This window comes from Halomicrobium zhouii, assembly GCF_900114435.1.
Classification (GTDB): domain Archaea; phylum Halobacteriota; class Halobacteria; order Halobacteriales; family Haloarculaceae; genus Halomicrobium; species Halomicrobium zhouii.
Genome location: NZ_FOZK01000003.1, coordinates 1 through 52,979 on the forward strand (window position 1 = coordinate 1; position 52,979 = coordinate 52,979).

The following is a 52,979-nucleotide window of genomic DNA, read 5'->3' on the forward strand; positions in this document are numbered from 1 at the left end:
CCCGCCTGCGTTTCGGTGAGTACTGGAGTGTGCGAACCTCTGGGAAACTCGATTCGCCGCCTGCCACTCATACTCGGCGTCCAATTCGGACGCCACTATTTCAACCCTCGAACAGCCACTGCGCTGTTCGGGGGTTTTTGTCATTTATACCACGCCACTACGGAGTGCCTTACTTCCACTCCGTACCGCACGTTTTGCACTTCGAGACCGGAGTCTCGCCGTCGTCGCCGAGCACTGCCTGCAAGTCCTGCCCGCCACACTCCGGACACCTGGGCCGGGACTCGGCCCCGCACTCGTCACAGACCAGCGCACCGCCGGTCTCGTTCCTCACCAGCCGCTGTTCGTCGTGGCCGCACTCCGGACAGGCGACCGGAATCAGTAGCTCGGTCGTGTCGCGGGGAGCACCGAGCGCGAGCACTACCGCGTCACGGTCGGCGTCGTTCTTGCCGGACTGGTGTTCGCCGGGTTCGAACCGAACTGCTTCGCCAGCGGTGACGGTGATCACTCCCTCGAGCGTTTCGACGGTGAGCGTCCCATCGAGCACCACGAATATCTCTTCCTGGTCGGCGTGCGCGTGTAGCCCCGCGAGTCTGTCACCCGGCGCAAGCCGGTAGTGGTTGATGGCAACGTCCGTCGTCCCGATAGCGTCGCCGAGCGACCGTTTTTCTGCGATGCTTCCCACGTCGGCCGGTTCGACCGGGTCGATCGCGACCGTTTTCATAGGCGATCTACGACCGCATCACGCAAAAATTTCGGTAACCAGATATCTCTCATCGGCCGCGAAACGGTGGCTTTTACGCGCATGCGAGCGACGTCTCACGTGTCATGAGCGACGAGTTCCGGACCGAACGCGACAGTCTCGGAGAGATGCAGGTGCCGGCGGACGCGTACTGGGGCGCCCAGACCCAGCGCGCCGTCGAGAACTTCCCGATCTCGAACGTCACCTTCGGGCGGCGCTTCGTGCGCGCGCTCGGTGTCGTCAAGAAGGCGGCCGCGCTGGCCAACAACGACCTCGGGACGGTCCCCGACGACAAAGCAGAGGCAATCGTCGAGGCCGCCGACGAGGTCATCGCCGGCCAGCACGACGACCAGTTCCCCGTCGACGTGTTCCAGACCGGGTCGGGCACGTCCTCGAACATGAACGCGAACGAGGTCATCGCCAACCGCGCTACCGAGATCTACGGCGGCGAAATCGGGACGCGCGAGATCCACCCCAACGACCACGTCAACTTCGGCCAGTCGAGCAACGACGTCATCCCGACCGCGATGCACGTCGCTTCCCTGGAGGCCGTCGAGAAGGACGTCCTCCCCGCGCTGGCGACGCTGCGTGACGCGCTCGAAGCGAAGGAAGAGGAGTTCGACGACGTGGTCAAGACCGGCCGCACCCACCTCCAGGACGCGACGCCGATCACGCTCGGCCAGGAGTTCTCGGGTTACCGGACCCAGATCGAGAAGGGCATCGAGCGCGTCGAGGGGACGCGTGAGCACCTCTCGGAGCTGGCCCTGGGCGGGACCGCCGTCGGGACCGGGCTGAACACCCACCCCGAGTTCCCTGCGAAGGCAGCGGAGTACATGTCGGAGGAGACCGGCGTCGAGTTCCGTGAGGCCGACAACCACTTCGAGGCCCAGGCGGCCCACGACGCGATGAACGAGGCCCACGGCGCGCTGGAGACGGTCGCGGGGAGCCTCAACAAGATCGCCAACGACCTGCGCCTGCTCGCGTCCGGCCCCCGGAACGGACTGGGCGAGATAGACCAGCCCGAGAACCAGCCCGGTTCTTCCATCATGCCCGGGAAGATCAACCCCGTCGTCGCCGAGGCGGTCAACCAGGTCCACAAGCAGGTCGTCGGCAACGACGCCGCGGTGTCTGCCGGCGCGGCCGAGGGCCAGATCGACCTCAACCTCTACAAGCCCGTCCTCGCGAGCAACTTCCTCCAGTCCGCGCGCCTGATCGCCAACGGCAGCGAGGTGTTCGCCGAGAAGTTCGTCGCCAAACTCGAGGCCGACCGCGAGCACTGCGCCGAGCGCGTCCAGCAGAGCATGGCGCTGGCCACGGCGCTCAACCCCGCCATCGGCTACGACAAGGCCAGCAAGGTCGCCAAGCAGGCCCTGGCAGAGGGCAAGACCATCCGCGAAGTCGTCCTCGAAGAGGGCTACCTCGACGAGGACGAGGTCGACGCGGTGCTGGACCCGGCGAAGATGACCGAGCGCGTCATCCTCGGCGACGACTAGGCGTCGGTCCTCGTCGACTCGTTCACGTCGTCGGTGACCCACTTCGGTTCGGTGACCGTCGCCGTCCCGACCTGTCGGTACGTGACGTTGTCGCGGACGTCGATCCGCTCGTCGTTCCGCCGGACGGTGAACGTGACGTTCAGGCTCCGGACGAACCCGTCCGAACGCACGACGGCACGCGCGCGATAGGAGTCGAGGGCACCGTACCGCGGCAACGTCGGGCGCGTGCCGACGACTTCGTAGTGCGTACCCTCACCGACGTCGATGCGTGAGACGGTCTCGTTTTCGAGACGGAGATATCGACGTATCGCGACGGTCACGAGGTCGGCTTCGGCGGGGCGCCCGCCCGCGGATGCGTTTTTGCGGACGACCCGGCCGTCGTCGGTTCGCCAGGTTCGATAAGCGACGTCGCCGTCGACGTAGTTCTCGTGGTTGTCGAGGCTCTGGATGCGGCCGTCGATCACCGTCTCGTACGGGTCGGCCGCCAGGTGGTACCTGGACGCGTTCTCGTACGTGAGCCGTCGGGCCACGGCGCTCTCTGCCGTCGTGTTTCCGAACTGGTGGACGACGGATCTCGTCCCATCCATTCGGTAGCTCGTCCCGTCAGTGATCTCGGCGTGAGACCGCGCGAGAGAACCGGCGTCGGTGACGCCCGACGCGTCCAGTCCGGGGGCGAGGGATCCGCCCGGTTCCTCGGGGCTCGGCGAGGGCGTCGGTACCGGTGCCGGCGTTACGGTCGTCGTCTCCGTGGAGCTGTCGGTCAGCGACCCGCAACCGGCGGTGACCGCGAGGACGACCAGACCGACTGTACCGAAGAACCGCCAGCCCATTACCTGTGTACTGGCGGGTCCTGGAGCAATAAATGCTGGAGTCGGGCTTTTACTCACCGTCGTCGTCGACCCGCAGGTGGGACAGCCGTCGTTCGCTCTCGGTCGCCGCCTGGGGCCACTGCTCGTCGACCCAGCCGGGTCGGTCGACCGAAACGTCGTCGCGCCGTTCGTACCGGAAGGAGTACTCGACGGTGACGACTCGATCGGGCCGGTCGACGACGTACGAGACGTTCATCGCCCTGACGAAACCCTCGGGTGAGACCAGCGCGGTGGCCGAGAAGTTCCGGCCCCTCGTGAATCCCGGGACCATCTCGCGCTCGGAGTGGACGCGGTAGTACGGCTCCCCGTCGACGCGGGCCTCGGCGACGGTGGCGTTCGGGACTGCCAGGTACCGCCGGATGGGCCCGGCCATCTCGCTCTCGTATCGGACACTCGCCGCTTCGGCCGGCTGTCGCGCGTAGGTAAACTCTTGCTGTGAGAACGGGACGAATCGTCGATAGACCGTCTCTCCGTCGGCGAACTCGCTGACGTCGTTGAGCAGTCGTTCGTCGCCGCGCTGGGCGAGATCGCGTCGATTCGTGTAGAACAGGTAGCGTCGTTCGCTCTCGACGCTGAGGTTCTGCCGGACGACGTGTTCCTGGCCGGAGACGTTCGGGAGTGGGTCCGTCCGGCGGACCGAGCGCCAGACGTAGCGCTCGCCCTCGATGGCGTTCGTGTGGGCCTCGGCCAGGCGGTTGACGTCCCGGACGCCGCCGCCGAATAGCCCCGGGGCGACACCCGTGGGTGTCGGTTCCTCCGTCGGAACGCCGGTGACTGGCACGGGCGTCACGGCCTCCGTCGATTCGCTCGCGGTCGTGAACGTCCCACAGCCGGCAGTGACTGCGAGGACGAGGACGGCGAGCAGCCCCCAGCGCATAGCCGAGCATTCGGGGCCGGGCGCAAAAAGGTGGGTCCCGACGGGAGGCCGCTACCGGGAACTGGACGGTTTTTTACCGTCGGAGGGCCGAGTGACGCGTAATGACGGAGTACGATTACGAGGATCTCGGCCTCGTGGCCGGCCTGGAGATCCACCAGCAGCTCGACACGGACACCAAACTCTTCTGTGAGTGTCCGACCGATATTCGTGACCCCGGAGAGGCGACGCGCACGTTTACCCGCTACCTCCACCCGACGAAGAGCGAACTGGGAGAGATAGACCAGGCCGCCCTCGAGGAGAGCATGGTCGACCGCGAGTTCGAGTACCTGGGCTACGACTCGACCTGCCTCGTCGAGGAGGACGACGAGCCGCCCCACCGGGTCGACCGCGAGGCGATGGACGTCGTCATGGAGATCGCCCAGCTGCTGGACATGACGCTGGTCGACGTCGTCCACGTGATGCGAAAGATCGTCGTCGACGGCTCGAACACCACCGGATTCCAGCGCTCGATGCTCGTCGCCAACGAAGGCGAGATCGAGACGAGCGAGGGCCCGGTCGGCGTCGAGGACATGATGCTCGAAGAGGAGTCCGCCCAGCGCGTCGAAGAGACCGAGGACGGCGTCCGCTACTCGCTGGACCGGCTGGGCATCCCGCTCGTCGAAATCGGGACCAAACCCGACATCCGCTCACCCGAACAGGCCCGCGAGGCAGCCGAACAGATCGGCATGCTCCTGCGCTCGACCGGCCACGTCAAGCGCGGCCTGGGGACCATCCGCCAGGACGTCAACGTCTCCATCGCCGAGGGCGCCCGCATCGAACTGAAGGGCGTCCAGAGCCTCGACGACATCGACGACATCGTCCGCAACGAGGTCCGCCGACAGGTCGAACTGCTGGATATCAAATCGGAACTCGCCGAGCGCGAAGCGAGCGTCGACGAACCCCAGAACGTCACCGACGTTTTCGAGGGCACGGACTCCGGCGTCATCGGCGGCGCGCTCTCCTCCGGCGGCGAGGTCGAGGCCGTCCGCCTCGAAGGGTTCGACGGCCTCGTCGGCCGGGAGATTCAGCCAGACCGCCGCCTCGGGACGGAGTTCTCCGACCACGCGAAGCGCCACGGCGCCGGCGGCATCTTCCACACCGACGAACTGCCGGCCTACGGCGTCACCGAGGACGAGGTCGCCGACCTGCGCGACGCCGTCGACGCCGACTCCGAGGACGCCGTCGCCATCGTCGCCGACGACCCCCAGACCGCCGAGCAGGCCATCGACGCCGTCGCCGACCGGGCGAGGACGGCGATGGAGGGCGTCCCGGAGGAGACCCGCGGCGCGAACGACGACGCCACCTCCCGCTATCTCCGACCGCTCCCTGGCGCAGCGCGGATGTACCCCGAGACGGACGTGCCACCCGTGCGCCCGGACCCGACGGAGGTCGAACCGCCGGAACTCCTGACCGAAAAGACCGAGCGCTACCAGGCCGAGTTCGACCTCGGTGAGGGCCTGGCCGAACAGGTCGCCTACGGCCAGCGCTGGCGCCTCTTCGAGGAACTCGTCGGCCAGGGGGTCGACCCGAACCTCGCCGCAGGAACCCTGGAGTCGACGCTTACCGAACTCCGGCGCGACGACGTCCCCGTCGCACACCTCACCGACGAGCACCTCCGCGAGACCATCCTGCTCGTGCACGAAGGGGAGGTCCCGCGCGAGGGCGTCAACGACTTGCTCACCGCGCTGGCCGAGGACCCGACGCTCACCGCCGAGGAAGCGGTCGAACAGGAGGGCCTCGGCGGCGTCGACGAGAGTGAGGTCCGCGAGGCCGTCGCCGAGGTCGTCGAGCGTAACGCCGACCAGGTCGCCGAGGAGGGCATGGGCGCCTTCTCCGGGCTGATGGGCGAGGCGATGGGCGCGCTTCGCGGGAAGGCCGACGGCGACACGGTCAGCGACGTGCTGCGAGAAGAGATCCAGAAGCGAGCCTGATCCCGCACGCTGCAGCCTGTTCCGTTACGCAATCGCCGCTGGCTGTTACTCCAGCTTGTTCGTCGCCCGTCGCAGAATCCCGCGGAGCGTGACGGTCTCTCGTCCGGTCGGGTGCGCGCGCCCCATCACCCGGCGAAAGAGCCGGCCGGCCTTGGCGTGTTTCTCCTCTGGGTGGCCCGCCGCGGCGACGAATTGGTCGAACTGGTCGTACAGGCCCTCGATCTCCCGCTCGCTCGCGCGTTCGTGGACGGTTTCGGGGAGCTGGGTCTCCGCGACGGTCAACTCACGGAGTTCGTACAGCACGATGGTCGCGGCCTGGCCCAGGTTGAGCACGGGGTAGGCGGCGCTGGCGGGGATCGAACAGATCTCGTCGAGGCGGGCGAGTTCGTCGTTGGTCAGGCCGACGCGCTCGCGGCCGAACACGACGACGGTGTCCCCCTGGACGCCGGCGAGACTGTCGGCGAGTTCGGCGGGCGTCCGGAACGGGTAGCGGACGTGGCTGTCCTCGTCCTCGTTGGTGACGGCGGTGCAGCCGACGGTGTGGTAGTTCTCGACGAGGTGGTCGAAGGTGACCTCGCGGGCGTTCGGGAGGATATCTTCGCGGGCCTGCCCGGCGAAGCCGTAGGCCTCCCCGTCGGGGTCGAGTTCCGGCGGGTCGACGAGGAGCAGGTCGGAGAGCCCGAAGTTCTTCATCGCTCGTGCGATGGTGCCGACGTTTCCCGGCGTCTTCGCGTCGACGACGGCGACGCTGACGTCGGTCATACGTCCAGATCGTCGAGGTTCACGTCGAGCGCTTCCAGGTCCTCGTCGTCCATCTCGCGGAGTTCCTGTTCGAGGCCGGGGAGCTCGTCGTGCAGGTCGCCGGCGTCGGGGACCTCGTCGGGCGATTCGTCGACGTGGTCGAGTGGCGGGAACGCGTCGGGGGCGCGCCCGCCGTCCATGAACCACTCGTGGAAGGCGTCGCCCAGTTCGGGGTGGCCGACCAGGTCCTCGTCGGCCTCGTTCCGGAACCAGTAGACGAAGTCTCGCTCGTGGTCGCTGCAGAGGACGACCTCGCCCCGGGGTTCGCCGTAGATGACCTCAGCCGGATTGCACTCCTCGGCGTTCTCCTCGCCGTGGATCAGCCAGCAGGCGTCACAAGGGTCGCCGACGCGTTCGGTGAGTCGGAGGATGCGGTCGCGCGCGTCGCGGTCCATCGTTCCGAGCGGGCGGAGCTGGCCCTCGTCGTCGAAGACCACGTCCTCGTCGAAGCGCCAGCCACGGAGTCCGATGTTGACCTTGCCCATGGCCGAGGGTAGGATAGAACCGGATAAAAGCGCGATGATGCGCCTCCAGCGTGTCGTCGGATTCCCCGGCGATATCCGGTGGCTTAACAGGTCCCAGGCCGAGTGGCGAGTCATGAACGCCGTCGACGCGGCCGGGCTGGGGATCGGAGACGACTATCCGACGCGGATCATGGGTGTCCTCAACGTCAGCCGGGAGTCGCCGTACGACCCGAGCGTCTTCGACGACTCCGGCGAGGCCGCCGCGTACGTGGACGAGGAACTGATCGGCGAGGGCGCCGACATCGTCGACGTCGGGCTCGAATCCGCCAACAAGCGCTTCGACGTCCTCTCGGCAGAGCAGGAACTCGACCGGCTGGACACCGCCGTCGAAGCCGTGGAGTCGGTGAGCGGGGACGCCGTCTTCTCCATCGAGACGCGCTACGCCGAGGTCGCCGAGGCGGCCATCGACCGCGGCTTCGACATGGTCAACGACATCTGCGGCTTCGCCGACCCCGAGATGCCCGACGTCTGTCGCGAGTACGACGTCGCCGTGGCGAAGATGGCCAGCCCGCCGAATCTGGAGCGCCCTGGCGCAGTCGAGGAGACGCCGTGGCCAGAGCGACGGTCGCAGGCGTGGGCCGACGAGGCCGACTACGTCGACCAGGTGTACGCCGCGCTCGAACAGAACGGCCTCACCGACAAGACCATCGTCGACCCGGCCTTCGGCGGCTGGTCCGAGGCCAAGACGCTCGAGGACGACCGGGAGACGTTCCGCCGTCTGTCGGCGTTTCGCGAACTCGGGCAGCCGATGCTCGTCTCGATCAACCGCAAGAACTTCCTCCGCGACCTGGCGGGCCGTACCACCGAGGAGGCCTTGCCGGTGTCGCTGGCCGCCACGTCGATGGCCATCGACCGCGGCGCCCACGTCGTCCGGACCCACGACGTGGCCGAGACGGTGGACGCCGCCCGCGTCGGTGACGCGTTCGCCTCCAACCGGTCGTGAACGCTCGAACCGACTACGACACCCGCTCGGGCGAGCAGCACCGGCCCGTCCAGGGAGCATCGACGATCGCCGCCTCGTCCGTCGGTCTGGCGTCCCGAGGGCAGCCGACGGACGTCAGACAGACGTTACAGATATCTGATTTATATTTCGAGATGGGCGTCCTCGAACCCGGTGCGACCCGCAGGCTTCGTTCCGCTGGCGTCTCCGATCTGATACTCGGGCGGTGTGAGTAAGAGAAAGCTTATACCGGATGCCCCGAAAAGAAGCGATGAAGGCCGAAAGGGCAACCGGGTAGGGGTACACGGTTATGCCATTTCGGCTCAAACTTCGCTTTATCGTGGCCCGAACCGTCCAGTGACTGCTATGGAGTTCGACGAGTGGGAACCCGTCTACGAGGCCGTCCTCGCTGACTTCGGCTACGACCGGACGGGCGACGAGCGGGCTCGCGACGTCCTCGCAGAGCTACTGCCGCCGGATTTCGAGGCAGCCCTCCCGACGTTCGGTAGTGACTCCGAGACGGTCGCAGTCGCTGGGGCCGGGCCGTCGCTCGAAGCCGACCTCGCACTCGTCGACGGTGCCGACGCGGTGTTCGCCGCCTCGACGGCCGCGGACCGCCTGCTCGACCGTGGAATCGCCGTCGACTGCGTCGTCACCGACCTGGACAAACATCCGGAGACTATCGAAGCGGTGACCAACGGCGGGACGCCAGCAGCTGTCCACGCCCACGGTGACAACGTCGATCTGATCCGCGAGCACGTCCCCGAGTGCGACGCCGACCGATTGATACCGACCACCCAGGCGGCGCCCGTCGGCCCCGTCCGGAACTTCGGCGGGTTCACCGACGGCGACCGCGCGGCGTTCCTGGCAGACCACATCGGCGCTGACTCGCTCGTCTTTCCCGGGTGGGACTTCGACGACCCGAGCGTCGATTCGGAGAAAGCGCGGAAACTACGCTGGGCCGAACGACTGCTCTACTGGCTCGAACACCGTCGTGGAGAGCAATTTGCCGTCCTCGACGGCCGTCGGTCTGACGTCGACGTGACCGGGCTCCCGATCGAGTGAACGGACGAGAGGGGCGCGGCCGTTCGAACACGGTGACTACCAGAGGAGTCCCTGGTCCCGGACGTGGTGTTCGAGCGAGTCGTCGTCCTCGAACTCCCGGCCGCAGACCTTGCACCGAACCGGCCCGACCGCGTTCCCGTCGTCCGCCGGATCTGTCATGCGATAGCGTACGCGTCAGAACGACAAGAAGATTCGCCGGTCAGTCACTGGGGCGCGAGTTCGGCCATCGTCGCGTCGACGTCGTCGGGCTCGGCGGCCCGCGGGAACGATACGGAGAGTGCATCGACGCCGTCGATTTCCGCAAATCGCTCGATCCGGTCACGACACGCCTCGGGCGTCCCGGCGACGGCGAGTTCGTCGAGCAGGTCGTCGTCGATGGCGGCCGTCGCGGCGTCGTGGTCGCCGTTGGCCCACCGTTCGGCGACGGTGTGGGCGGTCTCTTCGTAGCCCTGCCGGGCCAGCGAGTCCCTGTAGAACGTCCCCATCCCGCCGACGTAGAAGGCGACGTGCTGTCTGACGAGGTCGCGGGCTCGCTCGCCGTCCGGGAGCACACAGCAGGGAACCGAGAGCGTGACGCGCTGTTCGGACCGGTCGCGGTCGCCCAGTTCGGCGCCGCGGTCGAAGTCCGCCAGCCGGTCCCGCAGGCCGTCGCGGGTGAGCATGAGCGCGTGCCAGCCGTCGGCGAACCGGCCGGCGAGTTCCACCGACTTCGGCCCCAGCCCGCCGGCGTCGACGCCGGGCCTGGGCTCGGGCGGTTCGTGGCGCAGTCTGAACCCCGAGAGCTGGAAGATATCGCCGTCGTAGTTCAGCTGGTCACCGCGGAGAACGGTCTTGACTATCTCGACGGCCTCCCGGGTGCGTTTGAGCGGCTGTTCGAAGTCGACGCCGTGCCACCCCTCGACGACGATGGGGCCGGAGGGGCCGAGGCCGATGCGGAACCGGCCGTCCGACACCTCCTGGAGCGTCGCGGCGGTCTGGCCAAGCAGCGCGGGCGACCGGGAGTAGACGTTCGCGATGGAGATGCCGAGACCGATCGATTCTGTGCGTTCGGCGACACTCGTCAACGTGGTCACCGCGTCCCGGCCCCAGGTCTCGGGGAGCCAGGCCCGCTCGTAGCCCAGCCCCTCGGCGCGGCGGGTCAACTCGACCAGCGTGTCGACGCTGGGCTGTGCGGCAACGGGGAGATAGACGTCGCGTGGAACGGTCATCGTGAGTGGTCCTCGCCCCTACAAACGAGCCCGGGGTTGTTAGTTTCGTGGGTGGCGCGACCTCGGTCTCCCCGTCTCGAAGCGCACGTCGCTGGGCCGAAAGGCCCGTTCGTGTAATCGAAAATTACAGTCTCACGGCCCGTCGCGTCCGGTACCGGACAACGGGAACTGACAACTTTTTCCCCTCCCCCCGATTAGCGTCTCCTGTGTCGTCGCCAGTAGCGGATCTGGAGGCCGTGCTCGCGGAGTCAGGCCCCGATTACACGGACTTCACGTTCGAGCGGCCGACCGGTGGCCACCAGAGTGACGTCTTCATGGTGACGCTCGAGTACGCCGGCGAGGAGTACGAGGTCGTCGTGAAGTTCGAACCCCCGGAGATGGCTTCCTTCGCCGTCGAGCCGAAGATTCACGACTTCGTCGCCGAGCGCAGCGACGTCCCCGTCCCGGAGATCCTCGTCTTCGAGCAAGAGCCCGTCAACGACGTGCCGCCCTACTTCATCACCACCCGACTGGAGGGTCAGAACCTCGCGGAGGGGTTCGGCGACCTCTCGATGGACGTCCGCCAGCGGGCCGTCGCCCAGGTGGGGCGGATGCTCGGTGACCTCCACTCCGAGATCGCCTTCGAGGCCTTCGGCTGGCTCGACCTCTGGCAGGAACGGATCATCGTCCGCGACCTCACCGGGAGCTGGCGGGAGTACTTCGAACAGCTGATCGGGGGTCACGTCGACGCGCTGGCCGAGACGCCCTTCGCCGACGTGGCCGAGCGAGCGCGGGAGCGCATCGAACCGGCGCTCGCGCTGGTCCCCGAAGACGGCGTCCCGCGGCTCGTCCACGACGACTTCCGGCCAGCGAACCTGCTGTTCGATGCCAGTCTCGAGGAACCGATCACGGCCGTGCTCGACTGGCAGGACGTGCTGGCCGCCCACCCGGAGTACCACCTCGCCCAGACGGAGTTCCTCTTCATCGATTCGGCCTTCCAGGACCCGGCTATCCGCGACCGCCTCCGCGAGACGCTCCACGACGGCTATCGCGAGGAACGGGCGTTCGCCTTCGACGACGGGTACGAGGAGCGCCGACCACTGTACCAGCTTTCGACGCTACTCTGGCGGATGGGTGGGTTCGAGGACGCCTTCGCCGACGATTCCGGACTCGCCCGGGCTCGCGCCGAGGCCCAGTACCGCCAGCAGTTCGAGCGGCTCGTCGAGTCGCTCCCCCGGCCCTGACCTTCCTCGCTCTAGTCCTCCGATCCGGCCGAACCGACCCCACTTGCGGCCGACGGGTCGGTCGAGTCGGTCTGTTCTCCGTCGAGTAGCGCCTCGACCGCCTCGCGGTCGACCTGCAGACGCGCACCGGTCCGGGCCGCCGCGAGGGCGCCACAGGCGTTCCCGATCGACAGCGCACGTTCGTCGCTTCCCTCGAACCGGCCGGCGATGAACCCGGCCGCGAAGGCGTCGCCGGCGCCGGTGGTGTCCACGGGGTCGACGGGGTAGCCCGGGTGAGTCACGGTCTTTCCCCCGGTCCGGAGTTCAGCGCCGCCGGCGCCGCGCTTGACGACGACGGCAGCGACGTCGCCGAGCAGGTCCTCGCTCGCGGCAACGCGCCCCTCGCGCTCGTTCAGGAACACGACGTCGACGATGGCGAGCGTCTCCTCGTAGGTCCGGTCCCCCAGCCGACGCCCGGGGTCGAAACTGACGGGCGTCCCGACGTCGTTCGCCAGCCGAGCGAACGCGGCGGCCGTGTCCGGGTCCTGCCCTGTGAGGTGGAGGTGGTCGGCCTCGGCGAGCGAACTATCGGGCAAGTCGCCAGGGCCGAAGCTCTCGTTGGCGCCGTCGTTCCCGAACACCATCACCTCGCCGTCGTCTGCGACGACGAGGTACTTCACCGACGTGGCGGCGTCGGGCGCTTCCACGAGCGTCGTGTCGACGCCGACCGCTTCAAGTTCTTCGCGCGCCGACCGGCCGTGCTCGTCGTCGCCGACGCTCCCCAGCAGGTGTGTCGAGACACCGAGGCCGGCGAGGACGACGGCGACGTTCGACGCGCTGCCGCCACCCGACTGTCGCTGCTCGGAGATAGTCGCTTCGCCGTCGACGGGCGGCAGGTCGTCGACCCGGAGGGTGACGTCCCAGTTGACGTGGCCCGCGCAGATGACCCGCGGCATTGTCCAACGGTCGGCCGCCCTCCGGTAAATAGTTCCGGGCGGCGTCGCCTCGATTCCGCCGTGCAGCGAGCCGACGGCGGAGTGGCTCCGGAAAACGAGTCGTCGGGACTGAGCGATTCAGGCCTGCAGTCCAGTGTCGAGGTGAGGCCCCGCCCGGTCGACGGTGACGGCGTCGAACTGGTCGAGCCAGTCGGCGTCGTCGCGCTCGAAGGCGTCCAGGCAGTCGCGGACGGTGTAGGCCCGGTCGCGGTCCGAACACGGAAAGACGGCCTGTAGTCGCGCGTCCTCGTAGACGGCCAGCGAGACGACGGGGAACACGACGACGTCGTCGACCTGGTCGAGGCCCAGGTACGAACGAGTCCGTCGTTCGAACGCCGGCCCCAGCGAGTGACCGTTCCGGTTGGCCCACTCGGCGAACTCGAGATACGTCTCGATCGCTCCGTCCCTGGTGTCCTCGTTCAACGTCCGGATCCGCTGCCACTCGCCGGCCACCGCGGCCTCGTCGAGGACGCCCTCGGTCTCCAGCGCGCGGACGCGATTCAGCACGTCCTGCTGGGCGTCGAACGTCCCGTAGGTGTCTCCGCGGAGATAGAGTTCGGCCCGGCTCTGGGTAGCTTGCGCTGGCATGGTTCTCATCGGTAGCAAGACGTGACGTACTATTAATACTTTCTACCACCGCGAAAACGGCGCGAAGTCCGGCGGTTTCGACCGCCGACCGATCGGCTTCGGGTCGCTCAGTCGGCGCTGGCTTCCGGACCGGCGACGACGTCGATCTCGCCGGCGTCGAGTTCTTCCTCGACCTCGCGGGCGGCCTGCACCATGTTCGCCATCTTGCCGTAGGCGACCTCCCGGGGGAGCAGCTTCACGCCACAGTCCGGCGAGACGGTGAGTCGCTCCGGCGGGACGACCTCCAGGCCCTTCTTGATGTTCTCCTTGATCTCCTCGACCGATTCGACTTCAGCGACGTGGACGTCCGTGACGCCCATCGCGAAGTCCTTCGTGAACTCGTGGGCCTTGAACACGTCGAGCTGTTCGTAGTCGCCGTTGGCGAGTTCGAGGTCGAACTCGTGGACGGGGTACTCCAGGATCTCCGGGTAGATGCGGGAGTAATCGCCGTAACAGACGTGGAGTCCCAGGCGGACGTCGTCTGGGACCTCGTCGGCGATGCGTTCGAGACACTCACCGACGATGGCGTGGTCGTCCGGCGTGGTCGCGAGGGCCGGCTCGTCGATCTGGATGTAGCGCGCGCCGGCCTCGACGAGCGCTTCTATCTCCTCGTTGACCAGGTCGGCCAGGTCGTAGGCCAGCGCTTCCTCGTCCTCGTAGACCTCGTTGAACGCCCAGTTGGCAAGCGTGTAGGGGCCCGTGATGGGGACCTTGACGGGCCGGCTCGCGACGGAACTCGTGAACTCGTACTCGCTGACGAGCCACTCCTCGTCGTACTCGACCTCGTCGGTGACGCTGGGCTTGTCGTAGTAGTTGTGGCCCCACACCTTCACGCGGCCGTTGAACTCGTAGCCGTCGATGCGCTCGGCGAAGTACTCGACCATCTCGTTGCGGCGCATCTCGCCGTCGACGACGACGTCGAGGCCCGAGCGCTCGTGCTCTTCGGTGATGAGCCGCGAGGCGTCGTCCTTGGCTTCCTCCCACTCGTCACTCCCGAAGTCGGCGTCCTCGTCCTCGAACAGCTCGCGGGCGCGGTCGTGCCACTTGGGCTTGGGGTAGGAGCCGACGACGGTCGTCAGCAGGAAGTGGTCGTTCGGGTGGTCCTCCGGTCGGAATTGCTCTCGTGGTCCAGTCATCAGGCTTGCACCTCCTCGAGTTCCGCGGCGTCTGCGAGGGCAGACAGCTTGGCTTCGAACTTGTTCACCGGCAGGTAGAACAGCTCCGTGTTCGCCGTCGCGTAGACGGTGTCGTAGTCGCCGGCCGTCTGGTCCGCGAACCAGTCGATGCGCTCACGGATAGTCTCGGGCGTCTCGACGAGCGTGTTCTGCCCGTCGACGAGGCCGAGCGCGACCGATTCCTTGGTGCCGTACTCCTGGACGTTGTAGACGGTCTGCTCGTGGTCGGCGATCAGGTCGAAGCCGATGGCGTCGACGTCGGCGTCCATGAGGTGGGCGTACACCTTCTCCTCGATGGCGCCCCAGTAGGTGTGGGCGACGACGTCGGCGTCGACTGCGTTCGCGACCCGGTCGATGGCCTCGCTGGCCCGCTCGTCTGCGCCGTCGCCGGGCGCGTTCTCGACGAGCGAGGGTTCGAGCAGGAACAGCGTCTCGACGTCGGGGAACTGCCTGGCCTCGTCGGCCAGGAACTCCGCGACGGCGTCGAGGAACGCGGCCTCGTCGCCGTAGTGCTCGTCGGTCGCCAGGTCGGCCAGCGAGTACGGGCCCGGGAGGACGGCCTGAAGTCCCGAATCGACGTGTTCCGCGGCGGCGTCGAGTTCGGCAGCGACGTCACCGGTCGCTTCGAGGTCGCCGGTGACGACCGGCTCCCTGTAGAAGTTGTTGTTGTCGTAGTAGCGGACGATGCCGCGGGTGTCGACGGAGTCGGCGACGGCCAGCGGGTGGGCGATCATGTCGTCCCAGCGGAGCTGGCCCTCGACGACGCGGTCGAGGCCGGCGTCGGTCTGTACGTCGAGGACCTCACGGCGAGCGCGGTCGTACGCGTCCGCTACCTCGGCGGACTCGTCGCCGCTGATGAGGTCGGTCTTCTGGTGTCCTTTCAGGTCGGACAGTTCGTCCTTCGCCCAGTCGGGTAACGGGAACAGGCCGGGCGTCGTGGAGACTACCTGCGTCATTGGATAGCGATACGAAATGACGGGCTTTAATATTTGCCATTCGATCTGATGCGCGGCAGTTATTCACGTCGTTCCGAGCGGCCACCGTAACGGCCGCGATGGGCGCCACGCGACGACGACGACGGCGGTGACGACCAACTGCCCGACGACGAACGCGAGCGATCCCGGGTCCGTCTCCAGTACGGGGATCAGCCACGTCGTCCAGTTGAACGACGTGTGCACGAGCAGCATCGCGAGGAGGCTCCCGCCGGTCCGGTCGTAGAGCCAGGTCATCACGACGGTCAGCATGACGATGGACGCGACGAACCCCCAGACCGGTTTCTGGTAGTAGATCGTCATACCGGGGACGTAGAACAGCGGCAGGTGCCAGCACCCCCAGAGGAGGCCGAGGACGACGCTCCCGCCGACGGCGCCGAACCGGTCGACCAGCGGGTCGAGCGCGTACCCTCGCCACCCCAGCTCCTCCTGGAGGGGGCCACCGAGGAAGAGGATGTACGCGAAGGCGATCGGGACGGCCAGGGTTTGTCCGGCCCAGGGCGGGGTCGGGAGATCGCCACCCGAGAATCTGGCGACCAGCGCCGCGACGAGCGCGAGGGCGGGAAATAGTCCGAGGATCGCCAGCCAGAGCCACCGGGGGAAGCCGACGTCGACCGCTCGCCGACCCAGTTCGACCAGCCCGGAGCGCCCGCGTCGCCAGCCGATCACGACCACGCCGGCTATCGACGGACCGAACGCACCGAGCGCGGGCAGGGTCGGAAAACGCCGGAGGTACCCGGTCGCGACCAGCGCCTCGGGTCCCCAGAACGCCCACGACCAGCCGAAGGCGAGCAACAGGAAGACGCCGAACGTCACGCGAGTGGAGCCGCCTCCGTCGGTCATCAGTCCGTCGGGCATCACCCGGAACGTCGCAGGGAACTGTCATCAAATCGCGGGTCGAACGCGGCGCGATGGCTGCCGACCCTCATAGTGGTGATTGTAACTATCTTCAGGAGGCAGATACTACCAGCGGTGACCGGAGCTGAACCGGCCGGTTGCGAAGAGACACCGGTAAAGAATTACAACCACCACTATCACTCCCCGGCGAGCGAGAGCCGCAACACCAGCAACGTCTCGAAGGGATGGGACTCCCGGTCGACTTCTGTCGCCGTTAGCCCGTTCGCCGTCGCGCGTTCCCGGACGGCGTCCGGGTCGGTGAGTGAACTCACGAGGAGGTAGGCGGCGCCGTCGGGGGCCAGCACCCGGTCCAGGTCGTCGAGGAACGGGTCGATGGCGGCGCGGCCGTCCTCGCCACCGGAGAGCGCCCTCTCCATCCAGTCGCCCCACTCGTTGTCCGGGTCCGTCGGGAGGTACGGTGGGTTGAAGGTGACGACGTCGAACGCGCCGTCGCGGAACGGGCCGAGCAGGTCGGCCCGAACCACGGGGAGTCCCCGTTCGGCCGCCTGTTCGCAGGCGGCGGGGTTCAGGTCCGAGGCGACGACGGTGGCGCCCGCATCGGCGAGCGCGCTGGCGACGTAGCCCGACCCGGTCCCGACGTCGAGCGCGCGGTCGCCCGCGCTCACACGCTCGCGAGCGGCCGTGGCGAGCAAGTGCGAGTCCTCTGCGGGCTGGTAGACGTCGGGCGTCTCGCGGCGGTCGGCGAGTGACGGTCGGTCGCCGCCCTGTGGTCCCTCTCCGTCCGAATTCTCGTCTCCGTCGCTCATCGTGACAGCGCCATCAGTATCCGCCCGGCTCGCCGACTTCGTAGGCCAGCGACGCCAGGTCGGCGAAGGTCGCCGGCGGGAGTTCGCCGGCCCGTTTGCTCATCAGCTCCTCGTCGGCGGCCTCGACGACGGCGTCTGGATCCCCCAGCCCAGAGATGTGGGCAGTGTTCCGGACGGCGTTGCGCATCGTCTTCCGGCGCTGGGTGAAGACGGCCTTCAGGAACTCGAGGAAGAACGCGTCGTCGGGAACGTCGTAGTCGGGGTCCCGTGGCGTCGTCCGGACGACGGCGCTCTCGACCCGGGGCTTCGGGTCGAAGGCCTCCGCCGGCACTATCTCGACGACCTCCACGTCGGCGTAGTGCCCAGCGGTGACGGAGAGTCGACCGTAGTCGTCCGTCCCGGGGTCGGCGGCCATCCGCTCGGCGAACTCCTTCTGGAACATCAGGACGAGGGGCTTGCCCAGCGGTAACAGTCGGAAGGCGATTTCGCTCGACGCGCCGTAGGGGAGGTTCGAGACGGAGACGTCGAACTCGGGGAGCTCGACGTCCAGCGCGTCCCCCTCCAGGACGGTGAGGTCGCCGGCCTCGATAGCGTCGGCGAACTCCTCGCGGAGGAACTTCGCCAGCTTCCGGTCGCGCTCGACGACAGTGACCTCGTCCGCGGCCGCGAGCAGTCGGTCCGTTAACGCCCCCGTCCCGGCGCCGATCTCCAGGACGTGGCCGAGGTCCAGGGAGGCCGGATCTACGGGTTCGTCTCCGTCGTCGCTGTCCGGTACGGCGTAGCCGGGGAGCCGGTCGAGGACGCGGTCGTCGACGAGGAAGTGCTGGTCCTTGTTCGGGTCGCCCCGGACGCCGGCGCGTCGCCTCAGTCCGTCGGGGTCACGGAACTCGCGGTCGTCCGTGGTTCCGGTTCGGCCGGTCACTCGTCTTCCTCCTCGCGGCGGGCGAACGTCCGGTACTTCAGGTCGTCCTCGCGGAGTTCCTCGAGGATCCGCTCGACGAGTACCTCCGCGGGATCGTGGAGGCCGCTGACCCGCGATTCGATGTCGTCGAAGCTACCGAACGGCTTGCGCTTTCGCTCGTCGAGGATGGTGTTACGGAGCTTCTTCCCGATACCGGGCAGGAGATTCAGCTGGTGGAGCCGCAGGGTGATCGGCTGGGCGTCGTTGTAGAAGTCGACGAAGCGCTCTTCCTCCTCGTGGACGATGTCGTCGACGGCGTAGTCGAGTTCGGACTGGGCGCCGCCCGAGAGCTCCTCGTACTCGATCTCGTGGATCCGGTCGAACGCGTCGCTCTCGATGCCGAGCCGGTCGCCGATGTTGACGCCGGCGTCCTCGGCGACCACGGCCTCGTAGAGGCGAAAGTCCGCTATCCCCATGGCGTAGGCCAGCGGCTGTTTCTGGTACTGCGGACGGTCGTCGTCGGACTTCCCGTGGGGCAGGAAGTCCAGCAGGACCACCGTCTCGCCACTGTCGCCCCCCTCGGAATCGTTCATGGCGGATGGTATGTCTAGAACCCACTTAATGGCGAGGGTCCGGAGTGCGGAGGTTTCGGGGGGACGGTACCGTCCGGCGGGAGTAGCGCTCGCTTCGCCGGCAGTCAGAAATCGGCGAGCGTGTGCTGGTCGCGTTTCAGGGCTCGACTCTCGACGCCGAACGCCGCGGTGACGTGTCGCGCGAACTCGTCGGCGAAGCCGTGATGGGTGAAGACCCGTTCCGGGTCGACAGCTTCGACGAGTGCTTCCAGTTCGCCGAAGTCGCAGTGGTCCGAGAGGGGGAAGGCGACGTCGTACCCCCGCCGGTACCGGTAGGAACTGTCCACGGCCCAGCCCGAGAAGCCAGCGTCGACGGCCTCGGACTCGCCGACGAGGCCGTCGACGAACCCCCGGCGCTTCTCGTGGGGCGGCACCACGACGGCGTCGCCCGGGCGGAGGTCCACGTCCGCGTCGAGTCGGTCGACCCCGAACGAGACGTCGCGATGGGTCTCGATCACCCGGTTGACGTCGGCGACGGCGTCGGTGACGAACACTCGGTCCCGGCCGCCCTCGTTCGCCAGCACCTGGAGTTTCTGCGCTCGCCCGAGGGCGTACCCGTAGAGGAGGACGACCCTGTCCATCGTCTCCCGGAGCCAGTCTCGGATCTCGGCGAACACCTCCTCGGTGGGCGGCAGCCGGTACTCGGGAGTTCCGTACGTCGTCTCTACGATCAGGTCGTCCGCCGGGCGCGGGTCGAAGCCGTCGAGGAACAGTCGGTCGCGGGTGCAGACGTCGCCGGTGTAGCAGACCGTGCGGCCGCTCGCTGGGTCGGTGACGTAGGCGGCCCGCGACCCGGCGACGTGGCCGGCGGGCCGGAGGTCGACGTCGGGATGGCTCCCGGCTTCGAGCGGGTTCGCCAGGTTCCGGCGCTCGGTCGCGAGCGCCGCCGTGAGGGGAGAACAGACGAGCTCCCCGGGGTTCGCGCTGGTGGTGTGGTCGCCGTGGGCGTGACTCAGGACGGTGACGTCGCCCTCGTCGCTCCCGTCGAAGACGAACGTCTCGCCGTCGGCGAAATCGAGCGTGATGCCGCGCCCGAGCGACACGTCGAGGGACACGTCCGACGGCAGGCGACGGCCGGGCATAGGGGTTCCGGACGGCGGTCTCGGGATCGGTCGTGCACCGTCTCGTTCGGCGGGCCGGGAGCCAGAGCGGGCGACGAGTCGGGAGAATCGGCGACGGTAATCGGACGAACTCCGAGAACTAACGGACGAGACGCCTCAGGCGTACTGCTTGACGACGTTGAGAATCTCGTCGAGTTCGTCTCCGGACAGGGAGTACCGTTCCTGGGCGAAGACCGCCCGGAGTTCGTCGCGGTCCAGCGGTCGGAGGTTCGCGATCTTGTAGGCCGTCGCCTCGTCGACCTTCTCCAGTTCCCGGAGCTGGTCGACGAACTCGTCGGCCTCCTCGACGTCGAGTTCGGCGAAGCGGTTGACGTGCTCGATGGCGCGCGCGAGCTCGTAGCGCATCTCGCGCTCCTCGTCGACCGCGCGGTCGGCCTCGATGTCTTCGAGGATCTCCTTCGTCTCGGCGAGGGTCAGGTACTCCTCGTCGAGCTTCTTTTTGAAGATGGTCATCCCTTACTCCTGGTGTCGAAGGTGCGCAGCGGTGACGATGATCGTCTTCTCCTTGCCGCCGTCGTTGATCTGCACCTTGAAGGCGTCTCCCTGCTTGCCGACGACGGTACCGGTCTGGCCGTCGAAGCGCGGGTGGAATCGACCGTCCGACACGGAGGGGTCCGTCTTGAGGTGGACTTTCTCGTCGGTCTCGAACTCCTCGATGGCGCGCTGCGGCGGGCTGGTGCCCCGTTCGCGGGGGGTGTTCTTGAGCTTGTTCCGGGTTCCTTTCTTGGGTCCGTTCGAACTCGGCATTCGTGCGGTTCGCTTGTCCGCTCGCCCTAATAAAACGTCCGTTCCCGTTTTCTCGAACGCCGTGTCGCGTCTGTCGTCACTGCTCACGAACTGAACGAACCGAAAGAAGGGACGGCCTAGATGCGGCCGACGTTCTCGACGGAGACGGACTCGACGCCCTCGACCTCGGTGAAGGCCTCCTCGACGGCCTCGGTTCCGCCGGAGTCGTCGGGGACGATGACCGTCGGGAACAGCGCGACGAGGCCGAACGCGACGTCGTCGCGCTCGAAGCCGTTGATCTTCGCCCCCTCGGAGAGGGCGCCTTCGAGGCGCTCCTGGAGCGCGTCGAGGTCGACGTCGGGACTCTGGGGCATGACCTTGATCTTGGCTGCGACTTTCCCCATGATCAGGGCCCCCGGAACCCGCAGTCGGGACACTCGTAGAGGTTGCTCTGCTTCCGGCACTTGGCGCAGCGGTAGATCTGCTGGCCACAGTCCGGGCACTTGAACGCCGCCGCGTTCGTCCCGGCGATGTTGATGCCACAGGAGACGCACTTTTGCGCCCGCTTTTGCTGGCTCTCGCTCATACCACTCTCTATCGGACCGCCGCTTTTAACGGTTACCAAACCGCGTCGGAGTCGTGCGAGTCGTTGTCTAGGCTCGGCTCACCCGGTCAACTCCCGGGGAGGATGTCGCCGAGCGCGGCGCCGATGCTCATGGGCAAGAGCGCGATGAGACACGTGCTCAGGGCCACCGTCGGATCCGCCCAATCGACGCGTCCCCAGGCAGACAGCAGCAACACCGACGTAACGAGCGCCGTGCCGAGGACTCCGGCGAGCCGGTGAGGGATAACGCCGAGTATCCGACGCCGGACGCGCACGTCCTGGATGTCGGCGACGTAGAGGATGCCGACGACCAGGGCGACGGTGGCGCCGACCGTTCCCGCCAGGAGGACCGGACGCGTCGCGAGGAACTCGCCGGCCTCGTTGGTCCCGCCCTCGACGGCCATCGGGATGCCGAAGAGGAGCGCGCCGAGGACCGCTTCCGAGAGGTCGGCCCGGTCGAAGCCCCAGACGACGCGGCCGAACACGGCGTCGTCCTGGGCTTCGGTCGCGGTTCGCATCGCCTCGCGGACTCGCGCGCGCTCGTCGGGGTCGTCGACGAACTCTTCGAGTTCCTCAAGCTCGTCGAAGAGGTCGCCCATGTCCGGCGACTCCTCGTCCTCGGGCGCTGGCACGTCCCTGTCGGCGCTGCGTCCGGAACGTCGGGAACTCATCCGTCGTCCGAGCCCATCGGTCCCCCCGGCTCGGGCGGTGTTCCCGCGTCACTCTCCGGATCGGGACGGCCGCGCACGACGGGGTTCGGGTCGGCGGGGCCGACGCGTTCGCCGTTCTCCCACTCGTAGAACCCCTCGCCGGTCGTGACGCCGAGAGAGCCGTCGTTCACCTTCTCGCGGAGCAATCCGGGCGGGTCGAACCGCCCGCCGAGCCGGTTCGCCAGGTCCTCGAGGGCTTCGAGGACGTTCCCCAGCCCCATCTCGTCGGCCAGCGCGAGCGGACCGGCGGGATGGTCGCGGCCCAGTTCGAGCGCCCGGTCCACGTCGGGAACGCTGGCGACGCCCTCCTCGACCATGCGGACGGCTTCGACGATCAGCGCCAGATCCAGGCGCGTGCTCGCGAACCCCGGGACGTCGCGGACGACCAGCGGCGTGCCGTCGAGGCCCTCGACGAACTCGACCGCGCGCTCGCGGGCCGTCTCGGCGGTCTGGTCGGCGACGACGACCTCCACGAGCGACGACTCACCCGGGTCGACGAAGTGGAGGCCCACCGCGCGACCGGGTTTGCGGAGCCCGGCGGCCACGCCGGTCACCGACACCGCGTCGCCGCTGGTCGCGATCAGCGTCTCGTCGGCGACGGTCTCCTCGACGTCGGCGACGAGTTCCCGTCGCGTCCGCTCGTCACCCTCGGTCGCGTCCACCACCACGTCGGCGTCGCCGACCGCGGCGTCGAGGCCTGTCGTCCCGTCGATCGCCGCCAGCGCCTCGTCCCCGTGGCGTTGCTCGATAGCGTCGATGGCGTCCATGACGACGTTCGCGTCCCCGTCGTGGAGGCGGACGGCGTGGCCCGCGAGCGCGCACTGGCTCGCGATGGCTCGGCCGTCCCCAGTGGCGCCAAGTACGGCAACTTCCATGCGACGTACCCGGTCGCGTGACCGGATAAGCTTTTGCGACCCGGGCCGCCCGCCCCCGATTCGAGTGGTACCACGCACCAACCAAACATTTATATGTCTGAAATCGTTCTCCCTAAAAGAACACATGGAGCGGCCCACGCGCACGCGCGAGCAGGAGGGGACGCAGGAGCAGGAAACAGAGGAGTCCCAGCGTACCTGTCCGGAGTGTGATTCGACGGAGATCACCTCTGACGGGAGCGGGGAGCTCATTTGCGAGGACTGTGGCCTGGTCATCGAGGACGAGAACATCGACCGCGGGCCGGAGTGGCGCGCGTTCAACCACTCGGAACGGCAGAGCAAGTCCCGCGTCGGTGCACCGACGACGCAGACGATGCACGACAAAGGGCTGACGACGACGATCGACTGGAAGGACAAGGACGCCTACGGTCGGTCGATCTCCTCGAAGAAACGATCGCAGATGCACCGCCTGCGCAAGTGGCAGGAACGCATTCGAACCAAGGACGCGGGCGAGCGCAACCTCCAGTTCGCGCTCTCCGAGATCGACCGGATGGCCAGTGCGCTCGGCGTTCCGCGCTCTGTCCGCGAGGTCGCCTCGGTCATCTACCGACGGGCGCTCAACGAGGACCTCATTCGCGGACGTTCGATCGAGGGCGTCGCGACCTCGTGTCTCTACGCCGCCTGCCGCCAGGAAGGCATCCCGCGCTCGCTCGAGGAGGTCTCGGACGTCTCCCGCGTCGAGCAAAAGGAGATCGGCCGGACGTATCGATACGTCGCCCAGGAACTCAAGCTCAAGATGGAGCCGGTCGACCCCAAGCAGTACGTCCCCCGCTTCGCCAGCGAACTCGAACTCTCCGAGGAAGTCCAGTCCAAGGCCAACGAGATCATCGACGTCACCGCCGAGCAGGGGCTGCTGTCGGGCAAATCCCCGACCGGCTACGCCGCCGCGGCCATCTACGCCGCCTCGCTGCTCTGCAACGAGAAGAAGACCCAGCGCGAGGTCGCCGACGTCGCCCAGGTCACCGAAGTCACGATTCGGAACCGGTATCAGGAGCAGATCGAAGCGATGGGAATTCACTAGTCGGCCTGGTTGACTAGTTTCCTTTTTCAGCCGTTCTCACGCGACCAGCGACTGCAGTCGTTCTCGGGCGCGATACTCACCGCAACAGTCATGGCGGGGGCCAGTCGATACGCAGGAACGAATCGATGACCGAGGACGCCGCTCCCGGCCGCGACGAGCCAATCGCGTCGTTACTTGCGGTGTTCGACGACCCGGCTTCGGGCCGGCGTCGGCTCCCCGGGCTCGTCGGGAAACTCGACGCCGAGGACGAGTCGGTCCGGGTCGGCGCCGCGTGGGCCATCTGTCACGTCGCGGCTCACCTCCCGGACACGGCCGCCTACCTGACGCGTCGTCTCGCCGACCGAATCGACGACGAGGAGCCGTCTCTCGAGGCCGAACTGGCGTTCGACTACGTCGCGGCGCGGTACCCGGACGCCGTCGCCGAGGAACTTGCCGCGATGGAGACCGAAGCCGAGAGCCGACCGCGGTACTGGCCGGTCGAGGGGAGCCTGGCGAGGGCGAACTACCATCGGCCGGCCGTCGGCGAGCGAGACGTCGGGCGGACGCGGCTCGCGGGCGAGGGGAACTCGTCCGGGCCACAGCGCGTCTACACCCACGACGGGTCGTCCCACGACCGACTGCGACGGGGGACCGATGGTGCGACCGATGATGCGATGGACGAAGACGAGGCCGACGGCGGCGACAACGTGTCCAGCGATAGTCCAGACGCGAAGTCGGATAGTCCAGATGCGGGGTCGGCGTCTGCGAACGATAGCGACGGACAGACGGTCGACGACCCTGGCTGGCAGCCCGCGGACGAGATTCCGTCCATCGTCGCCGACAGCCGCTTCGACCAGCTAACGGTCCTCGCGAAACGTCGTCGGGGCCGGTACGCCGACGTCTACCGGACGCTGGGGGTCGTCGACGGCGAGCAGTTACCCGTCGGCCTGTCCCTCTATCACCGACCGTCGCAGGGAGTCGACGCGTTTGCGGCGGCCATCGACGAGCGACTCGCCCGGTGGGCCGGCGTCGACGACCACGACAACGTCGTCGCCGTCTACGACTGGGGCCGCGACCCGCGACCGTGGGCGGCCACGGAGTACATGGGTTTCAGTCTGGCCGACCGCGACCGACTGGACTGCTCCGAGGCGCTCTTCAACGCCCGCGGACTCGCGGCCGCCGTCACCCACCTCCACGAGAACGGCGTCGTCCACGGTGGCATCGACCCCGGGAACGTCGTCTACTCCGGCAACGTCATCGACGAGGACGAGGTCCAGCCGCCGCTGCTGGACGACGTCGGGCTGCTCCACGTCGTGCGAAACTACTTCGATCCGACCTCGCGGCTGGACCCGCGCTACGCCGCGCCGGAGTACTTCGACCGGGGCTTCGGGCGAATCGACCACGCCACCGACGTCTACCACCTCGGCGCACTGGTGTACCTGCTGTTCACCGGGGACCCGCCCTACGACGGTGAGTACGGACGAATCAGGGACCGCGTCCTGTCGGACCCACCGCCGCGGCCGAGCGACGTCGCCGACGTGCCCGAGGGACTCGACGACGTGGTGACGAAGGCCATGGCGCGCCAGAAACTGCAGCGCTACGAGGCGGTCACGCACATGGAACAGGAGTTACGCCGGATTGAGACGGAGGACGAGGCGTGATCGCTGCCGTCGAACTGGGGCTCGACCTGGTCGGTGGGAACCCGAACCTCACGTTCATCTTCTTCGTCGCGCTGGTCCTGCTCGGCGTGCTCGGCCTGCGATTCACGTTCTACGCGTACCGCAACGACCGCGCGGCGGAACTGGCCGGTCAGGACGCGCTGTGGCGCACGCTCGCGTTCGTCGGTGTCACGGCCGTCCTCTTCGCGCTGCTCGGCGTCGTCGACATCGTGAGTTCGCTCCAGACGCCGTATCGCCGCGGGGTCATGCTCGCCCACGTCCTGTTGCTCGCGCTCGTGCTCCAGTCGCTGTACCGCAATTCGGTGCCGACCGGGACACCGGGGTCGGGCGCAGTCGGTCCGGGCCGTCCATTCTGGCTCGCGGGCGCCCTCGTCGTCGTCACCGTCATCGTCGGGACTGCCTGGAACGCGGACCACCACGCCGTCGTCGCCCTGGAAGGCATCGCTGCACTCGCCTTCCTCGCGGTCGGTTTCGTCGTCGGACGGCGCGGGACGTCGGCCTCGCGCGTCCAGGGGACCGTCGTCGACACGCTCTTGCGACACTTGCTTCCAGTGTTGCTGTTCGCGTCGCTGATCCCCATCACCGGACTCGCCGTGGTCGCCGGCCTCGACCAGGTGATCGTCCTCCACATCCAGGTCGTGTTCGTCATCATGACCGCGACGGCGCTGATGACGGCGACTATCAAGCTCCGACAGAACCTGGCCGGTCTCTGAGCGACCGTCCTACTCCGCGCAGAACTCGCTGTGATCGGTGATGAACCCGTCGACGCCGGCGTTCCGTGCCGAGACGGCGCCGACGCTGTCCCGGATGGTCCAGGCGTTGACCGTCAGGTTGGCGTCGTGGGCCTGCGAGACGAACCGCTCGTCGCAGATGTCCCAGTGGGGGTGGATGGCGGTGCAGTTGAGATCGGCGGCTCGCGCGAGTCGTTCCTCCGGGTCGGCTTCGACGAGGAGCGCGCGCGGGTAGTCGGCGAGCACGGTCACTTCCGCCAGCACGCCGGCGTCGAACGAGGAGACCAGCACGCCGCCGTCGTGGGCACCGAGGACGTCGACGGCGTCGGTCGCGAGGCCGTTCTCCTTGAGATCGACGTTGATCCCGACAGACGGCGGGAGCACCTCCAGCACCTCGGCGAGTGTCGGAATTCCTTCACCGCTGCCGAGGACGTTCAGCTGGGCCAGTTCGGCCTGTGATAGCTCCGCGACCTCGCCGCTGGCGTCGGTCACCCGGTCGACTCTCTCGTCGTGGACGACGACGAGTTCGCCGGAGCCACAGCGGCGGACGTCGACCTCCACCCAGTCGGCGATTTCGGCGGCGCTCGCGACCGCTCCCACGGTATTCTCGGCGAACTCCCCCGCGAACCCGCGGTGGGCGAGACAGCGCATGGTCGTCCGTCGCCGGGGCGGGTAAAGTGCTTTCCCGTCCCCGGCGGCCTGACAGTCCGACGAAACTTTATCCCGGTTCCGGCCGTCGACCCCGGCATGAGTGTCGACTTCGATTTCGGCGACGACGTCGTACTGATCACGGGCGTCGGTGGGGCGCTGGGCAGTGCTGTCGCGCGGGCGTTCGACGACGCGGGCGCCACCGTCTGCGGCGCCGACGTCGTCGCTCCGGAGAGCGAGGACTTCGCACTCGACCCCGACCGGGTCGACTTCTACCAGGCCGACTTCACGGAGGAGTCGGAGGTCAAGCGCGTCGTCGACGACGTCGTCGCGGACCACGGCGGCCTGGACGCGCTGTGTAACATCGCCGGGACCTGGCGCGGCGGCGACCCGATTCACGAGACGGACGTCGACACGTTCGACTTCCTCTTCGACGTCAACCTCAAGACGACGTTCATCGCCTCGAAACACGCACTTCCCCACCTGCGGGAGAGCGACGGGGCGATCCTGTCGGTCTCGGCCCGGTCGTCGCTCGAAGGCGGCGAGGGGGACGGTATCTATCGCGCGACGAAGGCCGGCGTTCGCCTGCTCACCGAGAGCATCGCCGAGGAGAACCTGGGGACGGTGCGGGCCAACGCCGTCATGCCGAGCGTCATCGACACGCCGATGAACCGCGAGATGATGCCCGACGCCGACCACTCCGAGTGGGTCGACCCGGCCGACATCGCCGAGGTGATTATGTTCCTCTGTTCGGACGCCGCGACGGTGACGAGTGGGGCTGCGGTGCCGGTGTACGGGGAGGCATAAACCGTCCAGTGAGCGCCACGGCGCGAACAACGGTTTATGCCGAGTGAGGCGTGACAGTCCCAACGAGCGCGACGGCGCGAGTAGAGTGTCACGCCGAGTGGGGCATGACAATCCCAACGAGTGCGACGGCGCGAACAACGGTTTCCGCCGAGTGAGGCGTAGCCTGCTGGTTCCCGGTCGACCCCGAGGTCCGTCGGTTCCCGCGCCGGTACGTCCTGACGGACAGCCGCTATCTCGCGACGGTGGCCGTGGCGTCTTCTCGCCCCGTCCACACTGGCAAGGTCTCGGTGCCGGAGCCCCATCTTCTGTAGACGACGACCATCGTGACCAGGACGACCAGAAACGCGAGCGAATTGACAGTCGTCGCCCACGCCGGCCACCCACCGGTGTCGAAGAAGAGAATTCCCGGCGTTCCCGGCATGTTCCCCGCGGCGTGGAAGAGGACCGGAACGTAGAGGTTCTGGGTCACCTCGTAAAGGGTCCCGTAGATAATCCCGCTCAGGGTGAGCGAGACGAGGTAGGCCAGCGGCGTCATGCTCCCCGGTGACCCGTCCGTGAGTATTCGCGGTACGTGCGCCAGCGCGAAGAGAACTCCCGTAAGACCGATTCCGAGCGCGATTCGCTTCCGTGTCCTGTCCGTGAGGAGGCCGACGACCTTGGTCTGGAGATAGCCGCGGTAGGTGAGTTCCTCGACGAACGCGACGGCGACGAGCTGGAACAGGAACGCCACGACCGCCTCTCCCGGTGGGACTGTCCAGTGGTACCCGACCGACGCGAGGTTCTCCGTCGCGAATGCGAGTCCGATACCGAGGGCGTTGATAGCGACGTAGGATCCGGCGACGGCGACGGTCGCTGGCATCAGGAGCCGTGGTGAGAGACCGATCTCGCCGAATGCTACCCCTTCGGATCGAAGCACCCACCAGACGAATCCGACGAACAGCATGGACTGCCCGGTCGTGATGGCGTTGGACTCGACGACTGGAATTGCGGGACCGATGGACCAGACGTTCGCGATCAGGGTACCTGCTGCCACGTCTAGAGCAGCAACGACGAGGAAGAACGCGAGCCACGTCACCCCGCCCTCGAAGGTGATTCGCCGGGACGTCCCCTCACCGCTCGATAGTTGAACCATGCCGGTAATGTCAACGAGAGTGGTAAAAACCACCCGGTCGGTCTTTCTGGAACGAGGGCCGTGGTCTCAGGCCCGGTCCAGTTCTAGATCACGGACGTCGCTCTCCTCGACCCGGGTGTCGGTCTCGACCAGTCGTTCCACGCGCTCCTCGAACTCCTCCGTGGACAGTTCTCCCCGGGCGTATCGGTGCTGGAGGTCGGCGACAGGATCCGCATCGCCGTCGGCGGACGCCTGCCCGTACCCGATCTCGCGGGCCGATTCCCGCGGGTGCTCGGGTGCCGCTTCAGCCCGACCGACGACCGCATCCGCTTCCCAGTAGGCGAGCGTCGTGAAGGCGAGGCCGACGGTCAGCGCCAGGAGGAACGACGCTGACTCCGTGAACTGGAACTGGACGGCGAACAGGTGCGCGAGGACCACGAACAGTGCGGTGAAGCCGATGGACCCGAAGACGGCCGACGCGACGGCGCGGCCGCGCGGTGAGCTCGGACCGTATCGCTCGACGATACGTCGCATAGTCGACGTGTCCTCGGTAGTCCGTCAAAATTCTATCGGTGCGCGAGGTGAGTCGGCTCGCGGCCCGAGGCTACCTGACGAGGTACGACTCGCCAGTGGGCCCGAACCGGCCGAGGTCGGCCTCGCGCCGGTAGTCCGTCTCCTGGAGGGCCACCAGCGCGTCGACCAGTGCCGTCTCGTCCTCGTCGGTCCACATCATCGGTTCCTTGATCGGGTACACGAGCCACCCCGAGCCCATCACCTCCGTGGCGTGCAGGTCGTCCATGTCGACGTCGTCCGATGACCTGGCCGTCGCGACGGAAAAGACGTGACGCGTCGCCCGCTCGCCGACGGGGAGGATGACGTGGGCGGTGATGGCGCGGAACTCCGAGTCGAACAGTGGTTCGAGGTCGTCGTAGGAGGCCTGCGAGGGCGTTCCGTCGGCTCCGCACATGTGGAGGTAGGAGAGGTAGGTCTTGTCGACCTCGGGGGGCGTCCCCGCGGCGTCGAGGAGGCCGGCGTCGACGAGCGCTCGCTGGAGTCGCTCCCCGCTCTCCGATTCGGTGAACGGGATGCCGGAGTCGACGCCGCCGTGGACGCCCGGGTGGTCGCCGACGACGTGGAAGTGGGCGTTGGCGTCGCCGTATCCGGGGACGAACGGGTCACAGCCGGGGTCGAAGCCGAAGGGGTTCGAGAGGGACTCCGCGACGTTCTTCACGCACGGACTGAGGCGACTGGGCGTCAAAACTCCGACGGTCTGATGCTGGTCCACGCACCGGAGGCACTCGGCGACGACTGCGGCAGTATTGCGGGAATCACTAGGTCAATATAGGTGGTGACGGAGGGGGTGGAACCGTATTTTACATTTTTGATCGTTCGGTTTCCGACAACGCTTTTCTCGCCCCCACCCCTGGCCTGGTACATGGACGAGCGCAGGAGGGCTGGTGTGTCGTGACTCACGAAGACCGCGTCGACGACCTCCGCGAACGCAAGGCGGCAGCGGAGCGGGGTGGCGGCGAGGAACGCATCGAGGCCCAGCACGAGAAGGGCAAACTGACCGCGCGCGAACGCATCGACTACTTTCTCGACGACGACAGCTTCGTCGAGTTCGACCAGTTGCGGGAACACCGGAGCACCAACTTCGACATGGCGGAGAAGAAGGTTCCCGGGGACGGCGTCGTCACGGGTTACGGCGAAGTAGACGGTCGGAAGGTGTTCGTGTTCGCCCACGACTTCACCGTCTTCGGCGGGTCGCTGGGCGAGGTGTTCGCCCAGAAGGTGTGCAAGGTGATGGACAAGGCAATCGAGACCGGTTCGCCCATCATCGGCCTCAACGACTCGGCCGGTGCTCGCATCCAGGAGGGGATCGACTCGCTGGCGGGGTACGCCGACATCTTCCACCGGAACCAGCAGGCCAGCGGCGTCGTCCCCCAGATTTCGGCTATCATGGGGCCCTGCGCCGGCGGCGCGGTGTACTCCCCGGCCATCACCGACTTCGTCTACATGGTCGACGAGACGAGCCACATGTTCATCACCGGGCCGGACGTCATCGAGACGGTCACCGGCGAGGAAGTCGGTTTCGACGAACTCGGCGGCGCCCAGACCCACGCGAGCGAGTCGGGCGTCGCCCACTTCACCGCCGACGACGAGAAGGCGGCGATGGACGACATCCGCTATCTGCTCTCCTATCTCCCGCAGAACAACGTCCAGGACCCCCCGCGCGTCGAGCCCTGGGACGACCCCGACCGGGCCGACGAGGAACTGATCGACGTCGTCCCCGACGAACCGCAGAAACCCTACGACGTCGTCCGGGTCGTCGAGGGGGTGATGGACGAGGGTTCCTTCTTCGAGGTGGCCGACTCCTTCGCCCGGAACATCGTCACCGGCTTCGCCCGACTGGACGGTCACAGCGTCGGCGTCGTCGGCAACCAGCCCCGGGTCAACGCCGGGACGCTCGACATCGACTCGTCGATGAAGGGGGCCCGGTTCGTCCGGTTCTGCGACGCGTTCAACATCCCCATCGTCACCTTCGTCGACGTGCCCGGGTTCATGCCCGGCAAGGACCAGGAGACGGGCGGCATCATCAAACACGGGGCGAAACTGCTGTACGCCTACTCCGAGGCGACGGTGCCGCTGTTGACGGTCATCACCAGGAAGGCCTACGGCGGGGCCTACGACGTCATGGCCTCCAAACACGTCGGCGCGGACGTCAACTACGCCTGGCCGTCGGCCGAAATCGCGGTGATGGGACCTCAGGGTGCGGTCAACGTCCTCTACGACGACGAGCTCGACGCGGCGGAGAACGTCGAACAGCGCCGCGCGGAGCTCATCGAGGAGTACCGCGACGCCTTCGCCAACCCCTATACGGCGGCCGAGCGCGGGTTCGTCGACGACGTGCTCGAACCGCGGGAGACCCGCTCGCGTCTGATCGGCGACCTGGAGACGCTCCGGGGCAAACGAACGGACCGTCCGGACCGGAAACACGGAAACATCCCGCTCTAACATGGCGACAGACAGTGCAGGCGCCGTCGAACCGGCGCTCGTCGACGTAGTCACGCGGGCAGTGCCGTCGGCGAGTCCCGACGAGGCGGCCGCCATCGCCGTCGCGATCGGTGCCCACGTGCGAGACAGCGAGCGAGCGGCCGCGGCGGCCGCCACCTCGTCGGCCAACGAGGAGCCGGACTGGGAGGGTCGCGAGTGGACCTTCGCCGGCCGCATCGAGGCGACCCAGCAGCGAACGATCCGGATTCGAGACGACGCACCGGGCGACGAATGGACGGCAGCAGGGCGGACGGACCGAATGTAGATCCAATCGACTATGACCGAGGACACAACGTCAGGCGAAGGCACCGGTTCTGGACCACGGAGCGGCCGTTTCGACGACGCCGCTCCGCATAGTTTTAAGGTCGGACTACCGGTACAGAGTGGTATGTTTGACAAATCCCGGACTGGCAGTGCGGATTTGTACGGAGGGCGCCGGCGCGGCCACGCAGTCGCGCTCGCCCGTCCACGGGCGACGGGGACAGGGGTGTCGGTCTGATGTTCGACAAAGTGCTCGTGGCCAACCGGGGCGAGATCGCGGTTCGCGTGATGCGGGCCTGCGAGGAACTCGGGGTCGGCACGGTCGCCGTCTACTCCGAGGCGGACAAGCACTCGGGGCACGTGCGCTACGCCGACGAGGCGTACAACGTCGGCCCCGCCCGGGCGGCCGACTCCTACACCGACCAGGAGGCGATCGTCGAGGCGGCACAGAAGGCCGAGGCAGACGCTATCCACCCCGGATACGGCTTCCTGGCCGAGAACGCCGAGTTCGCCGCTCGCGTCGAGGAGACCGAGGGGATCACCTGGATCGGCCCCTCCAGCGAGGCCATGGAGTCCCTCGGAGAGAAGACCAAGGCCCGGACGATCATGCGGGAGGCCGACGTCCCCATCGTTCCGGGGACGACAGAACCCGTGGAGGATGTCGAGCAGATCAAGGAGTTCGGCGAGGAACACGGCTACCCCCTCTTGATCAAGGCCGAGGGCGGTGGCGGCGGCATGGGCCAGGAAGTAGTCGCCGGGCCCGAGGCGGCCGAGGAGAGCCTCGAGACCGCCCAGCGAGAGGGGGAGGCGTACTTCTCGAACGCCTCGGTGTACCTCGAACGGTTCCTCGACAATCCCCGTCACATCGAAGTGCAGATCCTCGCTGACAGGCAGGGCAACGTCAGGCACCTCGGCGAACGGGACTGCTCGCTCCAGCGCCGCCAGCAGAAGGTCATCGAGGAGGGTCCCAGCCCCGCCATCACCGACGAACTCAGGGAGAAGATCGGCGAAGCCGCCCGACGTGGTGCCGACGCCGGCGACTACTACAACGCCGGGACGTTCGAGTTCCTCGTCGAGGACGAGGACCGGAACGAGGAGGGCCTGCTCGACGCCGACTCGGACTTCTACTTCCTCGAGGTCAACACGCGCATTCAGGTCGAACACACCGTCACGGAGGAACTGACGGACATCGACATCGTGAAGTGGCAGATCAGGGTCGCCGCCGGCCAGGAGCTCACCTTCGCCCAGGACGACGTCGAACTCGAGGGCCACGCGATGGAGTTCCGCATCAACGCGGAGAACGCCGCCGACGACTTCGCGCCCGCGACGGGCGGCGAGTTCGACGTGTACGACCCGCCGGGCGGCATCGGCGTCCGCGTCGACGACGCCGCCCGACAGGGCGACGAACTGGTGACCGACTACGACTCGATGATCGCGAAGCTCATCACCTACGGGTCGGACCGCGGCGAGTGCATCGCCCGCGGGAAGCGGGCTCTCCCTGACTACGACATCCGGGGATTCCCCACCATCATCCCCTTCCACCGGCTGATGCTCACCGACGAGGAATTCCTCGCCGGCAGGCACACGACGAAGTACCTCGACGAGAACCTCGACCCCGAACGCATCGACGAGGCCCAGGAGCGCTGGGGGACCGAACCCGCCCCCTCTGACGGCGACGACGAGGAAGAGGTCGTCGAGCGCGAGTTCACCGTCGAGGTCAACGGCAAGCGCTTCCAGGTCGAACTCGAAGAGCGCGGCGCGCCCGCCATCCCCGTCGGCGATATCGACCAGTCCGGCGGCGCCCAGCGGCCCGACCGCCCCGGCGGCGGTGGCGACTCCGGCGGTGGCGGCGGGTCGAGCGCGGCCGGCGACGAAGTTGCCGCGGAGATGCAGGGCACCATCCTCGAAGTGAACGTCGCCGAGGGCGACGAGGTCGAATCCGGTGACGTCCTCTGCGTGCTGGAGGCGATGAAGATGGAGAACGACATCGTCGCCGAGCGCGGCGGCACCGTCACCGAAGTCGCCGTCGGCGAGGGCGACTCCGTCGACATGGGCGACCGCCTCGTCGTGATAGAGTAAATTTTACTTCGTCGGGTGCGCGCGGAGCGCACCGCACCTCGCAAAAATTAGTACAAGACTTCCTTCTCCCTCGGCTTCGCCTCGCGAGTAGTGAAACCGCGACGCTACGCGCCGCGGTATGCTAGTTCTTCAGCAGCACTTCTCGATCCGCCTTGGATGCGTTTTTGGTCGTCGCGCGAACACCGGTTGGTATGCAAGAAACGCGGCGACGCGTCCTCGAGGCCCTCGCCGACGGGCCCGTCACCGGGCCCGAACTGGCCGACTCTCTGGACGTCTCCCGGGCTGCGGTGTGGAAACACGTCGAGGCGCTCCGCGAGGTCGGATTCACGATCGCGAGCGACGACGACGGCTACGTCCTCGACGGCGTCCCCGAGTTCGGCGCCGAGGCCGTGGAGTTCGGCCTCGACGCGCCGTTCGAGGTCGAGTACCACGACAGCATCGACAGCACGAACCGGCGAGCCAGGGAACTGGCGCAGGACGACGCCGGTGACGTGGTCGTCCTCGCCGACGAGCAGACCGGCGGGAAGGGCCGACTGGATCGGGCGTGGTCGTCGCCGAGCGGCGGCATCTGGCTCAGCCTGGTCCTCCGGCCGGAGGTTCCGGCCGCCCACGTTCCCGCCTTCACGCTCGCCACCGCCGTCGCGGTCACGCGCGCCGCTCGCGAGGCGGGCGTCGACGCGCGGATCAAGTGGCCCAACGACGTCGTCGTGGGGGACGGGGTCGGCCCGGAGGGGCGACCGAACGGAGACGGCGAAGCCGTCGACGAGGAACTGAAACTCGCGGGAATTCTCACCGAAACGCAGGGCGAGGCCGACCGGGTCTCGTGGGTGGTCGTCGGCGTCGGAATCAACGCCAACGTCGACGTGGCAGACCTCCCGGCGGAGCGGGGCGTCACGAGCCTCAGGCAGGAGGTCGGCGACGTCGACCGCCGGGTGTTCACCCAGCGGGTGCTCGAAGCGCTCGACGAGTTGCGAGACGACCTCCCCGGTGCAGTTGAGGAGTGGACCGAGTACGCGTCGACGCTGGGCAAGCGCGTCCGCGTGGAGACGCCGGGTGGGACCGTCGAGGGCGAGGCTGTCGACGTCGAGTTCCCCGGCGCGCTGGTTATCGACACCGGCGACGAACGGGTCACCGTCACCGCCGGCGACTGCGAACATCTGCGGCCGGTGTGACCCGCACTAGGCGCTCAGTGCTCGACTTCCTGAACTGACGGCTCTCCGGCCGATTTTGGCTCCGTCTCCGCGTCGACGCGGACGGTAACGACGGGCACCGACGACCGGCGGACGACGTGCTCGGCGACGCTGCCCAGCAACAGGCGGTTCAGTCCGCCGCGGCCGTGGGTCCCCATCACGACGACGTCACAGTCGGCCTCGTCGGCGCAATCGACGATCTGTGCCGCGGGCGCGCCCTCGGTGATCGTCTGGTCAACGTCGACGCCCTCGGGCATGCGACGCTGTGCTTCCTCCACGGCCGCCTCCCCCTCTTCCTGCATCAGCCCGTGGATGCCGTCGAGCGACGCGTCCATCGGCATCGTCGTCAGGCTCGCCGTGTCGACGACGTAGAGCGCGTGGACCGACGCGTCGTGGATCCGGGCGAGTTCGCCCGCGTGGTCTATCACCCGCGTCATGCCCGCGGAGCCGTCCGTCGGGAGCAGTATGCGGTCGTACATCGTCCTATGCTAACAAGTTTCGTAGGGGAGCGGTTAAGCGTTGTCGGGGGTGACGACGCGTTCCACGTCCGAGACGCCGGCGCGACGGACGACCGCGCGGACGACTTCGCGCGCGCCGGCGAGGTTGTGGGAGTCGCCGTCGAGCACGAGCAGGCGGGCGTCCCGTCCCTCCTCGACGAGGCCGCAGTTCAGGCCCGCCATTTCTGCCCCGTTGACGGTCGCCATCCGCAGGACTTCGGCGGCAGGGACGTCGGCGACCTTCGCGGTGAACTCCATCTCGCGGAACATCGACGGGCTGTTGAGGAAGACGTTGTCCGTCCCCAGCGCCACCGTCGTCCGTTCGGCGAGTTCGGCGATGGGTGGCATCCCGACCCCGGTCACGAGGTTCGAACGCGGGCAGACGGCGACCGGGATCTCGCTGTCCGCGACGCGGTCGAGGTGGACGTCGTCGGCGTACACCATGTGGACCAGGAAGTCCGGGTCCAGGTCCAGCGCGGGGTTGATGTCCGACGGGTCGACCTCGCCAGCGTGGATGCCGAACAGTTTCCCCGCTTCAGCAGTCGCCTTGCGCTCTCGGCCGAACTCGGCGTCGTTCGCGCCGCTGGCGCCGAAGCCGTCGCTGGCCTCCATCGCATCGACGGTCTCGCGTCCGAGGACGACTGCCGCCAGGTTCGACCCGGAGAGGGCGTCCTCGATAGCCCGGACGCCGTCGACGCCGCCCTCGCGGAACTCGACGAACGCGCCCGTCCCGGATTGCTCCATGAACGCGAACGACCGTTCCATCGCCGCGACAAGTTCCTCGTGGCTCGCCTCCCGGAGCAGCCGGTGCTTGAGGCCGTCCGGCGGCGCCACGAGTTCTTCGAGTGAGAGCCCGCCGCCGGCTTCCTTCGCGATGGAGTCACCGACGTGGGTGTGTGCGTTGACGAACGCCGGCAGAATGATCTGATCACTATCGACGTCGGCAGCCTCGACGGCCGTGATCTCGCCGTCCTCGACGACGACGCGTCCCTCGATCGGTTCGAACGACCGACCGCGCAGGATCGTGCCTTCGAGTTCCAGTACTTCGCCTTCGGAGTCCATACTCGAGTGTTCCATTGCAGTCAGTTGAACTCGTCGAGAGTCGCGTGGATGCCGGGCCTGACGTCTCGCACGCGAGCGCCGTCGAGTTCCAGCCCGAGCACGCGGATCGCCGCGTCACCGACCCGGTCGGCGACGTCCGGCGGCGCGTACACCCCGAGACGCCACTGGTCGTGCTGGGCGGCCCGGAGCGCGCTCACGAGCGTCGACTGTTCCGCGAGCGGGCGGACCTGTCCGTTGACGACGACGCGGCTCGTCGACTCCGTCATCGACGGTTCGTCCGGGACGTCGAGGACGACGTGTTCGGGGTCGACGTTGGCCGCGTCCGCCACCTCACGCTCCAGCGACCGCACGCGCTCGTGGTCGCTTTCGAGCAGCGGGTCCGGGACGGCGTCCATCTCGGCCCAGACGGAGCGCTTGTAGAGGGTTCGCCGGCTCAGTCGGCCGGCGAGTTCGGCCGTCGCCTGGCAGTCCCGGAGCGCGACGAGGAGGTCGCTGTCGTCCCAGCGGCGGAGTTCCGATGCGTCGGTCCGGGTCTCGGCGAGCAACCGCTCCGTCGCCCGTCGCAGCATCGATTTCGCGATGCGCGCGACGTGGTGCTGGTAGACAGTGGGGTTCATCAGCGCGCGTGCGAGCAGGAGCGACTCGGCCGTCTGGACGTTCCCCTCGTCGAGGACCAGGTCACCGTCGACGAAGCGGAGTTCACGCACCAGCCGCTCGTGGTCGATGGTCCCGTAAGGAACGCCGGTGTGGTGAGCGTCCCGGACCAGGTAGTCCATCCGGTCGACGTCGAGTTCCCCGGAGACCAGCTGGCCGAGCTCGCCCTCGCCCGCGACCAGGCCGGCGACGCTGTCGGGGTTGAGGCCGTGCTCGGAGAGGACGCGGGCGACGTCGCCCGTCCCGAGCAGTTCGTCGACGTCGTCGTGGTACAGCCCCGTCTCGCGGTAGACGAGCTCCTCGATGTTGTGACTGTACGGCGAGTGGCCGACGTCGTGGAGGATGGCCGCCGCGCGGACGCGTTCGGCCTGCTGTCCCTCGATGCCCAGGTGTGAGAGCGCCTGGTCGGCGAGGTAGTACACCCCCAGCGAGTGCTCGAAGCGCGTGTGATTGGCCGACGGATAGACGAGTGTCACCGTCCCCAGTTGCTTGACGTGGCGTAACCGCTGGACGGGTGCCGTATCGAGCAGCGCCTCCGCGACCCCATCGAGTTCGATGTGGTCGTGCACGCTGTCCTTTATCGTGGTCATGGCTGCTCCTTGGCGCCGTCTCGCTTTAAAATGCGTTCCTCGATGGGCCCGTGACAACTGGCCCCCTGACCGCCCGGCCCCCTGGCTGCCCGGCCCCCTGACCGCCCCATACCACCCGAATCAGGCGAAGTGTGCGAGCAGTTCGTACAGTTCACCGCGGCGCGCGTTGCCCCTCTCCTCGGCCTCCGCGGGCGAGCGCCCCATCTCCTCGACCGTCTCGATGGCGTCGACTGGGTCGTAGTCCCGGCCGTGGACGAGCCACGCGGCGAGGACGTGGCCCGTCCGACCGATGCCGGCGAGACAGTGGACCACCACTCGCTCGTCGTTCGCGACGGCGTCGTCGAGGAAGGGAAACAACTCTGTCTCTAGCGTCTTCGCATCGGCGAGGTGGTGGTCCGGGATCGGGACGTGCCGGACGTTCTCCGGACCGAACGCTCGCTCGTATCGCCCCTGGTCCGCGTCGGTGCTATCGAGTTGATCGCCCGAGAGGAGATAGCACACCCGGTCGATGCCCCGTTCGAGCATGAAGTCGGCCCACTCGTCGACGGCGTCGTCGTGGTCCACCGTCGAGTGCCAGCCGGGGCAACAGGCGCCATAGACGTGTTCCTCTTCGGGAGCCGCCGGTGCGAACCGGTGGACGTCGGTGGGGGACCCGTTTCGTGCGTCGGGCATTAGGGCGAAAGTCTCCCCCGACTGACTTGAAGGTAACACCGCAGTTCTCAAGCGTGACAACTGGGGCTGGACGGTGGGGGCAGCCGACCATGGCAGCCGACCGTGGCAGCCGACCGATTGTGTAACGTTTTATCACGACGCTACCCCCTACGTCGCTCTATGGTGACGTTCCTCTCCGGTGGCACGGGGACCCCCAAGCTACTCGCTGGCGCCGCCCCGGTCTTCCCGCCCGCCGAGACGACGGTCGTCGGCAACACCGGCGACGACGTCGAACTCGCGGGCCACCTCGTCTGTCCGGATCTCGACACCGTCCTCTTTCTCGACGGCGACGTCCTCGACCGCGACCTGTGGTGGGGAATCGCGGACGACACCGCTGCGACGCACGACGAACTCCACCGACTGGCCGAGGAAGCCGACCTCGAATCCGGCCCACGGTATCTGCCAGACGACGTCCAGACCGCCGGTCGCTCAATCTCGCGTTGGCGCCGATTCTCCGGCGTTGCGGAGTTCATGCACATCGGCGACCGCGACCGCGCCGTCCACCTCACTCGAACCGGACTGCTCGACGAGGGCCACACGCTCACCGAGGCCACTCAGGTCATCGCCGACGCCTTCGGTCTCGAACGGACGCTCCTCCCGATGTCGGACGACCCCGTCGCGACTATCGTCCACACGCCGGACGGCCCTCAGCACTTCCAGGAGTGGTGGGTCGCCCGCGGCGGCGAGCCCGGCGTCGAGCGCGTCGAGTTCCGCGGCGCCGACGAGGCCCGGCCGACCGACGCCGTGCTGACCGCACTCGACGACCCGGTCGTCGTCGGTCCGTCGAATCCCGTCACGAGTATCGGGCCGATGCTTGCGCTGCCGGAGTTCGAGGAGCGTCTTCAGCAAACGCCCGTCGTCGCAGTCTCCCCGTTCGTGGCGGACGAGGTGTTCTCCGGTCCGGCCGCGGACCTCATGGCCGCGACGGGACGCGAACCCAGCACGGCCGGCGTCGCCGAAGCGTATCCCTTTGCGGACGCGTTCGTCCTCGACGACGCCGACGACACGGACCTGGACCGACCCGTCGTCAGGACCGACACGGCGATGGACGACGCCGCCGACGCCGAGCGCGTCGCGCGAGCGGTCGCGGACGCGCTGGAGGTGGCCTCGTGAGTTCACGACCTCTCTTCGAGCCCCGCGTCGCCGCCGCCAGCCTGAGTGGCGCGTCAGACGCGGAGTGGGCCCGCGCCGCCGCCGAGTACGTCGGCTGTGCGTTCCTCGGCGGGGTCGCCCTGGACGAGCCGACTCGTCGGGCGGCCAGGCAGCTGGTCGACCGCGACCGCGAGGAGTTCCTCCCGGCCGACCCACACCACTTCGTCAACTCGCAGCTCCGGGCCCTCGACGACGTGCCGATTCGGCCGGCGGTGAACGTGCGCAGTTCGACGCTGGTTCCGCTGGAGGACGCGGCCGACCTCTGTCGCGACCACGACGCGATCCTGGAGATAAACGCCCACTGTCGGCAGGAGGAAATGTGCGACGCACGTGCGGGCGAAGCGTTGCTCCACCAGCCGGGTCGGCTGTGCAAGCAGGTCGAGGCCGCCACGGCGACCGGCGCCACGGTCGGCGTCAAGGTGCGCGCCGAGGTCGACGGGGTCGATCTGCCGGCGCTGGCCGCGGACCTCGACGCGGTTGGCGCCGACCTGATTCACGTCGACGCGATGGACTCCGAGCCAGTCGTGGCCGACGTCGCCGATGCGGTGGACGCCTTCGTCGTCGCCAACAACGAGGTCCGGGACGAGCCGTCGGTGCGGGAGTATCTGGAATACGGTGCCGACGCCGTCAGCGTCGGCCGCCCGAGCGACGACCCGCGAGTCCTCCAGCGCGTCCGCGAGGCGACCGACGCGTGGTTCCGGGAGGAGGCTTCGCCGTGAGATCTCTCGCCCAGAACGCCGAGCTGGCGCTCCTGCTGGAGGTGACGAGCACGCCGAAACCCGGAAACGTCGACCGGCGTCACGAGTACGACGACCTACGATTCGAGCACTTCCTCGCCGGTGCGGTCGGGGCCCGGCCCGGGCTGGACGTCGCCGCCGACGGTGGCCCGGTCGGCCGGGCGTTCGAACGATCCGTCGAGGGAATGGCCGAGCAGAAGGGCGGCAACACCCAGTTCGGAGCGCTGTTGCTGGTCACGCCGCTCGTCGCGACTGCGGCATCGGGAGCGCTGACTCCCGAGCGGGCCAGCGATGTCGTCTCGGGAACGACCGTCGAGGACGCGGCGGAGTTCTACCGGGCGTTCGAGCACGTCGACGTCGCGGTGGACGACCCGCCCGAGGACCTGGACGCGCTGGACGTCCGACGGGGGAGCGACGCTATTCCCGAACTCGAAGCTCGGGACCTCACGCTCGCGGACGTGATGGGACTCAGTGCGGACGTCGACGGCGTCGCGGCCGAGTGGGTCGATGGATTCTCCCGGTGTTTCGAGGCGGCCGCCGCGATAGAACGACGCGACGGGCCAGTCCCGGACCGCGCGGCACACGTCTTCCTCGAATTGCTCGCCGACGAGGTCGACACGTTCGTCGTGACCCGCAACGACCGCGAGACGGCCGAAGAAGTCACGCGGCGGGCCCAGGCAGTGCTCGACGGCGAGGAGGACGCCGCCGACCTGGCCGACGAGTTCGTGGAACGCGACGTCAACCCGGGGACGACGGCCGACATAATCGCCGCGGCCCTCTTCGTCGCGCTGGAACGGGGGCTCCAGGTGTGACAGAGTTCGACGGGGACGCTGAGTGGCCCGTCGACCTCCGCGGCGTCACCGAGTCGGTCGTGACGACACTCGGGCCCAACGATCGGTGGAACGTCGCCGCGCTGGGTCTTCACGCCCCCGACGGTGACGCCGGATCTGTGACGGCGAAGACGTGGGGCCGGACTCGCACCTGGCGCAACTTCCGCGAACGCGGTGAGGGATACGTCCAGTTCGTTTCCGACCCCGTCGACTTCGTCGAGGCAGCGATGACCGTTCGGGAAGAGGACGACCCAGTGCTCGCGAGCGCGGACGCGTGGGCTCGCGTGGACGTGTCCCGGCGGGACGAGGGGACCGACGGAGAGACGCAGTGGGTCGAGTGGGAACTCCGCCCGTTCGAGTCCGCCGTCGAGCGGGAGTCAGTGCCGACGATAAACCGGGGGTTCAACGCCGTGATAGAGGCGACCGTGGCGGCTTCACGGCTGGACGTCCCCACCTACGACACCGCGGCGTTGCTCGAACGACTCGCACACCTGGAGTCGGTCGTCGAAACCTGCGGCGGCGAGCGGGAGCGGGCAGCGTTCGCGGTGCTCACAGACCACGTCGACGCCGAGTGGTGACGTCTGCAGTGGCGACTGTGTCTGCAGTGGCGACTGTGTATGGGTTTGGGGCGAACAGGCGACGATGTTCGGTACTCCGCAGTGGTGTGTCGCGCTATCGCTGGCCACTGCGGAGCGATTCTCAGCTCACGTCGCGTGCTGGCCCCGTCTTCCGTGATAAACGTCCGCACTCGGCCAGTCCGATTCGAATCCTTTTAGGGGCCAACGAGGAAACTCTCCCACATGGCAATCAAACCGGCGTACGTCAAGAAGACGGCCAAGATCCTGATGGAGCGATACCCCGACGCCTTCGGCGACGACTTCGAGCACAACAAGGACGTCGTCACGGAGCTGACGAACATCGAGTCCAAGGGCGTTCGCAACCGCATCGCGGGCTACGTCACCAGCAAGCAGGGCGCGACGGTCGAAGCGTAAGTTCTGTCTTCTCGCAGTTCGCTCGTTCGTACGAATCTCGGCGAGTGGTGACTCTCTCGGTCGATCTGACCGCGGCTACTGTTCGACTTTGGCGCGGTCTGAGTGACGCTTTCGGTGGACGATGCCCTGGTTGTTCGCCGTCCGGTAGACGAACTGGCGGAACGCCTCGCCGGTCTCGCTGTCCTCCTCGAGGACCATCGGTTTCCCGTTGTCGCCCTCCCTGACCGACGGATCGAGGGGAATCTCGCCGAGGAACGGCATCTCCGTCTCCTCGGCGAAGTCGCGGCCGCCGCCGCTGCCGAAGATGTCGTGGTCGGACCCGCAGTCCGGGCAGTGGAAGGTGGACATGTTCTCGACGACCCCGAGCACGGGGGTGTCGTGACGACCGAACATCTGGAGTCCCTTCCGGGCGTCGTCGAGGGCGACGTCCTGAGGCGTCGTGACGATGGCAGCGCCGGAGACGGGGACGCTCTGGAGCAAGGTGAGTTGCGTGTCGCCCGTGCCCGGCGGGAGGTCGACGATCATGTAGTCGAGACTGCCCCAGATGACGTCCTCCCAGAGCTGGGTGAGGACGCTGTGGACCATCGGGCCGCGCCAGATGACCGGGTCGTCCTCGCCCAGCAGGAAGTCCATGCTCATGAGCTTCATTCCGTACTTCTCGGGCGGGACGATCTCGTCGTCCTCCGTGGCCTTCGGGTGTTCGTCGGCGTCGAGCATCCGGGGGACGTTGGGGCCGTAGATGTCACCGTCGAAGAGGCCGACGCGGGCCCCCATCTGGGAGAGTCCCGCGGCGAGGTTGACGGCGAGGGTGCTCTTGCCGACCCCGCCTTTCCCGGAGGCGACGGCGATGATGTTCTTGACGCCCGGGAGGACCTGGTCCTCGGGGTCGACGCCGCGGTCGACGGTCGCAGTGAGGTTGATCTGTTTCCCCGTGTCGTCGAGCGCTTGCCGCACGTCGGCGGCGATGGCGCTCTCGGTGGGAGAGTAGGGCGCGCCCAGCGCGAGGTCGATGTCGATGGAATCGTCCCCTATTTCAACCTCGTTGACCAGACCGAGAGAGACGATGTCGTCCCCGAGGTCAGGATCGTCGACCACGCGCAGGCGCTCGCGTACGTCCGCTTCGTTCATGGAGTAGGGTAGGTAGTCGGCCGGCGAAAAGGATTGTGACGTGCGTACGACGACTTCGATGGGGTCACGTGTCGATGGTTCGATGCCGCTCAGGGTCGACGGAAGGTGTAGACGACCGCCCGAGAGTCAGCGTCGAACTCGACGTCGACGGAACCGGCGTCGTGGTCGAAGGCGATCGTGTCGGCGGGCCCGTCGAACTCGTGGAGCGGCATCCCAGCGTCGACGCTGCCGTCCGGTTCAACGGCGAAGTGCGCGGTGGCACCGAATTCGGCGACGAGCGTCCCGTCGTCCCGTTCCGTGACGGCGTCGGCGAACTGTTCGAGCGCTTCGGCGAGTGCCGCTCTGTCTGTGGGATCGACCACGGTGGGCGCCATACCCGACCCTTGTCTCCCCGCGTGCAAGTGGTTCACGCCCGATCGGGCGTTTCGTTGCGTTTAAATACGGGGGCCTTGGAGTTACTGACACAACTCGTGTAGGGGCGTCGGGTCCCGAGTCCGTACGAGCGGGCGCGAGTACAACCGACTGTGTGTCCGTTGGACGCACGCCGAAGTGTCGTGGTAGCCAAGCCTGGCCCAAGGCGCAGGGTTGCTAACTCTGTGGCGTACAGCCTCCGGGGTTCGAATCCCCGCCACGACGCTCACAACACAACAACACATGAGTGCAGAAGAACCCGAGAACACGGAAGAGGAAGCGGATGAGGAGGAGGACATCCGCTACTTCGTCCGTATCGGACAGACGGACCTCGACGGCACGAAGAGTGTCGAGCGAGCCCTCACAGACATGAACGGCATCGGGCGACGTGCCGCGCGGATCATCTCCGAGAAGTCGGGGATCGACCGCCAGGCCACGCTCGGCCGGCTCGAGGACGACGAGGTCGACACGATCGTCGACCTCGTGCAGGGCTACGCTGACGAGGTCCCGGAATGGCTCGCTAACCACCAGAACGACTTCTACACCGGTGAGACGACCCACGAGGTCGGTAACGACCTGCAGATGCAGCGTCGCCAGGACATCAACCGGATGCAGATGATCGACTCCTACAAGGGCGTTCGCCACCAGCGCGGCCAGAAGGTCCGCGGGCAGCGCACCAAGTCCACCGGTCGTACGGAGGGTACCATCGGCGTCAACGTCGAGGCCATCAAAGAGGACATGGCCGAGGAAGAAGCAGCAGGCGAGGAGGGTGACGAATAATGGCGCTCGGTAGCAACACCAAGTTCTACGAGACGCCGAACCACCCCTACCAGGGCGAGCGCATCGCCGACGAGTCCAACCTCGTCGGCCGCTACGGCCTGAAGAACAAGGAAGAGCTCTGGCGCGCCCAGTCCGAGCTTCGTGGCTACCGCCGCGAGGCCCGGAAGCTCCTGGGTCGTGCCGAGGGCGAGGGCGCAGCGGACGAGGCCGACGAGTTCCTGGCCCGTCTCCAGCGCTACGGCGTTCTCGACGAACAGGACGCGCTCGACGACGTCCTGTCGCTCGACGTGACTGACGTCCTGGAGCGCCGTCTCCAGACCGTCGCGTACCGCAAGGGTCTGGGCAACACGCCCGACCAGGCGCGACAGTTCATCACGCACGGCCACATTACGGTCGGCGACGCCCGCGTCACGCGACCGGGAAAGACGGTCGAAGTCGACGAGGAAGGTGAACTCGGCTTCGACGAAAACAGCTCGCTGGCGGACGAACTGCACCCCGCCCGGGCGGAGGACCAAGAATGAGCGAATCCCAGGACGACAAGTGGGGCATCGCCCACGTGTACGCATCGTTCAACAACACCATCATCACCATCACGGACCAGACGGGCGCCGAGACGCTGGCCAAGTCCAGCGGCGGGACGGTCGTCAAGCAGAACCGTGACGAGGCGTCGCCGTACGCGGCGATGCAGATGGCCGAGGTCGTGGCCGAGGAGGCCAAGGCCCAGAACGTCGAGGGCGTGCACGTTCGCGTGCGTGGCCCCGGTGGGAACCAGCAGAAGTCCCCCGGCCCTGGTGCACAGGCGACGATCCGGGCGCTGGCACGCGCCGGCCTCGAGATCGGCCGCATCGAGGACGTGACCCCGATCCCCCACGACGGGACCCGCGGTCCCAAGAACGCAGGATTCTGACCTATGGCTGGAGAATACGAAGTCGAGTTCGTCGAACGCACCGACCGCGAGGCCCGGTTCCTCGTGCGCGGCATCACGCCCGCGTTCGCTAACGGAATCCGCCGGGCGATGGTCGCTGACGTGCCGACGTTCAGCGTCGACACCGTCCGCGTCATCGAGAACTCGAGTGTCATGTTTGACGAACAGATCGGCCTTCGGCTGGGACTCGTCCCGCTGACGACCGATCTCGGCGACTTCGAGGTCGGCGACGAGGTCACGCTGTCCATCGACGTCGAGGGGCCGGAGACGGCCTACTCGGGTGACCTGGTCACCAGCGACGACTACGTCCAGCCGGCCGACGAAAACGTCCCGATCATCGACCTGAAAGACGGCCAGCGCCTCGAAGTCGAGGCCGACGCCGTCCTCGATCGCGGCCGCGAACACGCCAAGCATCAGGGCGGCGTCGCGGTCGGCTACCGGCACCTCCAGCAGGTGGAGGTCGTCGGCGACAAGGGCGAGTTCGAGGACGAGGAACCCCACATCTTGCGAGGCGTTATCGAGGACGACGGTGAGTTGATCCTCACCGACGAGTTCGGCAACGACCTCACGAACCGCTATCCAGGGAAGGAACTGGAAGTCACCGACGTCGAGAACGCGTTCGTGTTCCACGTCGAGACTGACGGCTCTTTCACCGTGGACGAACTGACCCTCCGCGCCGTCGAGTCGATTCGCGACCGCGCGGACGAACTGCGCGAAGCAGTCCAGCTGTAAGCGAGAATGACCCCTGCCCCCACCGCACCGATGACCGCGACGCCCCACGGCTCTAGCGTGAGGACCGAAAGCGGTTTTAGGGGGCATCCAGAACGAACTACTACGCGCAGGGATAGCCAAGTCTGGCCAACGGCGCAGCGTTCAGGGCGCTGTCCCGTAGGGGTCCGCAGGTTCAAATCCTGCTCCCTGCACTTTTCCACAGGAGGAACGTCATGAGCAAGACCAATCCGAGACTCAGTAGTCTCATCGCCGACCTGAAGTCGGCCGCCCGCAGTCAGGGCGGCGACGTCTGGGGCGACATCGCACAGCGGCTCGAAAAGCCGCGGCGAACCCACGCGGAAGTCAACCTGGGGCGCATCGAGCGCTACGCCCGGGAGGACGAGACCGTGGTCGTGCCGGGCAAGGTGCTCGGCTCCGGCGTCCTGCAGAAGGACGTCACCGTCGCAGCCGTCGACTTCTCCGGGACCGCCGAGCAGAAGATCGACCAGGTCGGAGATGCCGTATCACTCGAACAGGCAATCGAAAACAACCCCGAAGGCTCGCAGGTACGGGTGATCCGATGAGCGTCGCCGAATTCGACGCCGACCTCGTCGTCGACGCCCGCGACTGCATCTTCGGTCGCGTCGCCTCGAACGTCGCCCAGCGCGCGCTCGACGGAGACCGCGTCGCCGTGGTCAACGCCGAGCAGGCCGTCATCACGGGCAGCGAGGACGACGTCGTCGCGAAGTTCCAGAAGCGACGGGAGATCGGCTCTGACCGCGGACCGTACTACCCGAAGCGACCGGACGGCATCTTCAAGCGGTCCATCCGCGGCATGGTGCCACACAAGAAACCCCGCGGCCGCGAGGCCTTCGAGAACGTCCGCGTCTACGTCGGCAACCCCTACGAGGGCGACGACGACCACGAGGCGGAGGTTCTCGAGGACACCTCGCTCGACCGACTGTCGAACATCAAGTTCGTCTCGCTGGGAGACGTCAGCGAATCTATCGGAGCGAACGTAACATGGTAACGAACACCTCTGGCAAGAAGAAGACGGCCATCGCCCGCGCGACGATCAGCGACGGCGAGGGCCGCGTACGCGTCGACTCCCGGCCGGTCGAACTGGTCGAGCCGGAGCTGGCACAGCTCAAGATGCTCGAACCGTTCCGCATCGCGGACGACGAGCTTCGAGAGACGGTCGACGTCGACGTCGACGTCGAGGGCGGCGGCGTGATGGGGCAGGCCGACGCGGCCCGCACCGCCATCGCACGCGCCCTCGTCGACCACACGAACGACGCCGAACTCCGCGACGCGTTCATGGAGTTCGACCGTTCGCTGCTGGTCAACGACGTTCGCCAGTCCGAATCCAAGAAGTGGGGCGGCCCCGGCGCGCGGGCCCGCTACCAGAAATCCTACCGCTAAGGTGATATGATATGATGGTACCGGTCCGGTGTTTCACGTGCGGCAACGTCGTCGGCGAGCACTGGGAAGAATTCAAGGCACGCACCCGCGAGGCCGAGGACCCGGAGGACCCCGAGATGGTCCTCGACGAACTCGGCGTCGAACGCCACTGCTGTCGCCGGATGCTCGTCTCGCACAAGGACCTGGTCGACATCGTGGCACCGTATCAATGATGGCGCAGGAAAATCGCTACGAGAAGGCGCGGATTATCGGGGCACGAGCGCTGCAGGTCGCCTACGGTGCGCCCGTCCTCATCGACTCCGACCAGACCCAGCCGATCCTCATCGCGGCCGAGGAGTACGACGCTGGCGTCCTGCCCTTCACCGTCCGACGAGGCGAGAACCAATGACGCTGATCACCGACGTCCGACTCCGGCGCGTCCTCGACTCCCGCGGCAACGCGACCGTCGAGGCCGACGTGCTGACGGAGTCGGGCGGCTTCGGACGCGGCAAGGCCCCGAGCGGCGCGAGCACCGGCGAGTACGAGGCCATCGAACTGCCGGCCAGCGAGGCCATCGCCAACGCCCGCGAGGACGCGATCCCGCGGCTCGTCGGTGAGGTCCACGCCGGCAACCAGCGCGACGTCGACGCGGCGCTCCACGCCGCCGACGGCACGGACGACTTCTCCGGCATCGGCGCCAACAGCGCCGTCGCCATCTCGGTGGCCGCTGCGAAGGCGGGCGCCGACGTCCTCGGCGCGCCGCTGTTCCAGCACCTCGGCGGGACGTTCCGGGGCAACGAGCTCCCGACCCCGCTGGGCAACGTCGTCGGGGGCGGCGAGCACGCCGCCGACGCGACGCACATCCAGGAGTTCCTCTCGGCGCCCATCGGGGCCCCGAGCGTCTCCGAGGCGATCTTCGCCAACGCCGCGGTCCACCAGGAGGTCCACGACATTCTGGGAGAGCGTGGCATCGCCGCCGGCAAGGGCGACGAGGGCGCCTGGGCGCCGTCCATCGACGACGCCGAGGCCTTCGAAATCGTCGACGAGGCCGTCGAGAGTGTCGCGGACGACGTCGGCTTCGCCATCCAGTTCGGCCTGGACGTCGCCGGCGCCGAACTGTACGACGAAGACGAGGACGGCTACGTCTACGGTGACGAGGTCCGTTCCACCGAGGAACAGATCGACTACATCGCCGACCTCGTCGAGGAGTACGACCTCGTCTACGTCGAGGACCCCCTCGACGAGAACGACTACGAGGCGTTCGCGGAACTGACCGAGCGCGTCGGCGACCAGACGCTGGTCTGCGGGGACGACCTGTTCGTCACGAACGTCGAACGGCTCTCCCAGGGCATCCAGCAGGGTGCGGGCAACAGCATCCTCATCAAGCCCAACCAGATCGGCACGCTGACCGACACGGTCGACGCCATCGAACTCGCCGTGGAGAACGGCTACGAACCGGTCGTCTCTCACCGGTCGGGCGAGACCGAGGACACGACCATCGCACACCTCGCCACCGCGACCGCGGCCCCGTTCATCAAGACGGGCGCGGTCGGGGGCGAGCGCACCGCCAAGCTGAACGAACTGATCCGAATCGAGGACAACGCTGTATGAGCGGCAACGAAAACGAGGGTCTCGACGCGTCAGAACCCGACGACGAATCGGCCGACGCGGCCGACGAGGAGGTCGTCGAGGAGACGCCGGACGCCGAGGAGACCCCAGACACCGAGGAAGCGCCCGCCGACGCCGAGGCCGACGAGGCCGACGCCGAGGCCGAACAAGAGATCGAGGAGCCCGAGTCAGGCCCCAGCCTGGACGAGGACGTCATGCCCGACGAAGAGGCGGACCTCCTCATCCCCGTCGAGGAGTACCTCGGCGCCGGGGTCCACATCGGGACCCAGCAGAAGACCAAGGACATGGAGCGGTTCATCCACCGCGTCCGGACCGACGGTCTCTACGTGCTGGACGTCTCGATGACGGACCAGCGAATCCGCACCGCAGCGGACTTCCTGGCCAACTACCAGCCCGAACAGATTCTGGTCGCCTCCTCGCGCCAGTACGGTCGGTTCCCGGCCGAGAAGTTCGCCGAGTCCGTGGGCGCCCGCGCCCGCACCGGTCGCTTCATCCCGGGCACGCTGACCAACCCCGACTACGACGGCTACATCGAACCGGACGTCGTGGTCGTCACCGACCCCATCGGTGACTCCCAGGCCGTCAAGGAGGCCATCACGGTTGGCATCCCGGTCATCGCGATGTGCGACTCCAACAACACGACGTCGAACGTCGACCTCGTGGTCCCGACGAACAACAAGGGTCGCAAGGCCCTCTCCGTCGTCTACTGGTTGCTCGCCAACGAGACCCTCGACCGCCGCGGCTCCGACACCGTCTACGGCCTCGAGGACTTCGAGAGCGACCTCTAATTCGCGCGCCACTTCGTCACTTTTCGCCGTCCGCTTCCGCCGACCGGCTGGTACGTCCGTCTCGGCGTCTCGACGAGCCACCGCGTTCCGGCCGTTCACTGACCCGTCGCTCACCGACGAGTCACTGGAACGTCGATCGGAACGATCCGACACGTGGTCGAAGCCGAGCGAGGAGCCGCTGTTGAGGGAGGAACGCATTTCTGCCTGCCACGGCAACAATACACCATGGAAGAAGGCGCGACGCTCGTCAACGCCGTCGTCGGTGCCGTCGTCTCCGTCGTGGGGAGTATGGTCGTCCCGATAGCGCCGCTCCTCGGCGGCGCCGTCGCGGGCTATCTCGAGGGTGGCACGCGCTCGGACGGGATTCGAGTCGGATTCATCTCGGGCCTCATCGCCGTCGTTCCCGGGGCGCTCCTGGGCCTGCTCGTCTTCGGAATCTTCGGGTCGCTCCTGCTTGGGATGGGTCCCGGAATGGACGGTATCGGCCTGGGACTGTTCAGTTTCACCTTCGTCGCCGTCTTCGTACTCGCTGTCACCGCCGTCATGGTGGGTCTCAGCACGCTCGGCGGCTGGGTCGGTAACTACGTCAAGTACGACACGGACCTCGACCTGTGAATGAACCGCGATAGCGCGCTCGTGGCCGTCGGCGTCGGCGCGGCTATCACCGTCGCCTTCTCGTTCGTCCCGTTCTCGTCGGTGCTCGGCGGTGCCGCGGCCGCGTCGCGTCGCAACGGGGGCTACCTGTGGGGACTCGGCGTCGGAACCGCCGCCGGCGTCGCCGCCGCGATCCCGCTGGACCTCCTCTTCGCGGCCGCGTTCGCCGTCGTCGAGTGGCTCGGCTTCGGCGTCCCGCCGTCCTCGCCGGCGTACGACCTCTATCTGGCCATCGTCGCGCTACTGTTCCTGCTGTACACGGTCGGTCTGAGCGCACTCGGTGGTCTCGTCGGCGTCTGGATACGCGCGAACACGACCTGGGACCTCGACCCGGTGGCGCGGGTCGCGGAATATGGTCGGTAACGCTCGCTTTGCTCCCCGTTCGCTCAGACGACGACCCTTCCCTTCGGCCAGGCTCGTCCGCGGCTCACGGCTCACTGCGTTCGCCGTTCGCTCGTTCGTCGGGCCGCTCCCTTCGGTCGCGCCCCGACCTGCACCCGAAAACGCCTAACCCCCTCGCAACACAGGAGCGCCCATGGTAACAGCGAGCGCTCCCGCCAAGGTGTATCTGTTCGGGGAGCACGCGGTCGTCTACGGGGAACCGGCGGTGCCCTGCGCAATCGAGCGTCGGGCGCAGGTGACCGTCGAGGAACGCGAGGAAGGGGTCCGCGTCAACCTGCAGGACCTCACCATCGACGGCTTCACGGTCGAGTACGACAGTTCGGACGACGACAGGCCTGACGTCGACGTCTCGGACTCGCTCGTGGACGCGGGCATGGGCTACGTGAACGAGGCCATCGAACAGGCCAGGGAGGCCGCTGGCGCGCCGGAGGCGGGCTTCGATATCACCGTCGAGGGCGACATTCCGCTCGGGGCGGGGCTGGGCTCGTCTGCGGCCGTCGCCGTGGCCGCTATCAGGGCCGCGACGGCGGAACTCGGCGTCGAACTGGATGCCCGGGAGGTCGCCGCAAGGGCGTACCAGGTCGAACACGCCGTCCAGCAGGGCGAGGCCTCCCGTGCGGATACGTTCTGCTCGGCGATGGGCGGCGCCGTTCGCGTCGAGGGAGACGATTGCCGGACTATCGACGGCGTCGACAACCTCCCGCTCGTCGTGGGATACGACGGCGGCGCCGGAGACACGGGCGCGCTCGTGGCCGGGGTCCGAGACGTCAAAGACCGTTACGACTTCGCTGCGGACACCGTCACCGCCATCGGCGACCTCGTCCGGCAGGGCGAACGCGCACTCGTCGAGGGTGACGTCGAGGAAGTCGGCCGGTTGATGAACTTCAATCACGGGTTGCTCTCCGCGCTGGGGGTCTCCTCGCGCTCGCTCGACAGCATGGTCTGGGCCGCTCGCGACGCAGACGCGCTCGGGGCGAAACTGACGGGCGCGGGCGGCGGTGGCTGCATCGTCGCCCTCGACGAGAGCGAGGACGCTCTAACCGCGCTGAGCTACACGCCTGGCTGCGAAGACGCGTTCAGAGCCGAACTCGATACGGAAGGGGTCCGGATCGAATGACTGGACCGAGTGCCGGCCGGTCCTCCGAGAACGAGACACTCGTCGTCAAACTCGGCGGGAGCGTCGTCACGGAGAAGACGGAACGGGAGACCGTCGACGTCGACGCCCTCGCGGACGCCGCGCGCGCCCTCGCCGCGTTCGACGGGTCTCTGGTCGTCGTCCACGGCGGTGGGAGCTTCGGGCACCACCACGCGGCGGAACACGGAGTAAGTACGGACGAGGGAACCGGGAACGCTGGCGACGCACTGGCCATCCACGGCGCGATGGTCGAGCTGAACCGGGTCGTGGTGGACGCGCTCCAGGACGAAGACGTCCCGGCGTTGCCAGTCCACCCGCTCTCGGCCGCGTCCAGGGACAGCGACGGCGACCTCTCGCTCCCGACTGCGCAGATAACGGGCATGCTCGACGAGGGGTTCGTCCCGGTGCTCCACGGCGACGGCGTCGTCCACGCCGGCGAGGGCGTCACCGTCCTCTCGGGGGA

Annotated in this window: 64 protein-coding genes, 2 tRNA genes and 1 pseudogene (1 of these 67 running past the window's edge); 35 read left to right on the forward strand and 32 right to left on the reverse strand. The window is 67.6% G+C overall.

Annotated elements, in window-relative coordinates; all coding sequences use genetic code 11:
- Positions 1-169: 169 nt before the first annotated feature.
- Positions 170-721, reverse strand: a complete 552-nt coding sequence (locus BM337_RS13640; protein WP_089817207.1) for a cupin domain-containing protein — start codon at positions 719-721, stop codon at positions 170-172.
- Between the two features lie 104 nt (positions 722-825).
- Here BM337_RS13640 and BM337_RS13645 point away from each other — a divergent pair, with 104 nt between their 5' ends.
- The gene (locus BM337_RS13645) at positions 826-2,232 is read left to right on the forward strand and encodes a class II fumarate hydratase (RefSeq protein WP_089817208.1); all 1,407 of its coding nucleotides are present in this window, start codon (positions 826-828) and stop codon (positions 2,230-2,232) included.
- Here the strand turns inward: BM337_RS13645 and BM337_RS13650 are convergent.
- Both BM337_RS13650 and BM337_RS13655 read right to left on the reverse strand, forming a co-directional pair.
- Positions 2,229-3,062, reverse strand: coding sequence for a hypothetical protein (locus BM337_RS13650; RefSeq protein ID WP_089817209.1), 834 nt, complete (start codon positions 3,060-3,062; stop codon positions 2,229-2,231). The genes BM337_RS13645 and BM337_RS13650 overlap by 4 nt on opposite strands.
- Positions 3,063-3,111: 49 nt before the next feature.
- Positions 3,112-3,978: a hypothetical protein gene (locus BM337_RS13655; RefSeq protein WP_089817210.1), complete on the reverse strand. Its 867-nt coding sequence runs from the start codon at positions 3,976-3,978 to the stop codon at positions 3,112-3,114.
- Positions 3,979-4,079: 101 nt separating this feature from the next.
- Here BM337_RS13655 and gatE point away from each other — a divergent pair, with 101 nt between their 5' ends.
- Positions 4,080-5,948: a Glu-tRNA(Gln) amidotransferase subunit GatE gene (gene gatE, locus BM337_RS13660; RefSeq protein ID WP_089817211.1), complete on the forward strand. Its 1,869-nt coding sequence runs from the start codon at positions 4,080-4,082 to the stop codon at positions 5,946-5,948.
- Between the two features lie 45 nt (positions 5,949-5,993).
- On the opposite strand, the gene BM337_RS13665 is transcribed toward gatE, so the two are convergent.
- Positions 5,994-6,710, reverse strand: a complete 717-nt coding sequence (locus BM337_RS13665; protein ID WP_089817212.1) for an RNA methyltransferase — start codon at positions 6,708-6,710, stop codon at positions 5,994-5,996.
- Positions 6,707-7,234 (reverse strand): DUF8114 family protein, encoded by a 528-nt coding sequence (locus tag BM337_RS13670; protein WP_089817213.1) that lies wholly within the window; start codon positions 7,232-7,234, stop codon positions 6,707-6,709. Before BM337_RS13670 ends, BM337_RS13665 begins: the two co-directional genes overlap by 4 nt.
- A 112-nt stretch (positions 7,235-7,346) precedes the next feature.
- Here BM337_RS13670 and folP point away from each other — a divergent pair.
- Both folP and BM337_RS13685 read left to right on the forward strand, forming a co-directional pair.
- Positions 7,347-8,213, forward strand: a pseudogene (folP, locus tag BM337_RS13675) (dihydropteroate synthase); the annotation flags it as partial.
- A gap of 366 nt (positions 8,214-8,579) precedes the next feature.
- The gene (locus tag BM337_RS13685) at positions 8,580-9,278 is read left to right on the forward strand and encodes a 6-hydroxymethylpterin diphosphokinase MptE-like protein (RefSeq protein WP_089817215.1); all 699 of its coding nucleotides are present in this window, start codon (positions 8,580-8,582) and stop codon (positions 9,276-9,278) included.
- Between the two features lie 36 nt (positions 9,279-9,314).
- On the opposite strand, the gene BM337_RS21765 is transcribed toward BM337_RS13685, so the two are convergent.
- Together BM337_RS21765 and BM337_RS13690 are read right to left on the reverse strand one after the other, a co-directional pair.
- Positions 9,315-9,437 (reverse strand): hypothetical protein, encoded by a 123-nt coding sequence (locus BM337_RS21765; protein ID WP_281244904.1) that lies wholly within the window; start codon positions 9,435-9,437, stop codon positions 9,315-9,317.
- Positions 9,438-9,481: 44 nt separating this feature from the next.
- Positions 9,482-10,486 carry a TIGR04024 family LLM class F420-dependent oxidoreductase gene (locus tag BM337_RS13690; RefSeq protein WP_089817216.1) on the reverse strand — a complete coding sequence of 335 codons (1,005 nt, stop codon included), beginning with the start codon at positions 10,484-10,486 and terminating at the stop codon, positions 9,482-9,484.
- 206 nt (positions 10,487-10,692) lie between these two features.
- Between BM337_RS13690 and BM337_RS13695 the strand changes: the two genes are divergently transcribed.
- Entirely contained in the window at positions 10,693-11,709 is a 1,017-nt protein-coding gene (locus BM337_RS13695; protein WP_089817217.1) for a phosphotransferase family protein, read from the forward strand.
- 11 nt (positions 11,710-11,720) lie between these two features.
- Here the strand turns inward: BM337_RS13695 and BM337_RS13700 are convergent, their stop codons facing one another.
- From BM337_RS13700 to BM337_RS13770, 15 genes are all read right to left on the reverse strand, one after another.
- Positions 11,721-12,644 carry an ATP-dependent ribose-1-phosphate kinase gene (locus tag BM337_RS13700; RefSeq protein WP_089817218.1) on the reverse strand — a complete coding sequence of 308 codons (924 nt, stop codon included), beginning with the start codon at positions 12,642-12,644 and terminating at the stop codon, positions 11,721-11,723.
- 117 nt (positions 12,645-12,761) lie between these two features.
- Positions 12,762-13,280: an HTH domain-containing protein gene (locus BM337_RS13705; RefSeq protein ID WP_245778677.1), complete on the reverse strand. Its 519-nt coding sequence runs from the start codon at positions 13,278-13,280 to the stop codon at positions 12,762-12,764.
- A 98-nt stretch (positions 13,281-13,378) separates the two neighbouring features.
- On the reverse strand, positions 13,379-14,446 hold the full coding sequence (locus BM337_RS13710) for a methionine synthase (protein ID WP_089817220.1): 1,068 nt from the start codon (positions 14,444-14,446) through the stop codon (positions 13,379-13,381).
- Complete coding sequence (locus tag BM337_RS13715; RefSeq protein WP_089817221.1) at positions 14,446-15,441, reverse strand: 5-methyltetrahydropteroyltriglutamate--homocysteine methyltransferase; 996 nt, start codon at positions 15,439-15,441, stop codon at positions 14,446-14,448. Before BM337_RS13715 ends, BM337_RS13710 begins: the two co-directional genes overlap by 1 nt.
- Before the next feature lie 63 nt (positions 15,442-15,504).
- Positions 15,505-16,335, reverse strand: a complete 831-nt coding sequence (locus BM337_RS13720; RefSeq protein ID WP_089817222.1) for a CPBP family intramembrane glutamic endopeptidase — start codon at positions 16,333-16,335, stop codon at positions 15,505-15,507.
- Between the two features lie 176 nt (positions 16,336-16,511).
- Positions 16,512-17,141, reverse strand: coding sequence for a HemK2/MTQ2 family protein methyltransferase (locus BM337_RS13725; RefSeq protein ID WP_089817223.1), 630 nt, complete (start codon positions 17,139-17,141; stop codon positions 16,512-16,514).
- 13 nt (positions 17,142-17,154) lie between these two features.
- Positions 17,155-18,063: a 16S ribosomal RNA methyltransferase A gene (locus tag BM337_RS13730; protein WP_089817224.1), complete on the reverse strand. Its 909-nt coding sequence runs from the start codon at positions 18,061-18,063 to the stop codon at positions 17,155-17,157.
- Positions 18,060-18,635, reverse strand: a complete 576-nt coding sequence (locus tag BM337_RS13735) for a DUF655 domain-containing protein (protein ID WP_089817225.1) — start codon at positions 18,633-18,635, stop codon at positions 18,060-18,062. Before BM337_RS13735 ends, BM337_RS13730 begins: the two co-directional genes overlap by 4 nt.
- 104 nt (positions 18,636-18,739) lie before the next feature.
- A complete protein-coding gene (locus BM337_RS13740) occupies positions 18,740-19,729 on the reverse strand; it encodes an mRNA 3'-end processing factor (protein WP_218155571.1) in 990 nt (329 codons plus the stop codon).
- Positions 19,730-19,891: 162 nt separating this feature from the next.
- On the reverse strand, positions 19,892-20,248 hold the full coding sequence (locus tag BM337_RS13745; RefSeq protein WP_089817227.1) for an RNA polymerase Rpb4 family protein: 357 nt from the start codon (positions 20,246-20,248) through the stop codon (positions 19,892-19,894).
- Between the two features lie 3 nt (positions 20,249-20,251).
- A complete protein-coding gene (locus BM337_RS13750; protein ID WP_089817228.1) occupies positions 20,252-20,542 on the reverse strand; it encodes a 50S ribosomal protein L21e in 291 nt (96 codons plus the stop codon).
- Positions 20,543-20,658: 116 nt separating this feature from the next.
- Positions 20,659-20,925 carry an elongation factor 1-beta gene (locus tag BM337_RS13755; protein ID WP_089817229.1) on the reverse strand — a complete coding sequence of 89 codons (267 nt, stop codon included), beginning with the start codon at positions 20,923-20,925 and terminating at the stop codon, positions 20,659-20,661.
- Between the two features lie 2 nt (positions 20,926-20,927).
- Positions 20,928-21,107: an HVO_2753 family zinc finger protein gene (locus BM337_RS13760; RefSeq protein ID WP_089817230.1), complete on the reverse strand. Its 180-nt coding sequence runs from the start codon at positions 21,105-21,107 to the stop codon at positions 20,928-20,930.
- 86 nt (positions 21,108-21,193) lie between these two features.
- Entirely contained in the window at positions 21,194-21,796 is a 603-nt protein-coding gene (locus BM337_RS13765; protein ID WP_394327771.1) for a DUF2391 domain-containing protein, read from the reverse strand.
- Positions 21,793-22,710, reverse strand: a complete 918-nt coding sequence (locus BM337_RS13770; RefSeq protein WP_089817231.1) for a 3-hydroxyacyl-CoA dehydrogenase family protein — start codon at positions 22,708-22,710, stop codon at positions 21,793-21,795. The genes BM337_RS13765 and BM337_RS13770 overlap by 4 nt, the downstream gene beginning before the upstream one ends.
- A 124-nt stretch (positions 22,711-22,834) precedes the next feature.
- Between BM337_RS13770 and BM337_RS13775 the strand changes: the two genes are divergently transcribed.
- The 3 genes from BM337_RS13775 to BM337_RS13785 all read left to right on the forward strand — a co-directional run bounded on the left by BM337_RS13775 (position 22,835) and on the right by BM337_RS13785 (position 26,159).
- Positions 22,835-23,788 carry a transcription initiation factor IIB gene (locus tag BM337_RS13775; RefSeq protein WP_089817232.1) on the forward strand — a complete coding sequence of 318 codons (954 nt, stop codon included), beginning with the start codon at positions 22,835-22,837 and terminating at the stop codon, positions 23,786-23,788.
- A gap of 125 nt (positions 23,789-23,913) precedes the next feature.
- Positions 23,914-25,428, forward strand: a complete 1,515-nt coding sequence (locus BM337_RS13780; RefSeq protein WP_089817233.1) for a protein kinase domain-containing protein — start codon at positions 23,914-23,916, stop codon at positions 25,426-25,428.
- Positions 25,425-26,159: a hypothetical protein gene (locus BM337_RS13785; protein WP_089817234.1), complete on the forward strand. Its 735-nt coding sequence runs from the start codon at positions 25,425-25,427 to the stop codon at positions 26,157-26,159. Before BM337_RS13780 ends, BM337_RS13785 begins: the two co-directional genes overlap by 4 nt.
- Before the next feature lie 9 nt (positions 26,160-26,168).
- On the opposite strand, the gene BM337_RS13790 is transcribed toward BM337_RS13785, so the two are convergent.
- On the reverse strand, positions 26,169-26,828 hold the full coding sequence (locus BM337_RS13790) for a glycerophosphodiester phosphodiesterase (protein WP_089817235.1): 660 nt from the start codon (positions 26,826-26,828) through the stop codon (positions 26,169-26,171).
- A 96-nt stretch (positions 26,829-26,924) separates the two neighbouring features.
- Here BM337_RS13790 and BM337_RS13795 point away from each other — a divergent pair, with 96 nt between their 5' ends.
- A complete protein-coding gene (locus BM337_RS13795) occupies positions 26,925-27,632 on the forward strand; it encodes an SDR family oxidoreductase (RefSeq protein ID WP_089817236.1) in 708 nt (235 codons plus the stop codon).
- Positions 27,633-27,861: 229 nt separating this feature from the next.
- Here the strand turns inward: BM337_RS13795 and BM337_RS13800 are convergent, their stop codons facing one another.
- From BM337_RS13800 to BM337_RS13810, 3 genes are all read right to left on the reverse strand, one after another.
- Positions 27,862-28,764 carry a CPBP family intramembrane glutamic endopeptidase gene (locus BM337_RS13800; protein ID WP_089817237.1) on the reverse strand — a complete coding sequence of 301 codons (903 nt, stop codon included), beginning with the start codon at positions 28,762-28,764 and terminating at the stop codon, positions 27,862-27,864.
- Positions 28,765-28,830: 66 nt separating this feature from the next.
- The gene (locus BM337_RS13805) at positions 28,831-29,277 is read right to left on the reverse strand and encodes an SHOCT domain-containing protein (protein ID WP_089817238.1); all 447 of its coding nucleotides are present in this window, start codon (positions 29,275-29,277) and stop codon (positions 28,831-28,833) included.
- Positions 29,278-29,347: 70 nt separating this feature from the next.
- The gene (locus BM337_RS13810; RefSeq protein ID WP_089817239.1) at positions 29,348-29,974 is read right to left on the reverse strand and encodes a uracil-DNA glycosylase family protein; all 627 of its coding nucleotides are present in this window, start codon (positions 29,972-29,974) and stop codon (positions 29,348-29,350) included.
- 233 nt (positions 29,975-30,207) lie between these two features.
- On the opposite strand from BM337_RS13810, the gene BM337_RS13815 reads away from it, so the two are divergent.
- The 4 genes from BM337_RS13815 (at position 30,208) to BM337_RS13830 (ending at position 35,309) form a co-directional block, all read left to right on the forward strand.
- On the forward strand, positions 30,208-31,758 hold the full coding sequence (locus BM337_RS13815; protein WP_089817240.1) for an acyl-CoA carboxylase subunit beta: 1,551 nt from the start codon (positions 30,208-30,210) through the stop codon (positions 31,756-31,758).
- 1 nt (position 31,759) lies between these two features.
- Entirely contained in the window at positions 31,760-32,062 is a 303-nt protein-coding gene (locus BM337_RS13820) for a DUF8022 family protein (protein WP_089817241.1), read from the forward strand.
- A gap of 233 nt (positions 32,063-32,295) precedes the next feature.
- Entirely contained in the window at positions 32,296-34,137 is a 1,842-nt protein-coding gene (locus BM337_RS13825; protein WP_089817242.1) for an acetyl/propionyl/methylcrotonyl-CoA carboxylase subunit alpha, read from the forward strand.
- A gap of 191 nt (positions 34,138-34,328) precedes the next feature.
- Positions 34,329-35,309, forward strand: coding sequence for a biotin--[acetyl-CoA-carboxylase] ligase (locus BM337_RS13830; protein ID WP_089817243.1), 981 nt, complete (start codon positions 34,329-34,331; stop codon positions 35,307-35,309).
- A 14-nt stretch (positions 35,310-35,323) separates the two neighbouring features.
- Here BM337_RS13830 and BM337_RS13835 read toward each other — a convergent pair whose 3' ends face one another.
- From BM337_RS13835 to BM337_RS13850, 4 genes are all read right to left on the reverse strand, one after another.
- Positions 35,324-35,806 carry a universal stress protein gene (locus BM337_RS13835; protein ID WP_089817244.1) on the reverse strand — a complete coding sequence of 161 codons (483 nt, stop codon included), beginning with the start codon at positions 35,804-35,806 and terminating at the stop codon, positions 35,324-35,326.
- 33 nt (positions 35,807-35,839) lie between these two features.
- The gene (locus tag BM337_RS13840; RefSeq protein ID WP_394327772.1) at positions 35,840-36,901 is read right to left on the reverse strand and encodes an amidohydrolase family protein; all 1,062 of its coding nucleotides are present in this window, start codon (positions 36,899-36,901) and stop codon (positions 35,840-35,842) included.
- A 5-nt stretch (positions 36,902-36,906) separates the two neighbouring features.
- Positions 36,907-38,130 (reverse strand): HD domain-containing protein, encoded by a 1,224-nt coding sequence (locus BM337_RS13845; protein ID WP_089817245.1) that lies wholly within the window; start codon positions 38,128-38,130, stop codon positions 36,907-36,909.
- A gap of 120 nt (positions 38,131-38,250) precedes the next feature.
- Positions 38,251-38,802 carry a protein-tyrosine phosphatase family protein gene (locus BM337_RS13850; protein ID WP_089817246.1) on the reverse strand — a complete coding sequence of 184 codons (552 nt, stop codon included), beginning with the start codon at positions 38,800-38,802 and terminating at the stop codon, positions 38,251-38,253.
- Positions 38,803-38,961: 159 nt separating this feature from the next.
- Between BM337_RS13850 and cofD the strand changes: the two genes are divergently transcribed.
- The 5 genes from cofD (at position 38,962) to BM337_RS13875 (ending at position 42,552) form a co-directional block, all read left to right on the forward strand.
- Positions 38,962-39,954, forward strand: a complete 993-nt coding sequence (cofD, locus tag BM337_RS13855; RefSeq protein ID WP_089817247.1) for a 2-phospho-L-lactate transferase — start codon at positions 38,962-38,964, stop codon at positions 39,952-39,954.
- Entirely contained in the window at positions 39,951-40,712 is a 762-nt protein-coding gene (locus BM337_RS13860) for a tRNA-dihydrouridine synthase (RefSeq protein ID WP_089817248.1), read from the forward strand. Before cofD ends, BM337_RS13860 begins: the two co-directional genes overlap by 4 nt.
- On the forward strand, positions 40,709-41,542 hold the full coding sequence (locus tag BM337_RS13865) for a triphosphoribosyl-dephospho-CoA synthase (RefSeq protein WP_089817249.1): 834 nt from the start codon (positions 40,709-40,711) through the stop codon (positions 41,540-41,542). Before BM337_RS13860 ends, BM337_RS13865 begins: the two co-directional genes overlap by 4 nt.
- Positions 41,539-42,138: a DUF447 domain-containing protein gene (locus tag BM337_RS13870; protein ID WP_089817250.1), complete on the forward strand. Its 600-nt coding sequence runs from the start codon at positions 41,539-41,541 to the stop codon at positions 42,136-42,138. Before BM337_RS13865 ends, BM337_RS13870 begins: the two co-directional genes overlap by 4 nt.
- Positions 42,139-42,360: 222 nt before the next feature.
- Positions 42,361-42,552, forward strand: a complete 192-nt coding sequence (locus BM337_RS13875) for a 30S ribosomal protein S17e (protein ID WP_089817251.1) — start codon at positions 42,361-42,363, stop codon at positions 42,550-42,552.
- Between the two features lie 75 nt (positions 42,553-42,627).
- Here the strand turns inward: BM337_RS13875 and BM337_RS13880 are convergent, their stop codons facing one another.
- Entirely contained in the window at positions 42,628-43,680 is a 1,053-nt protein-coding gene (locus BM337_RS13880; RefSeq protein ID WP_089817252.1) for an Mrp/NBP35 family ATP-binding protein, read from the reverse strand.
- An 89-nt stretch (positions 43,681-43,769) separates the two neighbouring features.
- Positions 43,770-44,054: a hypothetical protein gene (locus BM337_RS13885; RefSeq protein ID WP_089817253.1), complete on the reverse strand. Its 285-nt coding sequence runs from the start codon at positions 44,052-44,054 to the stop codon at positions 43,770-43,772.
- 177 nt (positions 44,055-44,231) lie between these two features.
- On the opposite strand from BM337_RS13885, the gene BM337_RS13890 reads away from it, so the two are divergent.
- The 17 genes from BM337_RS13890 to BM337_RS13970 form a co-directional block, all read left to right on the forward strand.
- Positions 44,232-44,316, forward strand: a tRNA-Ser gene (locus tag BM337_RS13890).
- 18 nt (positions 44,317-44,334) lie between these two features.
- A complete protein-coding gene (locus tag BM337_RS13895; protein WP_089817254.1) occupies positions 44,335-44,871 on the forward strand; it encodes a 30S ribosomal protein S13 in 537 nt (178 codons plus the stop codon).
- Positions 44,871-45,392, forward strand: a complete 522-nt coding sequence (locus BM337_RS13900; RefSeq protein WP_089817255.1) for a 30S ribosomal protein S4 — start codon at positions 44,871-44,873, stop codon at positions 45,390-45,392. Before BM337_RS13895 ends, BM337_RS13900 begins: the two co-directional genes overlap by 1 nt.
- On the forward strand, positions 45,389-45,778 hold the full coding sequence (locus BM337_RS13905; RefSeq protein WP_089817256.1) for a 30S ribosomal protein S11: 390 nt from the start codon (positions 45,389-45,391) through the stop codon (positions 45,776-45,778). Before BM337_RS13900 ends, BM337_RS13905 begins: the two co-directional genes overlap by 4 nt.
- Before the next feature lie 3 nt (positions 45,779-45,781).
- On the forward strand, positions 45,782-46,528 hold the full coding sequence (locus BM337_RS13910; protein ID WP_089817257.1) for a DNA-directed RNA polymerase subunit D: 747 nt from the start codon (positions 45,782-45,784) through the stop codon (positions 46,526-46,528).
- Between the two features lie 106 nt (positions 46,529-46,634).
- Positions 46,635-46,719, forward strand: a tRNA-Leu gene (locus BM337_RS13915).
- 21 nt (positions 46,720-46,740) lie between these two features.
- Positions 46,741-47,091, forward strand: coding sequence for a 50S ribosomal protein L18e (locus tag BM337_RS13920; protein ID WP_089817258.1), 351 nt, complete (start codon positions 46,741-46,743; stop codon positions 47,089-47,091).
- On the forward strand, positions 47,088-47,537 hold the full coding sequence (locus tag BM337_RS13925) for a 50S ribosomal protein L13 (RefSeq protein WP_089817259.1): 450 nt from the start codon (positions 47,088-47,090) through the stop codon (positions 47,535-47,537). The genes BM337_RS13920 and BM337_RS13925 overlap by 4 nt, the downstream gene beginning before the upstream one ends.
- On the forward strand, positions 47,531-47,929 hold the full coding sequence (locus tag BM337_RS13930; protein ID WP_089817260.1) for a 30S ribosomal protein S9: 399 nt from the start codon (positions 47,531-47,533) through the stop codon (positions 47,927-47,929). The genes BM337_RS13925 and BM337_RS13930 overlap by 7 nt, the downstream gene beginning before the upstream one ends.
- Before the next feature lie 11 nt (positions 47,930-47,940).
- Positions 47,941-48,141: a DNA-directed RNA polymerase subunit N gene (locus tag BM337_RS13935; RefSeq protein WP_089817261.1), complete on the forward strand. Its 201-nt coding sequence runs from the start codon at positions 47,941-47,943 to the stop codon at positions 48,139-48,141.
- Complete coding sequence (locus tag BM337_RS13940; protein ID WP_089817262.1) at positions 48,138-48,317, forward strand: DNA-directed RNA polymerase subunit K; 180 nt, start codon at positions 48,138-48,140, stop codon at positions 48,315-48,317. Before BM337_RS13935 ends, BM337_RS13940 begins: the two co-directional genes overlap by 4 nt.
- Complete coding sequence (gene eno / locus BM337_RS13945; RefSeq protein ID WP_089817263.1) at positions 48,314-49,519, forward strand: phosphopyruvate hydratase; 1,206 nt, start codon at positions 48,314-48,316, stop codon at positions 49,517-49,519. The genes BM337_RS13940 and eno overlap by 4 nt, the downstream gene beginning before the upstream one ends.
- Positions 49,516-50,325, forward strand: a complete 810-nt coding sequence (gene rpsB / locus BM337_RS13950) for a 30S ribosomal protein S2 (protein ID WP_089817264.1) — start codon at positions 49,516-49,518, stop codon at positions 50,323-50,325. Before eno ends, rpsB begins: the two co-directional genes overlap by 4 nt.
- Positions 50,326-50,550: 225 nt before the next feature.
- Entirely contained in the window at positions 50,551-50,940 is a 390-nt protein-coding gene (locus BM337_RS13955; RefSeq protein WP_089817265.1) for a DUF5518 domain-containing protein, read from the forward strand.
- A complete protein-coding gene (locus BM337_RS13960) occupies positions 50,941-51,342 on the forward strand; it encodes a DUF5518 domain-containing protein (RefSeq protein ID WP_089817266.1) in 402 nt (133 codons plus the stop codon).
- A 172-nt stretch (positions 51,343-51,514) separates the two neighbouring features.
- Complete coding sequence (gene mvk, locus BM337_RS13965) at positions 51,515-52,498, forward strand: mevalonate kinase (RefSeq protein WP_089817267.1); 984 nt, start codon at positions 51,515-51,517, stop codon at positions 52,496-52,498.
- Positions 52,495-52,979: the 5' portion of an isopentenyl phosphate kinase gene (locus BM337_RS13970; protein WP_089817268.1), read on the forward strand. Its footprint extends 289 nt past the window's final position; the window shows 485 of its 774 coding nt (coding positions 1-485); its start codon is at positions 52,495-52,497; its stop codon lies beyond the right edge, outside the window. Before mvk ends, BM337_RS13970 begins: the two co-directional genes overlap by 4 nt.

What these genes read in the sequence shown, in the direction of transcription:
- BM337_RS13640 (WP_089817207.1), bottom strand. Translation starts at nt 721, where the DNA reads ATGAAAACGGTCGCGATCGACCCGGTCGAACCGGCCGACGTGGGAAGC.
- BM337_RS13645 (WP_089817208.1), top strand. Translation starts at nt 826, where the DNA reads ATGAGCGACGAGTTCCGGACCGAACGCGACAGTCTCGGAGAGATGCAG.
- BM337_RS13650 (WP_089817209.1), bottom strand. Translation starts at nt 3,062, where the DNA reads ATGGGCTGGCGGTTCTTCGGTACAGTCGGTCTGGTCGTCCTCGCGGTC.
- BM337_RS13655 (WP_089817210.1), bottom strand. Translation starts at nt 3,978, where the DNA reads ATGCGCTGGGGGCTGCTCGCCGTCCTCGTCCTCGCAGTCACTGCCGGC.
- gatE (WP_089817211.1), top strand. Translation starts at nt 4,080, where the DNA reads ATGACGGAGTACGATTACGAGGATCTCGGCCTCGTGGCCGGCCTGGAG.
- BM337_RS13665 (WP_089817212.1), bottom strand. Translation starts at nt 6,710, where the DNA reads ATGACCGACGTCAGCGTCGCCGTCGTCGACGCGAAGACGCCGGGAAAC.
- BM337_RS13670 (WP_089817213.1), bottom strand. Translation starts at nt 7,234, where the DNA reads ATGGGCAAGGTCAACATCGGACTCCGTGGCTGGCGCTTCGACGAGGAC.
- BM337_RS13685 (WP_089817215.1), top strand. Translation starts at nt 8,580, where the DNA reads ATGGAGTTCGACGAGTGGGAACCCGTCTACGAGGCCGTCCTCGCTGAC.
- BM337_RS21765 (WP_281244904.1), bottom strand. Translation starts at nt 9,437, where the DNA reads ATGACAGATCCGGCGGACGACGGGAACGCGGTCGGGCCGGTTCGGTGC.
- BM337_RS13690 (WP_089817216.1), bottom strand. Translation starts at nt 10,486, where the DNA reads ATGACCGTTCCACGCGACGTCTATCTCCCCGTTGCCGCACAGCCCAGC.
- BM337_RS13700 (WP_089817218.1), bottom strand. Translation starts at nt 12,644, where the DNA reads ATGCCGCGGGTCATCTGCGCGGGCCACGTCAACTGGGACGTCACCCTC.
- BM337_RS13705 (WP_245778677.1), bottom strand. Translation starts at nt 13,280, where the DNA reads ATGAGAACCATGCCAGCGCAAGCTACCCAGAGCCGGGCCGAACTCTAT.
- BM337_RS13710 (WP_089817220.1), bottom strand. Translation starts at nt 14,446, where the DNA reads ATGACTGGACCACGAGAGCAATTCCGACCGGAGGACCACCCGAACGAC.
- BM337_RS13715 (WP_089817221.1), bottom strand. Translation starts at nt 15,441, where the DNA reads ATGACGCAGGTAGTCTCCACGACGCCCGGCCTGTTCCCGTTACCCGAC.
- BM337_RS13720 (WP_089817222.1), bottom strand. Translation starts at nt 16,335, where the DNA reads ATGCCCGACGGACTGATGACCGACGGAGGCGGCTCCACTCGCGTGACG.
- BM337_RS13725 (WP_089817223.1), bottom strand. Translation starts at nt 17,141, where the DNA reads ATGAGCGACGGAGACGAGAATTCGGACGGAGAGGGACCACAGGGCGGC.
- BM337_RS13735 (WP_089817225.1), bottom strand. Translation starts at nt 18,635, where the DNA reads ATGAACGATTCCGAGGGGGGCGACAGTGGCGAGACGGTGGTCCTGCTG.
- BM337_RS13745 (WP_089817227.1), bottom strand. Translation starts at nt 20,248, where the DNA reads ATGACCATCTTCAAAAAGAAGCTCGACGAGGAGTACCTGACCCTCGCC.
- BM337_RS13750 (WP_089817228.1), bottom strand. Translation starts at nt 20,542, where the DNA reads ATGCCGAGTTCGAACGGACCCAAGAAAGGAACCCGGAACAAGCTCAAG.
- BM337_RS13755 (WP_089817229.1), bottom strand. Translation starts at nt 20,925, where the DNA reads ATGGGGAAAGTCGCAGCCAAGATCAAGGTCATGCCCCAGAGTCCCGAC.
- BM337_RS13760 (WP_089817230.1), bottom strand. Translation starts at nt 21,107, where the DNA reads ATGAGCGAGAGCCAGCAAAAGCGGGCGCAAAAGTGCGTCTCCTGTGGC.
- BM337_RS13765 (WP_394327771.1), bottom strand. Translation starts at nt 21,796, where the DNA reads ATGAGTTCCCGACGTTCCGGACGCAGCGCCGACAGGGACGTGCCAGCG.
- BM337_RS13770 (WP_089817231.1), bottom strand. Translation starts at nt 22,710, where the DNA reads ATGGAAGTTGCCGTACTTGGCGCCACTGGGGACGGCCGAGCCATCGCG.
- BM337_RS13775 (WP_089817232.1), top strand. Translation starts at nt 22,835, where the DNA reads ATGGAGCGGCCCACGCGCACGCGCGAGCAGGAGGGGACGCAGGAGCAG.
- BM337_RS13780 (WP_089817233.1), top strand. Translation starts at nt 23,914, where the DNA reads ATGACCGAGGACGCCGCTCCCGGCCGCGACGAGCCAATCGCGTCGTTA.
- BM337_RS13790 (WP_089817235.1), bottom strand. Translation starts at nt 26,828, where the DNA reads ATGCGCTGTCTCGCCCACCGCGGGTTCGCGGGGGAGTTCGCCGAGAAT.
- BM337_RS13795 (WP_089817236.1), top strand. Translation starts at nt 26,925, where the DNA reads ATGAGTGTCGACTTCGATTTCGGCGACGACGTCGTACTGATCACGGGC.
- BM337_RS13800 (WP_089817237.1), bottom strand. Translation starts at nt 28,764, where the DNA reads ATGGTTCAACTATCGAGCGGTGAGGGGACGTCCCGGCGAATCACCTTC.
- BM337_RS13805 (WP_089817238.1), bottom strand. Translation starts at nt 29,277, where the DNA reads ATGCGACGTATCGTCGAGCGATACGGTCCGAGCTCACCGCGCGGCCGC.
- BM337_RS13820 (WP_089817241.1), top strand. Translation starts at nt 31,760, where the DNA reads ATGGCGACAGACAGTGCAGGCGCCGTCGAACCGGCGCTCGTCGACGTA.
- BM337_RS13825 (WP_089817242.1), top strand. Translation starts at nt 32,296, where the DNA reads ATGTTCGACAAAGTGCTCGTGGCCAACCGGGGCGAGATCGCGGTTCGC.
- BM337_RS13830 (WP_089817243.1), top strand. Translation starts at nt 34,329, where the DNA reads ATGCAAGAAACGCGGCGACGCGTCCTCGAGGCCCTCGCCGACGGGCCC.
- BM337_RS13835 (WP_089817244.1), bottom strand. Translation starts at nt 35,806, where the DNA reads ATGTACGACCGCATACTGCTCCCGACGGACGGCTCCGCGGGCATGACG.
- BM337_RS13840 (WP_394327772.1), bottom strand. Translation starts at nt 36,901, where the DNA reads ATGGAACACTCGAGTATGGACTCCGAAGGCGAAGTACTGGAACTCGAA.
- BM337_RS13845 (WP_089817245.1), bottom strand. Translation starts at nt 38,130, where the DNA reads ATGACCACGATAAAGGACAGCGTGCACGACCACATCGAACTCGATGGG.
- BM337_RS13850 (WP_089817246.1), bottom strand. Translation starts at nt 38,802, where the DNA reads ATGCCCGACGCACGAAACGGGTCCCCCACCGACGTCCACCGGTTCGCA.
- cofD (WP_089817247.1), top strand. Translation starts at nt 38,962, where the DNA reads ATGGTGACGTTCCTCTCCGGTGGCACGGGGACCCCCAAGCTACTCGCT.
- BM337_RS13875 (WP_089817251.1), top strand. Translation starts at nt 42,361, where the DNA reads ATGGCAATCAAACCGGCGTACGTCAAGAAGACGGCCAAGATCCTGATG.
- BM337_RS13880 (WP_089817252.1), bottom strand. Translation starts at nt 43,680, where the DNA reads ATGAACGAAGCGGACGTACGCGAGCGCCTGCGCGTGGTCGACGATCCT.
- BM337_RS13885 (WP_089817253.1), bottom strand. Translation starts at nt 44,054, where the DNA reads ATGGCGCCCACCGTGGTCGATCCCACAGACAGAGCGGCACTCGCCGAA.
- BM337_RS13895 (WP_089817254.1), top strand. Translation starts at nt 44,335, where the DNA reads ATGAGTGCAGAAGAACCCGAGAACACGGAAGAGGAAGCGGATGAGGAG.
- BM337_RS13900 (WP_089817255.1), top strand. Translation starts at nt 44,871, where the DNA reads ATGGCGCTCGGTAGCAACACCAAGTTCTACGAGACGCCGAACCACCCC.
- BM337_RS13905 (WP_089817256.1), top strand. Translation starts at nt 45,389, where the DNA reads ATGAGCGAATCCCAGGACGACAAGTGGGGCATCGCCCACGTGTACGCA.
- BM337_RS13910 (WP_089817257.1), top strand. Translation starts at nt 45,782, where the DNA reads ATGGCTGGAGAATACGAAGTCGAGTTCGTCGAACGCACCGACCGCGAG.
- BM337_RS13920 (WP_089817258.1), top strand. Translation starts at nt 46,741, where the DNA reads ATGAGCAAGACCAATCCGAGACTCAGTAGTCTCATCGCCGACCTGAAG.
- BM337_RS13925 (WP_089817259.1), top strand. Translation starts at nt 47,088, where the DNA reads ATGAGCGTCGCCGAATTCGACGCCGACCTCGTCGTCGACGCCCGCGAC.
- BM337_RS13930 (WP_089817260.1), top strand. Translation starts at nt 47,531, where the DNA reads ATGGTAACGAACACCTCTGGCAAGAAGAAGACGGCCATCGCCCGCGCG.
- BM337_RS13935 (WP_089817261.1), top strand. Translation starts at nt 47,941, where the DNA reads ATGATGGTACCGGTCCGGTGTTTCACGTGCGGCAACGTCGTCGGCGAG.
- BM337_RS13940 (WP_089817262.1), top strand. Translation starts at nt 48,138, where the DNA reads ATGATGGCGCAGGAAAATCGCTACGAGAAGGCGCGGATTATCGGGGCA.
- eno (WP_089817263.1), top strand. Translation starts at nt 48,314, where the DNA reads ATGACGCTGATCACCGACGTCCGACTCCGGCGCGTCCTCGACTCCCGC.
- rpsB (WP_089817264.1), top strand. Translation starts at nt 49,516, where the DNA reads ATGAGCGGCAACGAAAACGAGGGTCTCGACGCGTCAGAACCCGACGAC.
- BM337_RS13955 (WP_089817265.1), top strand. Translation starts at nt 50,551, where the DNA reads ATGGAAGAAGGCGCGACGCTCGTCAACGCCGTCGTCGGTGCCGTCGTC.
- BM337_RS13960 (WP_089817266.1), top strand. Translation starts at nt 50,941, where the DNA reads ATGAACCGCGATAGCGCGCTCGTGGCCGTCGGCGTCGGCGCGGCTATC.
- mvk (WP_089817267.1), top strand. Translation starts at nt 51,515, where the DNA reads ATGGTAACAGCGAGCGCTCCCGCCAAGGTGTATCTGTTCGGGGAGCAC.